Below are 57,671 nucleotides of genomic sequence, written 5' to 3'. Positions count from 1 at the left end.
TGGATCCACGCCAAGTTGACCCTGGTCGTGCTACTTATCGGCTACCACCATATGTGCGGCGCGCAAGTGAAACGCTTCGCCCGTGGCGAGAACACCCGCAGCCATGTCTTTTATCGCTGGTTCAATGAGGTGCCGGTTCTGATATTGCTGGCTATCGTAATTTTGGTCGTGGTCAAACCGTTCTAACTTCAATTACTCGGGGAACCTCCAATGTCGCTGCCCGCTTTGCTGGAACAACATCTGCGCCTGCCCGTGGTGGCTGCGCCGATGTTTCTGATCTCCAACCCGCAACTGGTTCTGGCCTGCTGCCGCAATGGGGTGGTCGGGAGCTTCCCGGCGCTCAACCAACGCGAAAGCAGCGGTTTCAAGGCCTGGCTGGAAGAAATCGAAGCGGGTCTGGCGCAGCTGGACAACCCAGCACCCTATGCCGTGAACCTGATCGTGCATAACAGCAACCCACGGCTGGAGGCCGATTTGGCGATCTGTGTGGAGCACAAGGTGCCCATCGTCATTACCAGCCTCGGTGCGGTGAAGGAATTGGTAGATGCCGTCCACAGCTACGGCGGCCTGGTGTTTCATGACGTCACGACCCGACGCCATGCCGAGAAAGCCGCTGAGGCGGGCGTCGATGGCCTGATCGCCGTAGCCGCTGGTGCCGGCGGCCATGCTGGCACCTGGAGTCCCTTCTCGCTGATTGCCGAAATTCGCCAATTCTTCGACAAAACCCTGCTGCTGGCCGGTTGCCTCAACCACGGCCACGAAATTCTCGCCGCCCAGTTGCTGGGAGCCGACTTGGCGTATTTCGGCACGCGCTTTATCGGTACTACCGAAAGCCACGCGCCAGATGCCTATAAAGAGATGCTGCTCACATCGCGCGCCGCCGACATCGTGCACACTCCGGCAGTCTCCGGCGTACCTGCGAGCTTTATGCGCCAGAGCCTGGAAAATGCCGGTTTCGACCTCGCCGCGCTGCAAGGCAAAGGTGAAGTCAATTTCGGTTCCAAACTCAAACCATTGAGTGATGAGGCCAAAGCGTGGAAAACTGTATGGTCCGCCGGTCAGGGCGTCGGTGAAATCGATGATTTACCCAGCGTCGATGAACTCGTCGCCCGCCTGGATGCCGAATACCGCAAAGCACGCGAGCATGCCGCGCAACTGCGCTGGCCACGCTGACCCACTGCACGGCCCGCCGATTGGACGGGCCTGCACACCCTCCCTGATTAAGTGACAAGGATGCCCGCATGAGCGACAACCGTTTCAAGATTGTGTTTGACGGAGCCTTGCTCCCGGGTGTCGAAAGCACCACCGCCAAGCTGAACCTCGCCGAGCTGTTCAAGAGTGATGTCGAGGCGATTGAAAAACTCTTTACCGGCCGCCCGGTCGCGCTCAAACGCGACCTTTCCCGCCCCGATGCCGAAACCTATCTGACGGCATTGAAAAACGCCGGGGTCGACGCACGTATCGAAGCCGAACAACCCGTAGCATTCAGCCTGGCCGAAACCCACGAGACGAGCTCTCCTGGCTCCGACTTTTCCCGCTCCGAAGCTTCACCATATGCCCCGCCACGCGCTGCGGTTGGCGATGACTTGCCGGAGTTCGCCACCCTCAAGGTATTCACCATAAACGGGCGCATCGGCCGCCTGCGCTACCTGGCCTGGACGCTGGCACTGACCGTCGCGATGCTGGTGGCTGCTGGCATCATCAGTACCGTCGGCTTCGCGGTGGCGACTGCCTCGCCAACAATCGCCATCATTCTCGGCTCGCTGCTGGGTTTCGCGCTATTTGTTGGACTCGTCGTGGTGAGCGTGCAAATCGGTGTGCAGCGCCTGCACGACCTGGGCTGGTCTGGCTGGCTGTACTTGCTGAACCTGGTTCCACTGGTCAATAGCGTTTTCCCTATCCTGTTGCTGGTATTGCCGGGGAACGCGGGTGCCAACCAATACGGCGCACCGCCACCACCGAACTCTACTGCGGTGAAAATCCTGGCCTCGCTGTGGCTGGCGTTTATTCCATTGATGCTCATCATCGGCCTGACCCTGGGCATGAACGGTTATCTGGACCAACTTGAAGCCAATATGGACAGCAGTTACGAAAGCAGCTCCATCACCTCCGATGAAGACGTCGATCAAAGCGTGATTGTGGATGAAGCCGCAGCGCAAAGTGCTGACGACGCGGCCGAACCTGTAGACTCTCCAGAACAGTGAAGAAACGCCCGCCACCTGTGATGCCACTGTCACAGGTCGGCGGCGTTGCGATGGAGAAAGGCATGACCCGTTACGCTCTGATCACCGGTGCCTCCAGCGGCATCGGCCTGGCTTTGGCCGAAGCCCTGGCTCGACGCGGCCGCAGCTTGATTCTGGTGGCCCGCCAGCGTGATCAGTTGGAAAGCATTGCATTGGAATTGACTCAACGCTTCGGCGTCGAGGTGTTGTTTCGTGCCTGCGACCTGGGCGAACCGCTGCGTTTGTCCGGCTTTTTGCTGGAGCTTGAAGAGGGCGAGCGACAGATTGATCTTTTGGTCAACTGCGCCGGCATTGGTACCAGCGGGCCGTTCCTGGCCCAGGACTGGATGACCGAGCAGGACCTGATCGAAGTCAACATCCTGGCCCTGACCCGCATGTGCCATGCCCTCGGCAATGCCATGGCGCTGCACGGTGGCGGGCAGATTCTAAACGTTGCTTCGGTCGCAGCCTTCCAACCGGGCCCATGGATGAGCAGCTACTACGCCAGCAAAGCCTATGTACTGCACTTTTCAGAAGGCTTGCGCGAAGAGTTGAAGACGTGTGGCATCAAGGTCTCGGTACTTTGCCCGGGCCCTACGCGCACCGCCTTCTTCGGCACCGCGCAAATGGATACGGCGAAACTTGACCACAGCCAGCAACTGATGAGCCCGGAAGAAGTCGCGCTCTACACCGTGCGCGCGCTGGAAAAGAACAAAGCCATCATCATTCCCGGGCGCCGCAACCGCTGGCTCGCATTCAGCCCACGCCTCAGCCCGCGCTGGCTGACCCGCAAGATTGCCGGCGCCATCAACAAGGCCTATTGCCCGCGCTGATCGCCTGGGTACACTCACCCTGCATTTTCATAATGGAGAAACAGCTGTGGATACTCTGTTCACCAAGATCATCAACAGAGAAATACCCGCGAAGATCATCTACGAAGATGATCAAGTCCTCGCCTTCCATGATATCGCCCCGCAGGCGCCGGTACATTTTCTGGTTATTCCGAAAAAGCCCGTCCGCACCCTGAATGATCTGACTGAAGATGATAAGGCCTTGGCCGGCCATATCCTCTTTACAGCCCAACGCCTGGCCCTGGAGCTAGGTTGTGAAGAGGGTTTTCGGGTCGTGATGAATTGCAATGAGTTGGGCGGGCAGACCGTTTATCACATCCATATGCATGTGCTTGGTCAGCGTCAGATGAACTGGCCGCCAGGCTGAGGGCCGGAGTCGAATTGACTCAGCGCAAACGCTTCGCTCTCTCTTGCGGTAAACTGGCCGTCGAGATTCTTCCCGGAGGTCAGCATGACTACCCAACGTCACTACTCGCCGATTGACCGTCTGTTGCTGCAAGCCGACATGGCCATGCGCACACTGCTGCCATTCAGCGGCCAACCCTACCGCCCATCGCCCGCCATCGTGCAGCCCGATGCGCAGCTGAGCGAAACGGATACCCGTCACGTGGCCGGCCTGATGCGTATCAACCATACGGGTGAAGTCTGTGCCCAGGCGCTGTATCAAGGCCAGGCGCTGACCGCCAAGTTGCCGCAGGTACGTGCAGCGATGGAGCATGCAGCCGAGGAAGAGATCGACCATCTGGCCTGGTGCGAACAGCGTATCCGCCAGTTGGGCAGCCACCCCAGCGTTCTGAACCCACTGTTTTATGGCTTGTCGTTTGGTATCGGCGCTGCCGCCGGGTTGATCAGCGACAAAGTCAGCCTCGGATTTGTCGCCGCGACCGAACATCAGGTCTGCAAGCACCTGGATGAACATCTGGAGCAGCTGCCGGCCGAAGACGAAAAGTCCCGGGCGATTCTTGAGCAAATGCGCATCGATGAAGAACACCATGCAGAAAGCGCTCTAGACGCCGGCGGCTTCCGTTTTCCAGCACCGGTGAAGTTCGGAATGAGCCTGATGGCCAAGGTCATGACCAAAAGCACCTATAGAATCTAAAAGTGCGTCAAATTCAAACCGAAAAAAGGGCGCTCGCAGCGCCCTTTCTCTTGCCTGCGATTCCAGCAGTCAGCCCAACTCGATGATTTCGTAATCATGAGTGATGACCACACCTGCGGCACCCAGCATGATCGACGCCGAGCAGTACTTCTCGGCGGACAACTCAATGGCACGCTTGACCTGGGCTTCCTTGAGCGCGCGGCCCTTGACCACGAAATGCATATGGATCTTGGTAAATACCTTGGGATCCTCAGTGGCGCGCTCGGCTTCCAGGAAGGCTTCGCAGCTTTCCACGGCCTGGCGCGACTTCTTCAGGATGCTGACCACATCGAAATTGCTGCAACCACCGACGCCCAGCAGCAACATTTCCATCGGCCGCACCCCAAGGTTACGGCCACCGGCTTCCGGCGGGCCGTCCATGACCACCACATGGCCGCTACCCGACTCACCGAGGAACATGGCTTCGCCCGCCCATTGGATGCGTGCCTTCATCGCCCAGACTCCACTGCTAAAAAAGGGTCGCCAGCTTAGCACAGGGCCTTAAAACCGCAGCGCTCTGGCTGAATTTGATAAATGACAGCGTTTGCCAAGCAATTTCGCTAATCGAGGCAGAATGTGTCTGGTAAGCTGGCGCCAAATCAATGGCGCATTGCCATGATTTTACAGTGCGTATCAATATTGAGACCACTGGATAAAAACAACGCCAACCACACCGCGCAGTCTTTCGGGAAACAACCATGGTTGCTCTTACTCCCACACCCAAGATCAAGAACCTCGACAAGCTGTTGATGCATTGCCAGCGTCGACGTCATCCGGCCAAGCACAACATCATTTGCGCCGGCGAGCGCTCAGAAACCCTGTTTTTCATTATCAAGGGCTCGGTCACCATCCTGATCGAGGATGAAGACGGTCGCGAAATGATCATTGCGTACCTGAACACTGGAGATTTCTTCGGGGAGCTGGGGCTGTTTGAGCAGGCGGGCAAGGAACAGGAGCGCAGTGCTTGGGTCCGCACCAAGGTTGAGTGCGAAGTCGCCGAGATCAGCTATGCGAAATTTCGCGAACTGGCTCAGCATGATCCGGATATCTTGTATGCCCTGAGCGGTCAGATCGCGCAACGCCTGCGTGATACCACGCGCAAGGTCGGCGACCTGGCGTTCTTCGATGTCACCGGTCGTGTAGCGCGCTGCCTGCTGGAGTTGTGCAAACAGCCCGACGCCATGACCCATCCCGACGGCATGCAAATCAAGGTCACGCGTCAGGAGATCGGGCGTATTGTCGGCTGTTCACGGGAAATGGTCGGCCGTGTGCTCAAGGACCTGGAAGAGCGCAATCTGGTACATGTCAAAGGCAAGACGATGGTGGTATTCGGCACCCGCTAACCCGGCAGGAAGCTGGCCAGCATCTGACGGTACAACCTGTCGAGCCGACTGATCGCATCCGGTGCGGGAAACGCTTCGTGCAGGGCGATATGGCTCTCGGCACGCACCCGCTGTTCCAGGCCACAGGCTTGATTGAAGCGGTTGACCGCATTGATCAGTTCTTCACGATCGTTATCCAGCAACAAGGCGCCGTGGATCAAGCCCACCGGACGACCGCCACTTTGGCGCCAACGCTGGGCGGTACCGACCATCTTGCGGCCATTGAGATTGACGTTATACCGACCATCGCAAAAAGCTCCGTCGATTTCGCCAACGGAGGCATCACCGCCCAACTCGAGCAGAAAATCGCAGATCGGCTGGCACAAGCGCTGGTAACCGGTTTCGATGCGGCCTTGGTCGCCCTCACTGCGCGGCGGCGCATACACCAAGGCGATATTGACCGTGGCAGCGGACTGCGGCACGGGTTCACCCCCAGTTTCCCGCAGCAACACCGGCCAACCAGCATCCGCCGAGATTTGGCTGGCCACCGCAAATGCCGGCAGCCGACTCAAACGGCGCGGCATGACCAGCGCCTGATCGCTGGGCTGCCAGAACAACAGCCCGAAGTCCTGCTCGCCCGCGCCAACGGCTGCCAACAGCTGCTGCTCGGCGGCAAGGCCCGCTTCTACAGTCATGATCACGGGCTGAGTCATCGAACACCTACCTCTCAGATTAAACACAAGGCCCAATGTGGGAGGGGGCTTGCCCCCGATAGCGAACCGTCAGCCGACTGATCATCAACTGAAGGAATGCTATCGGGGCAAGCCCCCTCCCATATTTTATAGCGCATTTGGATCAGTCTAATGTCGAAGCGCTGACTGTCACGCCACGCTCTGGGAAGAACAGGCGTTGCAATTCCGCCCCTGGGTTCTCGGCACGCATGAACGTCTCGCCCACCAGGAACGAGTAGACGCCGCTGATTTCCATCAGCTCCACGTCGGCACGATTGACGATGCCACTTTCAGTAATCACCAAGCGATCACGGGGAATACGCGGCAACAGATCCAGGGTATTTTCCAGGCTGACTTCAAACGTATGCAGGTTACGGTTGTTGACCCCCACCAGCGGCGTGTCGAGGGTTTTCAGTGCGCGCTCAAGCTCGTCGCCGTCATGCACTTCGACCAGTACGTCAAGACCGACGCTTTTGGCCACCGCCGCCAACTCGGCCATCTTCACGTCATCCAGTGCGGAGACGATCAATAACACGCAGTCAGCGCCCAAGGCTCGGGCTTCGACGATCTGGTAAGGGTCAACCATGAAGTCCTTGCGGATCACCGGCAACTTGCATGCAGCACGAGCCTGTTGCAGGAACAGGTCGGAACCCTGGAAGTAATCAATATCGGTCAGCACGGACAGGCAAGTCGCCCCGCCCTTCTCATAGCTGGCGGCGATTTCAGCCGGTACAAAGTTTTCGCGAATGACGCCTTTGCTCGGCGAGGCTTTTTTCACCTCGGCGATCACGGCCGGCTGCTTGAGCTTGGCCTGGGCGATCAAGGCATTGGCAAAACCCCGTGGCGCATCGGCGGCCTTCGCCTGCGCCTCCAGCTCGGCCAGGCTTACGCGGGCGCGGCGCTCGGCCACCTCTTCGGCCTTTCGGGCCAGGATCTTTTCCAGAACGGTCGGCACACTCATCCTTCATTCTCCATCTTGAATACGGCAGTGAAGGCTCCCAGCTCTTCGAGCTTCTCACGAGCCAGACCAGTGTGCAGCGCATCGTGGGCCAAGGCGACACCTTCCTTAAGACTATAGGCGTGGTCGGCCGCGTAAAGTGCCGCGCCAGCATTCAGAACAATCATCTCCGCGGCCTTCTGACCGTTTTCGGTCTTACGGCGCCCCAGAGCATCACGAATCAGTTCCAGAGAAGCCGCCGGGCTTTCCACCGCCAAGCCGTGCAAGCTCTGACTCTTCATACCCAAGTCCTCAGGCTCGACCCAATACTCAGTGACCTCATCGTTCTTCAGCTCTGCGACAAAGGTCGGCGCCGCCAGGCTGAATTCGTCCAGGCCATCCTTGGAATGCACCACGAGCACATGCTTGCTGCCCAGACGCTGCAAGACTTCGGCCAGTGGCCGGCACAACGCCTGACTGAACACACCCACCACCTGATGCTTCACACCGGCCGGATTCGTAAGCGGGCCAAGCATGTTGAACAGGGTACGCAGGCCGAGGTCCTTGCGTGGGCCGGCAGCGTGCTTCATCGCGCCGTGATGGGACTGGGCAAACATGAAGCCAATGCCAACGCTGTCAATGCAGCGTGCTACTTGTACCGGCGTGAGGTTCAGGTAGATACCCGCCGCTTCCAGCAAATCGGCACTGCCGCTCTTGCCGGATACCGCACGGTTACCATGCTTGGCGACGGTGCAGCCAGCGGCAGCCACCACAAAAGATGAGGCTGTCGACACGTTGAAAATATTCGCACCGTCACCGCCGGTGCCGACCACATCGACAACGCCGTCGAGGGTCTTGAGTTCGACCCTGTCCGCCAGCTCACGCATCACCGACACCGCACCGACGATTTCATCGATGCTTTCGCTCTTCATGCGCATTGCCATCATAAAGGCGCCGATCTGCGCGTCGGTACATTGACCGGTCATGATCTCGCGCATCACATCGCTCATTTCGGCAGTGCTCAGGTCCAGATGACCGACGATACGGTTCAGGGCAGTCTTGATATCCATGAAAAGTCCTTAGCGCGTGCCGCCGCTCTGCTTGAGAAAGTTGGCGAACAGCTCGTAGCCCTGCTCGGTCAGGATTGATTCAGGGTGAAACTGCACCCCTTCGATATTCAGTGTCTTGTGACGCAGGCCCATGATCTCATCGACCGAGCCGTCCTCCAGCTGGGTCCAGGCGGTCAACTCCAGGCATTCGGGCAAGGTTTCGCGCTTGACCACCAGCGAGTGATAACGGGTCACCGTCACGGGCAGGTTCAGGCCATGAAACACACCCAGATCCTTATGGAACACCGGGCTGGTCTTGCCATGCATGACTTGGCGCGCCCGTACCACGTCACCGCCAAACGCCTGGCCGATGGACTGATGGCCCAGGCATACGCCCAGGATCGGCAGCTTGCCGGCGAAATAGCTGATGGCTTCAAGAGAGATGCCCGCTTCGGTCGGCGTGCAAGGGCCTGGCGAAACCACGATACGCTCCGGATTCAGGGCGGCAATTTCGGCGACGGTCAGTTCATCGTTGCGCACGACCTTGACCTCGGCACCGAGCTCGCCAAGGTATTGCACAACGTTGTAGGTAAAGGAGTCGTAGTTATCAATCATCAGCAACATGTGGGGTTCAAGCCTCTTGAATTCACTGATTTCAAATGACGGCCTTCCTAGAGAGTGACCCGCTGCCAGACGCACGTTCCGATTGCCGGGGGTAGCCGGCAAGGGGCGTCAGACAACGGGTGAAGAAGGCAAATCGTTACAGGTCCGGCCGGGCCGGCGGAGAAAAATGTCAGGCGCGCCAACGCCAACGGGCGTGTGCCTTGACTACTCGCATCAAGAGTTTGCTGATGATCAACACGGGGAGGGTCTCATTCATACGTTCAGGCACAGTAACGTAGCCTAGCCAGCGGTGCAATATGGAGTAGTAAATACGGGGGGGAACGTAGGCGAATTCGGTATATCCCTACAGAAAATGCCAGAAGTTTTGCTAGTGTTTGAGTTCCGATACAAAAACAACCAAATGGAACCTTGCATGTTCAGACCAGCATTTTTCGCGCCCCTTGCCAGCTGTCTCTTGTCACTGGCATGCGCCCAGGCGTTCGCAGCGCCGTCACCGTATTCAACGATGGTGGTTTTTGGTGACAGCCTGGCCGATGCGGGCCAGTTTCCCGATGGCTCGAATGGCTCCACGCTGCGCTTTACCAACCGCACAGGCCCGACATTCCAGGGTGAATACGGCCTGGTTTCATCGACCCTGTTGGGCGCGAAACTGGGAGTAGCCCCCAACGACTTGAACGCCTCCACCTCACCGGTTCGCGCAGCCCAGGGGTTGCCAGATGGCAACAACTGGGCCGTCGGTGGCTACCGTACCGACGATATCCTCGACTCCATTACCTCGGTTTCAGATGCCGCCATCCCAGCCGGCAACCCTGGTGCGGGTACAGTTTTGCGCAGCCGCCAGGGATATCTGCCAGCCAACGGCGGACGTGCCGACCCCAATGCGCTGTATTTTCTCTCCGGCGGCGGCAATGACTTCCTCCAAGGCCGCGTACTGAGCCCCGAACAAGCCATCGCCGCCGGCGGGCGCCTGGCTGACAGCGCCCAGGCGCTGCAACAAGCCGGTGCGCGTTACATCATGGTGTGGATGTTGCCCGACCTTGGGTTGACACCGGCCATCAATGGCACCCCGCAGCAGGCCGCAACCTCGGCCCTGAGCACTATATTCAACCAGTCATTGGTCCAGCGCCTGTCGTACGTCGACGCCCAGGTTATCCCTTTGAATATCCCGTTGTTGCTGAAGGAAGCCTTCGCCGATCCAGCGCGCTTCGGCCTGGCCACGGGGCAGAATCTGACCGGTACCTGTTTCAGCGGAAACAGTTGTACCGCCAACCCAACCTATGGCATCGGCGGCACCAACCCGGACCCGACCAAGCTGATCTACAACGACTCGGTCCACCCCACGGTGGCGGGACAACGGTTGATTGCCGACTATGCCTATTCACTGCTGGCGGCGCCCTGGGAGCTGACCTTGCTGCCGGAAATGGCCCAAGGCACATTGCGCGCCCACCAGGACGAGCTACGCAATCAATGGCAAGCAGACAACGGCAACTGGCAAGCCGTCGGTCAATGGCGTGCAATCGTGGCCGGTGGTGGGCAGCGTCTGGATTTCGACGACCAGAGCAGTTCGGCCAGTGGCGACGGCAGCGGCTACAACCTGAATATCGGCAGCAGCTACCGGCTCGATGAAAACTGGCGTGTAGGTGTTGCCGCTGGCCTGTATCGACAGACGCTCGAAGCCGGCACTAACGACTCGGACTACAAACTCAACAGCTACATGGGCACGGCCTTCGCTCAATACCAGCAAAATCACTGGTGGGCCGATGCCGCCTTGACCGGCGGCAAACTGGACTTCGACAGCCTCAAGCGCAAGTTCGCCCTGGGCGTTAACGAAGCGTCCGAAAAAGGCGATACCGAAGGCTGGCTCTGGGCCTTGAGCGGCCGGCTGGGCTATGACCTTGCTGCACCGGGAAGCGACTGGCACCTGTCGCCGTTCATCAGCGCCGACTATGCACGCGTCGAAGTGAATGGTTATTCGGAAAAAAACAGTCGCTCCACCGCACTGACCTTCGATGATCAACAACGCGACTCCAAGCGTCTTGGCGTCGGCCTGCAGGGCAGCTACCGCATCACACCGCAAACCCAGGTGTTCGGCGAAGTGGCTCACGAACACGAGTTCGAAAATGACACGCAGAAGGTGAATATTTCGCTCAACAGCGTGCAGGGAATCGACTTCAAGCTGGACGGGTATACGCCTCGCAGCAATTCCGATCGCTTGAGCCTTGGGGTCAGCCATAAACTGACTCAAGAGCTGGCGTTACGGGCGGCGTATAACCTGAGGAAGGATGACAATTTGACCCAGCAAGGGGTCAATGTCGGGGTGAGCCTGGATTTCTGACGCAGACTCAAGGCAACGCAAAACTAATGTGGGAGGGAGTAAGCCCCCTCCCACACTTAGATCTGAATCGCCGTTAGTCCTGCGGGGTTTGCTCTGCCAGCGCCACGGCACGGAACATCGCCCGGCGCTTGTTCAGGGTTTCTTCCCATTCAAGAGCCGGCACCGAGTCAGCCACAATCCCGCCCCCGGCCTGCACATGCAGTTCGCCGTCCTTGATCACCGCGGTACGGATCGCAATCGCAGTGTCCATATTGCCGTTCCAGGCAAAATACCCCACGGCACCGCCATAGACACCACGCTTGACCGGCTCCAGTTCATCGATGATTTCCATGGCGCGGATCTTCGGCGCACCCGACAACGTGCCCGCCGGCAAGATCGCCCGCAACGCATCCATCGCCGTCAATCCGGCTTTCAGTTCGCCGGTGACGTTGGACACGATATGCATCACGTTGGAATAACGCTCGATGACCATTTTCTCGGTCAGTTTCACCGAGCCGATTTCCGAGACTCGCCCGGTATCGTTGCGGCCCAGGTCGATCAGCATCAGGTGTTCGGCGATTTCCTTGTTGTCGCTGAGCAGATCTTCTTCCAGCGCCACATCCGCTTCTTCGGTCGCGCCGCGCGGGCGAGTACCGGCGATCGGGCGCACGGTGATCAGGTTGTCTTCGACACGTACCAGCACTTCCGGCGAACTGCCCACGACGTGGAAGTCACCAAAATTGAAGAAGTACATGTAGGGCGTCGGGTTGAAGCAACGCAGCGCCCGGTACAGGTCAATCGGCGCAGCCTTGAAGTCGATGGACATACGTTGCGACGGCACCACCTGCATGCAGTCACCGGCAAGGATATATTCCTTGATGGTGTCGACCGCATGCTCGTAGTCGGCCTGGGTAAAGCTGGAACGGAACACCGGGTCGGCCGCCGGTGGACGGCTAAGGTCTAGGCCGCGACGCGGGGTGATCGGCCGGCGCAGTTTTTCCAGCAGCGCTTCAAGGCTGGCCTGGCCTTGCTCGAAGGCGGCCTCTTGGGCAGGGTCGGCGAGAACAATCGCATGCATCTTGCCGGCAAGGTTGTCGAACACCACCACCGCGTCGGAGACCATCAGCAAAATGTCCGGTACACCCAAAGGGTCCGGATTCGGACATTTCCCCAGGCGCTTTTCCACATAACGCACGCAGTCGTAGCCGAAATACCCCACCAAGCCACCGTTGAAACGCGGCAGGCCAGGAATAGTTGGCACGTTGTAGCGTGCCTTGAAGGTTTCGACAAAGGCCAGCGGGTCTTCTACGTCATGGCTTTCGATCTCGACGCCGTCATGGGTGATGCTCACATGATGGTCGTGTACCCGCAACACGGTGCGGCATGGCAGGCCGATGATCGAGTAACGGCCCCACTTCTCGCCGCCCTGCACCGACTCGAGCAGGTAGGAATTGGGCTCGTCGGCCAGTTTCAGGTAGATCGACAGTGGCGTATCGAAGTCGGCCAGGGTTTCGCAGGCCAGGGGAATACGGTTATAGCCGGCAGCGGCCAAACGCAGGAATTCTTCACGGATCATGGGGTGCCTCGTGGCATGAGGGACAAACGGTCAGGTAGGCAAACGTGCCGCAGCGCGGCGAGGATCAGTCAGGCGCGCCAACGCCAGCGGGCCAGGGCCTTGATGACTTTCATCCAGAGTTTGCGAGTGACCACCACGATGACGTTTCCAGAAGGGGACGGATCAATGTCGGGCAACGTTATCTCAGCGCCAGCTCCCAGGCAACCGGGGATTAACAGTCGCAGGTCGTCAATCACCAGGGCCGGCGATTCTTCTGCAATCGGCCGCCCATGGTTGTAGCCGTAGCTCAGGGCCACGCACTTGACTCCGGCGGCCTTTGCCGCCAGCACATCGCTGCGTGAATCGCCGACAAACAACGATTGGGACGCCGGGATATTGGCCATTTTCATCACGAAGAACAGCGCAGCCGGGTCAGGCTTCTTCTGCGGCAAGGTGTCGCCACCGATGATCCAGCGGAAATAACGACCGATCTTCATCTGGTCCAACAAGGGTGCGACAAAACGCTCCGGCTTGTTGGTGATCAAGGCCATTTCCACACCCTGCTTGCTCAACCATTTGAGCGTGTCACGCACACCGGGGTAGACAACGGTGAGCTCATGGCCACTTTCATAGGCCGCATTGAACAGCTCCAGGGCGTGTTCGGCCTCGACGTCATCTACGCCTTCGGCGTCGATATGGTTGGCCAGGGCCCGGCGCACCAGCATCTGCACACCGTTGCCCACCCATTCACGCACCGATTCGACCCCCGCCGGCTTGCGTCCCAGCTTGAGCAGCATCTCATCCACCGCCGCCGCCAGGTCGGGCACCGAATCGATCAAGGTACCGTCCAGATCGAACATCACCAGCCGTGGCAGTTTGCCGGGGAACAACTGCTCAAAGCCGCTCATGGACGCGCCAGCGCCAGTTCGGCGCGCATTTTGTCGATGACGGCCTGGTAGTCCGGGGCGTTGAAGATTGCTGAGCCAGCCACGAAGGTATCAGCGCCAGCAGCGGCGATCTCACGGATGTTGTTGACGTTAACCCCACCGTCGATTTCCAGGCGGATATCGCGGCCGGACGCATCGATCAGTGCGCGGGCTTCGCGCAGCTTGTTCAGGGTGCCCGGGATGAACTTCTGCCCGCCGAAGCCTGGGTTGACGCTCATCAGCAAGACCATGTCGACCTTGTCCATCACGTACTCAAGCACGCTCAGTGGGGTGGCCGGATTGAACACCAAGCCGGCCTTGCAGCCCCCTTCGTGGATCAGTTGCAGGGTACGGTCGACATGCAAAGACGCCTCCGGGTGGAAGGTGATGTAGGTCGCGCCGGCCTCAACGAAGTCGCCGATGATGCGGTCCACCGGACTGACCATCAGGTGCGCGTCGATCGGTGCGGTGATGCCGTACTTGCGCAGCGCGGCGCAGACCATCGGGCCGATGGTCAGGTTGGGCACGTAGTGATTGTCCATGACATCGAAGTGCACGAAGTCGGCGCCGGCGGCCAACACTTTGTCCACTTCTTCACCCAGGCGGGCGAAGTCGGCGGAGAGAATCGATGGAGCGATGACGAAGGGCTGCATGACGCACCTTTTTGAGCTAAATCACGATGGCGCGCATTGTATACCTCATGCTTTGCTGCGCGCACGGTGACCTATCTCAATGGTTAATAAGCCGCCCGGTAGATTTTCTCGATATCCGCCGCGCTGAGCTGACGCGGATTATTGCGCATCAGGCGCTCGATACCCGCCGCCTCCGTGGCCATGGACGCAATGGCATCTTCGGGCACCCCGAAACTTCGCAGCCCCGCCGGGATCTCCACTGCGGCACACAAGCGCGTCATGGCCTCCACGGCACGGTCGGCAGCATCGTTGACACTCAAGCCGGCCACGTTCACACCCATGGCCTGAGCAATATCTTGCATTCGTTCAACACATGCCAATTTGTTCCAATGCATGACATAGGGCAGCAGCAGCGCATTGCTCACACCATGGGCGATATTGAAGCGCCCACCCAGCGGATACGCCAGCGCATGCACGGCGCCGACCCCAGCGTTACCAAAGGCCATGCCGGCCATGAGGCTGGCGGTGGCCATGTCGTCACGAGCCTGCAGGTTGGCCGGGTTGGCGTAAGCCTTGGGCAGCGCGCGGGCAATCAACTTGATCGCACCGATGGCCAGGGCGTCAGTAATCGGCGAGGCATTCAGTGACAGGTAGGATTCGATGGCGTGCACCAGAGCGTCCACACCACTGGCGGCAGTGACGCTGCGCGGGCAGGTCAGGGTCATTTGCGGGCTGATCAGCGCCACATCCGGCAGCAGGTAGTCGCTGACGATACCTTTTTTCAGCTGTGCGGCCTTGTCGGAGAGGATCGCCACATTGGTCACTTCCGAGCCGGTGCCGGCCGTGGTGGGGATGGCGATCAGCGGCGGGCCCTTACGCGGCACCTGGTCGACGCCGAACAAGTCCGCCAGCGCGCCGTGGTAGCCGGCATAGGCTGCCACGCTCTTAGCAATATCAATGGCACTGCCGCCGCCCACGCCAATAAGACCGTCATGCCCACCCTCGCGATACGCACGCATGCAGTCCTCGACGATGGCGATTTCCGGGTCAGGCAGCACGCGATCAAAAATTTCGTAGGCGCGATCACCCAAGTGCTCCAGGGCCAACGCTACGGTGCCGGACTTGACCAGCGCGGCATCGGTGACAATCAGCGGGTTATCGACATCCAAGCGCGTGAGCTCAGCGGCCAGTTGTTCAATGGCGCCCGCGCCGGTCAGCAGTTTGTGGGCGATCTTGAATGAGGAAGTACTCATGTGCGCGGCCTCTTATTAATGTTGGGCTGGCACAAGAATAGCTGCCCACAGGATGTTGTCTGCCATTCATTGGCTGAATGGTCAGAGGGCTCAGACGACGCTCTACTCTTCAAGGCGAACTATAAACAGCCGATAACGAGTTGAACGCGAAAACCACTCCTCACGCCACTGACAAATACCGACCAACCCATTAGGCTGCTGGAATCACTTCTGGCCGGGAATTAACGATGCTTTTTCTTCACCGCTCGGCACTGTCAGCATTGTGCCTATCGCTACTATTGACCAGCGCCCCGTCCGTGCAGGCCGCCGAAGCGCCAGCGCCTGCAGACGAAAAACCGGTTGAACGCCACCCCCTGCCCGAGCGTAGCCAGGCAGAAGCCAGCGCGCTCGAGCGGCAGGTTCCGCCACAGGAACAACAACAGTTACAGGCTGGCAGCGATTCGTTTTTGGCACTCTGGAAACCCGCCAACAGTGCCGAAGCTGAAGGTGTGGTGATTATTGTGCCTGGGGCCGGGGAGAACGCTGACTGGCCGCAAGCCATCGCCCCCTTGCGGAGCAAGTTACCGGACGCTCACTGGGGTACCCTGAGCCTGTCGTTGCCGGACGTGAATGTGGACACTCTGCCGCCACGCGTTATCGAGCCGCCCAAGGCTGCGGTCGATACCAGCAGCAAGGAGGGCAGCACCGCCGCCAAACCCGTCGAACAGGCCGCCAGCGCCGAGGCCGAAGGTACTGACCCGGCGGTGGTACCGGGCGCGGATGAACAGGACAAGACCGACGCCAAGCGCATCTTCGACCGTATCGATGCCGCCGTCGCCTTTGCCCAGACCCAGAGCGCCCGCAGTGTGGTATTGCTCGGCCATGGCACCGGCGCCTGGTGGGCGGCACGTTACCTGAGCGAGAAACAGCCCTCGCAGGTGCAGAAATTGGTCATGGTGGCCGGGAAGACGCCCGCTGCGCGTCAACCAGACCTGCAGCAACTGGCGCCGAGCTTGAAGGTGCCTACGGCGGATGTGTTCTATCAAGATGGCGCCTCGGAACGTAAAAACGCCCAGGAGCGTATCCAGGCGGCCAAGCGGGCGAAGAATGACGGCTACAAACAGGTGTCGCTTACGGCTTTGCCAGGCAACAGCGCAGCAGAGCAGGAACAGTTGTATCGGCGGGTTCGTGGGTGGCTGAGCCCGCAGGCCGGCGCCAACTGATCACAAATTCGAAATCAATATAGACCAATGTGGGAGGGGGCTTGCTCCCGATAGCGGTGTATCAGTCAACATATTCATTGGCTGACAGCTCGCAATCGGGGGCAAGCCCCCTCCCACATTAGCTTGCGTTTTCAGGCCAATCGCCTCAGCGAAAATCCCGCCGCTCGCGAATCAACGCATAGGCGTTATGCAGCTCCCGGGTGCGGTCCGTCGCCTCCCGTACCTGCGCGGGGCTGGCACCGCTGCCAGCGATCTTGTCCGGATGGTGACGGCTGAGCAGGCGGCGGTAGGCGCGCTTGATCACTGAAGGTTCGGTAGTTGCCGTCACGCCTAGAATCCGCAACGCCTCCTGATAAGCCCCGCCACGACTCGCCAATGGCTTACGCTCCGGCGCGTAATCGACTGCCAGCGCCTGGAGTTGTTGCGGTGTCCAGCCCAGCCACTTGCCCCACTGGTCGATCAGGTCGCGCTCGGCATCATCCGCCCGGCCGTCCGCCCAGGCCATGCGCCAACAAGCACGCAAGACACCTTCCGCCGCATGGGGCTGGGCCTTGAGTACACGCAGGTAGCTGCGTACACGGACACTGCCGGATTTACCACGGTTGAATGCCATGATGGCGCGGCGCTGGGCCGGCTCGCTCATGTCCAACGAACGCATTTCCTGACGCGCCTGCTGGATATGCCCATCGACAACCCGTCCATTACTCTTGGCCAGCCGCCCCAACAGCACAAACAACAATTCGTCGTGGCGCAATGCCGGCCGCCCGCCCAGGCGTTCGCGCAACTGCGCCCAACTGTGCAGCTGCAGGCGACGATCCAATGCCTGCCCCAGCAATGCACCCAACAATGCCCCCGGGATACTGGCAATGGCAAAGCCAGCCCCCGCGCCAATCAGCGTCCCTGGCCACAACATCCTACTGCCCCGCTGTCAGCAGAGTTTCGACCTGTGCCAGGCGCTCCAACGTGCCGACATCAATCCAACGTCCTGTCATGTGTTCCCCCGTTACCAGCCCTTTAGCCATGGCCGCCCGCAACAGCGGGGCCAGCTTGAAGGCACCCGCGCTGCAACCCGCGAACAATTGAGGGTCTAGCACTGATATGCCACTGAAGGTCAGGTTATCGGCACCGGGCGCCGCATCATGAAGCACACCATGATCCAGATGGAAATCACCACCCGAGGGGTGATGCGCCGGGTTGTCGACCATCACCAGGTGCGCCAGGCCCTTGAGCGGTTGCTTGAGCCGGGCGAAGTCGTAGTCGGTCCAGATATCGCCATTGACCACCAGGAACGGCTCATCCCCCAGTAACGGCAGGGCCTGGAAAATCCCGCCGCCGGTTTCCAGCGGTTCGCCCTCCGGTGAATAGCGGATGCGCAGGCCGAACTGCGCACCATCGCCCAGGTAACTCTCGATCTGTTGACCGAGCCAGGCGTGGTTGATCACGATATCGGTGAAGCCGGCCTTGGCCAGCGCTTCCAGGTGATATTCGATCAGGCGCTTGCCACCGGCCTGCACCAGCGGCTTGGGCGTATGCAGCGTGAGCGGACGCATCCGCTCGCCTTTGCCCGCCGCCAGGATCATGGCCTTCATACACTCGCCTCGGCGGGTTGGCGAAGGCTGGCAAGCAGCTCGCCCAGTTCGCTCAACTCAGGCCGGTCGGCGAGCACGGCGTCTATATAAGCGAAGAAGCGCGGCACGTCCGCCAGGTAGCGTGGCTTACCGTCGCGGTGGCAAATGCGCGAAAAGATGCCGATAACCTTGAGGTGGCGCTGCACGCCCATCAGGTCGCTGGCACGCAGGAAATCTTCAAAGTCATCCTGTACGGGAATCCCCAGCTGCCCGGCGCGCTGCCAATAGCCACGCTGCCATTCTCTCACTCGGGCCTGGGGCCAGCTGAGGAAGGCGTCCTTGAACAGGCAGGTAATGTCGTAGGTTACCGGGCCGTATACCGCGTCCTGGAAATCCAGCACGCCAGGGCTGGGCTCGCTGATCATCAGGTTGCGCGGCATATAGTCGCGATGCACCAGCACCCTGGGCTGCGCCAGGGCACTGTCGATCAACTGCTCGCTGACACGCTGCCAGAGGGCCTGTTGCTCGGTGTCAAAGTCGATTCCCAAGTGTCGGCGTACGTACCACTCCGGGAACAATTCCAGCTCGCGGCGTAACAAGGCCACGTCATAGCTGGGCAGTGGTTGGTCCATCGGCAGTTGTTGAAACGCGAGCAGCGCATCGATGGCATCGGCAAATAACTGATCGGCGTTTTCACCGTCAATCACGTCCAGATAGGTTTTTCTGCCCAGGTCATTGAGCAAAAGAAAGCCACGGGGCAAATCTTCTGCATAAATTTTCGGCACATTTATTCCGGATTTCGCCAGCAGATGCGCGATATCGACGAAAGGTTTGCAGTTTTCCTGGGGAGGTGGCGCGTCCATGACAACGAACGTATGGTCACCGCCCTCCCAGCGGAAGTAACGCCTGAAACTCGCGTCACTGCTGGCCGCGGTCAATGTGGCCGGGGGCACGACGCCCCAATCCTGAGCGTTGAATAGGATTGGCAACTGCTCATCCAGCCAGACTTCCAGCTGTTGTAAACGTAGATCTTGCTCGGGCATTACAGAGGTCTCCGACGGCGCTAGCCGTCAAGCGGGGCATGCTTTATTATCACGCATCTTTTTCAGACCATCGAGAGGCGTGCGGCCCAAACCGCGGGCAGATGGCACGCAGGAAGCCCGGACTAATAAGATGGCATTGAAATCCCCCGCGTTTCGTAGAAAATTTCCGTTGCTGGTAACCGGCAGTCTGCTGGCCATGCAACCTTTCGCCACTTCACACGTGGTCGCCGCTGAGCAGTATGACTGCTCGGTCTCCGCTTCGGGTGCCTGGGATTGTGCGCCGAAGACCGCCGCCGCCCCGCTGCCGCCGCGTCCGGTGCATGACGGTTCCGCCGTCAGCTCGGCCAACGGTACGCCGCAAGGCGAAGCCGGCGGCAAGGTCGACGCAGAGCCGAAGACCATGCTGGTCACCGAAGCCAAGGGCCGTGGCCTGCGTTCGCGCAGCGCCGACTACAGCCACTTGGACTGGGTGCCTCGCGAGAAGCTGACCGCAGCACAGCTGGCCGAAACCGGTCCTTACTGCAGTGGTGCCTACATCGAGCCTGTTCGTCCTGGCATGAACGACAAGACGAACAAGAGCGACGCGCCGACCTTCATCGGTGCCAAGGCCTCTCGTTACGAGCAGGAGCAGCAGGTTGCGACCCTGGCCGGTGACGTGGTCATGCGCCAGGGCAGCATGCAGCTGGAGTCGGACGAAGCCAGCCTGTACCAGGCCGAGAACCGTGGCGAGCTGAACGGCAAGGTGCGTTTGCGCGACAACGGTGCGCTGATTGTCGGCGACCATGCCGAAGTGCAGCTGGACACCGGTGCCGCCCAGATCGACAACGCCGAATACGTGATGCACAAGTCACGCATCCGCGGTAACGCGCTGTACGCCAAGCGTGCCGAGAACGCGATCATCCGTCTCAAGGACGGTACGTACACCACCTGCGAGCCAGACAGCAACGCCTGGCAGCTCAAGGGCAACAACATCACGTTGAACCCGGCAACCGGTTTCGGTACAGCCACCAACGCGACGTTGCGGGTCAAGAACATCCCGATCCTGTACACCCCTTACATCTACTTCCCGATCGACGACCGTCGTCAATCCGGCTTCCTGCCGCCGAGCTTCAGCACCGGTGGCGAGACGGGCTTCACCCTGGTGACGCCGTACTACTTCAACCTGGCGCCGAACTATGACGCTACGTTGTACCCGCAATACATGACCAAGCGCGGCTTGTTGATGGAAGGCGAATTCCGCTACCTGACCAAGTCGAGTGAAGGGCAGTTTGGTGGGGCGTATCTGAACGACGACAACGACGAGCGCAAGAACCAGACCGATTACGAAAAAACCCGCTATATGCTCAACTGGCAGCATAAGGGTGGGTTGGATTCACGTCTGACTTCCCAGGTGGATTACACCAGGATCAGCGACCCTTACTACTTCCAGGATTTGAAGTCCTATGAGGAAGGGGTTGAGAGCCAGGACTTCCTTAACCAGCAAGGCTCCTTGACGTACCGAGGCGACTCCTATCAGGCTCGGTTGAATGTTCAGTCCTACCAGCTGGCGACAATCTCTCAAATCACGCCGTATGACCGACTGCCGCAGCTCACTCTCAATGGTCAACTGCCATTTCATCCTGGCGGCTTGAACTTCAGCTATGAGACTGAAGCTGTTCGATTTGATCGTGATCTGAAAAACGGTACTTTTACCGATGAGAACGGCGCTGTGACAGATCGCCTCGACAGCAATGTCGCAGGCCTTACCCGTGCAAACGGTACTCGTTTGAACGTTGCACCAGCTGTCTCTTACCCGATGAACTGGAGCTACGGCTTTATCACGCCGAAGTTGAAGTACGTCTATACCAAGTACGATTTGGATCTTGATGGTAAAGGCAAGTCGCAACTGCCAGTCGGCCAGACATTTGACAGTTCTCAAGATCGCTCCGTGCCTATTGCCAGCATCGACAGCGGTCTGTATTTCGACCGCAAAACCAACTGGTTCGGCAAAGACTACAATCAAACCCTCGAACCTCGTGCGTTCTACCTGTACGTCCCGAATAGAGACCAAACCGAGATTCCGGTCTTCGATACCAGCGAGAACTCCTTCAGCTACTCCTCCCTGTTCCGGGATAACCGCTTCAGCGGCTCCGACCGCATCGGCGACGAGAACAAGCTGTCCTTTGGCCTTACCAGCCGCTGGATCGAAGAGAACGGCTTCGAACGCCAGCGTGCATCCATCGGCCAAGCGGTGTACTTCAAGGACCGTGAAGTTCAATTGCCCGGCATCGATGCCAAGACCCGTGATGATGCGCACTCGAACGTTTCGCCAATTGCTCTGGAATACGAATTCCGCTTCAACCGCGACTGGCGTGCAACGGCCGACTACAACTGGGATACCGAAAGCCACAGCCCTCGCTCCGGCAGTGCGATGTTCCACTATCAGCCAGAAGACAACCCGAACAAGGTCGTCAACCTCGGCTACCGCTATCGTAACGACCAGGTGATCTACAACCAGTTAACCGGCAAATGGCAGTTTGGGGGTGACTTCGGCCAGGAAGGTGACCCGAACTTCGTGAAGGATTACTACAAAATCCAGCAACACGACTTCTCGATGATGTGGCCGATCGTTCCGCAGTGGAACCTGATCACCCGTTGGCAGTATGACTATGCCCGCAACCGCACGCTGGAAGCCTTTGGTGGTTTCGAGTACGACAACTGCTGCTGGAAGCTTCGCGTCATCAACCGTTACTGGGTTTCCAACGACGAATACACGCAGCTCGCCCCGCAGAACGAAAAGGGTGACCACGGGCTCTTCCTCCAGATCGTCCTTAAAGGACTCGGCGGCCTGACCGGCGCCAAGGTAGAGAGCTTCCTCGACAAAGGCATTGAAGGTTATCGTGAACGTGAAGACAAAGCTTTCTGAGTGTTTGCGCCCGCTAGTGCTGGGCGCGCTGTTCCTGGGTACTGTTACGGCACACGCCGCGGTCCAACAGCTGGATAAAGTAGCGGCCATCGTCGATAACGACGTGATCATGCAGAGCCAGTTGGACCAACGGGTCAAGGAAGTACAGCAAACCATCGCCAAGCGTGGCGGTGGCGTGCCGCCGACCAGTGTCCTGGAACCCCAGGTACTGGAGCGTCTGATCGTCGAAAACCTGCAACTGCAGATCGGCGAACGCTCCGGTATCCGAATCTCGGATGAAGAACTGAACCAGGCCGTCGGCACCATCGCTCAACGCAACAACATGAGCATCGATCAGTTCCGCGCCGCCCTGGCTCACGACGGGTTGTCCTATGAGGACGCCCGTGAGCAGATCAAGCGCGAAATGATCATCAGCCGTGTGCGCCAGCGCCGCGTGGCCGAACGAGTCCAGGTGTCCGAACAGGAAGTGAAGAACTTCCTGGCCTCGGACCTTGGCAAGATGCAGCTCTCCGAAGAACTGCACCTGGCCAATATCCTGATCCCGACGCCAGACAGCGCCAGCGCCGAGCAACTCAACGCCGCAGCCGCCAAGACTCAAGCGGTATACGACCGCCTGAAGGCCGGCGCTGACTTTGCCCAGACCGCGATTGCCGTCTCCGGCAGCGATAACGCCCTGGACGGCGGTGACATGGGCTGGCGTAAAGCCGCGCAACTGCCACCTCCGTTCGACCGTGAACTGAGCGCCATGAACGTGGGTGACATCACCCAGCCAGCACGTACGCCAGGCGGTTTCATTATCCTCAAGCTGCTGGGCAAGCGCGGCGGCGAGACCTCGCTGAAAGACGAAGTACACGTTCGTCATATCCTGGTCAAACCGAGCGAGATCCGCACCGAGGCACAAACCAAGGAGCTGGCGCAGAAGATCTACGACCGCATCGAAAGCGGCGAAGACTTCGCCACCCTGGCCAAAAGCTTCTCGGAAGACCCAGGTTCTGCCCTCAACGGCGGCGACTTGAACTGGATCGACCCAAAAGCCCTCGTGCCGGAGTTCCAACAGGTCATGGCCGATACCCCGCAAGGCGTGTTGTCCAAACCTTTCAAGACCCAATACGGCTGGCATGTACTGGAAGTCCTTGGCCGTCGCGCCACGGACAACACTAACCAGGCCCGCGAGCAGCAAGCCCTGACCGTACTGCGTAACCGCAAATACGACGAAGAGCTGCAAACCTGGCTGCGTCAGATCCGTGACGAGGCTTATGTAGAAAACAAGCTGCCAGGCGCCGAGCAAACAGGCACCGACCAGGCCACCCAGTGAAACCCCAGCGTTTCGCGGTGACACCCGGCGAGCCGGCCGGCATTGGTCCAGATCTTTGCCTGCTGCTTGCCTCGCAACTCCAGCCACACCCCCTGATTGCCATCACCAGTCGCGACCTGCTCCTCGAGCGGGCCGCGCAACTGGGTGTGGCTGTCAACCTGTTGGACGTGGCGCCGGGCAACTGGCCTGACCTGCCGGCGCCCGCAGGCAGCCTGTATGTGTGGGATACCCCGCTGCACGCCAAGGTTGTTGCCGGGCAACTGGACAAGGCCAATGCGGCGTTTGTGCTGGAAACCCTGACCCGTGCGGGCCAAGGCTGTATCGACGGTGACTTCGCCGGCATGATCACCGCTCCGGTACACAAAGGCGTGATTAACGAATCCGGCATCGCCTTCTCCGGCCATACCGAATTCCTCGCCGAGCTGACCCACACCGCTCAAGTAGTCATGATGCTCGCCACCCACGGCCTGCGCGTCGCCTTGGTGACGACTCATCTGCCGCTGCGTGAAATCGCCGACGCCATAACCGCCGAGCGCCTCGAGCGTGTCACGCGCATCCTGCACGCCGACCTGCAACAGAAATTCGGCATTGCCCAACCGCGTATCCTGGTCTGCGGGCTCAACCCCCACGCCGGTGAAGGCGGTCACTTGGGCCATGAAGAAATCAACATCATTGAACCGACATTAGAGCGCCTGCGCCAAGAAGGCATGGACCTGCGCGGTCCATTGCCCGCAGACACTCTGTTTACCCCCAAATATCTGGAGCACTGCGACGCAGTGCTGGCGATGTACCATGACCAGGGGCTGCCCGTGCTGAAATACAAAGGCTTCGGCGCCGCAGTCAACGTGACGCTGGGCCTGCCGATCATCCGCACCTCCGTCGACCATGGCACCGCCCTGGACCTGGCGGGCAGCGGCAAAATCGATACCGGCAGCCTGCACGTGGCCCTGGAAACCGCCTATCAGATGGCCGAGACCCGTATATGACTGAGCATTACCAACACCGGGCGCGCAAGCGCTTCGGGCAGAATTTCCTGCACGACGCTGGCGTGATCGACCGCATCCTGCGCTCCATCCATGCCAAACCCGAGGACCGCCTGCTGGAAATCGGCCCGGGCCAGGGCGCGCTGACCCAGGGCCTGCTGGCCAGTGGTGGGCAATTGGACGTGGTAGAGCTGGACAAGGACCTGATCCCGATCCTCAACCAGCAATTTGCCGGCAAGCCCAACTTCAACCTGCACCAGGGCGACGCACTGAAGTTCGACTTCAACAGCCTCAACGCCGCGCCCAATAGCCTGCGGGTAGTGGGTAACCTGCCATACAACATCTCCACGCCGTTGATTTTCCACCTGCTGAACAACGCCGGGATCATCCGCGACATGCACTTCATGCTGCAAAAAGAAGTGGTGGAACGCCTGGCTGCCGGGCCTGGCGGCGGCGATTGGGGCCGGTTGTCGATCATGGTCCAGTACCATTGCCGTGTGGAGCACCTGTTCAATGTGGGCCCTGGCGCGTTCAACCCGCCGCCGAAGGTCGATTCGGCCATCGTGCGCCTGGTGCCTCACGCCGTGCTGCCGCACCCGGCCAAGGACCATAAATTGCTGGAACGCGTGGTACGCGAAGCGTTCAACCAACGTCGCAAGACCCTGCGCAATACCCTCAAGGCTCTGCTGAGCACCGCTGAAATCGAGGCCGCCGGCGTCGATGGCAGCCTGCGCCCCGAGCAGTTGGACCTGGCCGCATTTGTACGCCTGGCCGACCAGCTGGCTATCCAGCCTGCTCCGACGGCGGAATAAGACAAAAGGACAACATGATCCAAATGTGGGAGGGGGCTTGCTCCCGATAGAGGAGTATCAGTGGATACATTTTCAACTGACACACCGCTATCGGGAGCAAGCCCCCTCCCACATTCTGGATCACGTCATCCCAGACGGCATGTCTGGCCTAGTGCCCACCTGATGGCCTAGACTGAGCCGCATCTGCTGTCCTCCGCTTTTAAGGCCTCTTGCATGTCCGATCCTCGCTACCAGATCGACGTCAGCGTCGTCACCCGCTTCCTGGCGGACCAATCGCAACCTGAACATAACCGTTTCGCCTTTGCCTACACCGTCACAGTGAAAAACAACGGGCTGGTACCGGCCAAGCTGCTGTCACGGCACTGGGTGATCACTGACGGTGATGGCCAGGTCGAGGAAGTGCGCGGCGCCGGCGTGGTGGGCCAGCAACCCTTGATCGACAGCGGTGCCAGCCATACCTATAGCAGTGGCACGGTGATGACCTCCAAAGTCGGCACCATGCAAGGCTCGTATCAAATGAAGGCCACCGACGGCCACTTGTTCGACGCCACCATCAAGCCCTTCCGCCTCGCGGTGCCCGGAGCCCTGCACTGATGGCGACGTACGCGGTCGGTGATCTGCAAGGGTGCCTGGAGCCCCTCAAGTGCCTGCTGGAGCGCGTAGCCTTCGACCCGGCTGAGGATCGCCTGTGGCTGGTGGGGGATTTGGTCAACCGTGGCCCTCAGTCCCTGGAAACCCTGCGCTATCTCTATAACCTGCGTGATTCCCTGGTGTGCGTACTGGGCAACCACGACCTGCACCTGCTGGCCGCTGGCAATAATATCGAGCGTCTGAAAAAGGGCGATACCTTGCGGGAAATCCTTGATGCGCCCGATCGCGTCGAGCTGCTCGACTGGCTGCGTCGCCAAAAAATCATGCATTACGACGAAGGCCGCAACATCGCCATGGTCCATGCGGGTATCCCGCCCCAATGGACGTTGAAGAAAGCCCTCAAGTGCGCCGCCGAAGTCGAAAGCGCACTTGCTGACGACAACCTGTATACGGCGTACCTCGACGGCATGTACGGCAATGACCCGGTGAAGTGGGACAACGACCTCACCGGCGTGACCCGCCTGCGTGTGATCACCAACTACTTCACGCGCATGCGTTTCTGCACCGCCGAGGGTAAGCTGGATCTCAAGAGCAAGGAAGGCGCCGACACTGCGCTGCCGGGTTATAAGCCCTGGTTTGCCCACCCGGAACGCAAGACCCGTGACACTCGGATCATCTTCGGTCACTGGGCCGCCCTGGAAGGCAAGTGCGACGAGCCCGGCGTGTTCGCCCTTGACACCGGTTGTGTGTGGGGCGGCGCCATGACCCTGATGAACATCGACACCGGCGAGCGTCATGACTGCCAGTGCCAAGCCCCCCTTCCCATTACCCAGCCGGCCACCGCCAAGCCTTAGGAGCCCGCCATGAGCGAATTCAAACGTATCCCTCCCGAACAAGCCCAGGCCTTGCGCGAGCAAGGTGCAGTGGTGGTTGATATCCGTGACCAGCCGACTTACGCAGCCGCCCACATCAGCGGCGCCCGGCACCTGGATAACGTCAATATCGCCGACTTCATCCGCGCCGCCGACCTTGATGCGCCCCTGATCGTAGCCTGCTACCACGGCAATTCCAGCCAAAGCGCGGCCGCCTACCTGGTCAGCCAGGGCTTCTCCGACGTCTACAGCCTGGACGGCGGCTTTGAGCTGTGGCGTGCGACTTACCCTTCGGAAATTTCCTCAGGCGATTCGCAATAATTTTTTTCACACCCCGCTACCCCGCGTGACGCTTGGGCTTGCGCCGTTTCTGACGAACGGCGCAGCCAAACTAATTGCGCATCCCCCCTTTACCTCCCGGATTCCGAACTATCCTTAAGCGCAGGCCATCCGAATCAGGGGAGAGCCGGTACACCGGCGTACGGGTCATCGGTAGCGTTTCAGGGTGTTCTGGGGGGAAAACAGCCATTGGCGTCCGTCAATGACTGCCAGCATCGACTGATTGATCCGACGTCGGCTCCACGTATCGAGCGAGGTGACGACGTCATGAGTATTTTCAGCCACTTCCAACAACGCTTCGCGTCCACGCAGCAGGAGGAACTCACCCTTCAAGAGTATCTCGAGCTGTGCAAGCAGGACCGCAGCACCTACGCATCTGCGGCCGAGCGCCTGCTACTGGCGATCGGTGAGCCGGAGTTGGTGGAAACCGCCAACAATTCGCGGCTGTCGCGGATATTCTCCAACAAGGTGATCCGCCGCTATCCGGCCTTTGAAGACTTCCATGGCATGGAGGAATGCATCGATCAGATCGTTTCCTACTTCCGCCATGCTGCCCAAGGGCTTGAGGAGAAGAAGCAGATCCTCTATCTGCTCGGCCCCGTCGGTGGCGGTAAGTCGTCCTTGGCCGAAAAACTCAAGCAATTGATCGAGAAGGTGCCTTTCTACGCGATCAAGGGCTCGCCGGTCTTCGAGTCGCCCCTGGGCCTGTTCAACGCCACGGAAGATGGCGCGATCCTTGAAGAAGACTTCGGTATCCCTCGACGCTATCTCAATACCATCATGTCGCCGTGGGCTACCAAGCGCCTGGCCGAGTTTGGTGGAGATATCAGCCAGTTCCGCGTAGTAAAACTCTACCCGTCGATCCTCAACCAGATCGGGGTCGCCAAGACCGAACCGGGCGACGAGAACAACCAGGATATTTCGGCGCTGGTGGGCAAGGTCGATATCCGCAAGCTTGAAGAATTCCCGCAGAACGACGCCGACGCCTACAGCTACTCCGGCGCGCTGTGCCGGGCCAACCAAGGCCTGATGGAGTTTGTGGAGATGTTCAAGGCACCGATCAAGGTGCTCCACCCACTGCTCACCGCGACCCAGGAAGGCAATTACAACAGTACCGAAGGCCTGGGGGCCATTCCCTTCACCGGGATTCTGCTGGCCCACTCCAACGAATCGGAATGGCACACTTTCCGCAACAACAAGAACAACGAAGCCTTCATCGACCGGATCTACATCGTCAAGGTGCCGTACTGCCTGCGGGTCAGCGATGAAATCAAGATCTACGACAAACTGCTGTTCAACAGCTCCCTGGCCAAGGCCCATTGCGCGCCCGATACCCTGAAGATGCTCGCCCAGTTCACCGTGCTGTCGCGCCTCAAGGAGCCGGAGAACTCGAATATCTATTCTAAGATGCGCGTATACGACGGCGAAAACCTCAAGGATACCGATCCCAAGGCCAAGTCGATCCAGGAGTACCGCGATACCGCCGGCGTGGACGAGGGTATGAACGGCCTGTCGACCCGCTTTGCGTTCAAGATCCTGTCCAAGGTCTTCAACTTCGACCCGCATGAGATTGCCGCCAACCCGGTGCACCTGCTCTATGTACTGGAACAGCAGATTGAACAGGAACAGTTCCAGGCCGAAACCCGTGAACGCTATCTTCGATTCCTCAAGGAATACCTGGCACCGCGCTACATCGAGTTTATCGGCAAGGAAATCCAGACCGCGTACCTGGAGTCCTACAGCGAGTACGGCCAGAACATCTTCGACCGCTACGTGCTTTACGCCGATTTCTGGATTCAGGACCAGGAGTACCGCGATCCGGAAACCGGCGAAATCCTCAACCGCGTGGCCCTCAACGAGGAGCTGGAAAAAATCGAGAAACCAGCCGGCATCAGCAATCCGAAGGATTTCCGCAACGAAATCGTCAACTTCGTACTGCGCGCCCGGGCCAATAACAACGGCAAGAACCCTACCTGGCTCAGCTACGAGAAGCTGCGGGTGGTAATCGAGAAGAAAATGTTCTCCAACACCGAAGACCTACTGCCGGTCATCAGCTTCAACGCCAAGGCCAGCAAGGAGGACCAACAAAAACACAACGACTTCGTTACTCGAATGGTCGAGCGAGGCTACACCGACAAACAGGTACGGCTGCTCTCCGAGTGGTATCTGCGGGTGCGCAAATCGCAGTAAGGCAGCGACAAGTGTGCACTGCCAGGCCGTTGGCCTGGCAGCCGACCGCTTGTCCCGAAGCTTCCAGCTAGCAGCTTGAAGCTTGTAACGTGAAGCTGCCCGGAGGGCTCCCTATGAGCTATGTGATCGACCGACGCCTCAATGGCAAGAACAAGAGCACGGTAAACCGCCAGCGTTTCCTGCGGCGTTACCGTGACCACATCAAAAAGGCCGTCGAAGAAGCCGTCAGCCGCCGCTCCATCACTGACATGGAGCACGGCGAACAAATCAGTATCCCGGGGCGGGACATTGACGAGCCGGTGCTTCACCACGGCCGCGGCGGCAAACAGACCGTCGTGCACCCCGGCAACAAGGAATTCACCACCGGCGAACACATCCAGCGCCCACAAGGTGGCGGTGGCGGTAAAGGTCCGGGCAAGGCCGGCAACTCCGGGGAAGGCATGGATGAATTCGTATTCCAGATCACCCAGGAAGAATTCCTCGAATTCATGTTCGAGGATCTGGAACTGCCAAACCTGGTCAAGCGCAACCTGACCGGGACCGACACCTTCAAGACCGTGCGCGCCGGGATCAGCAACGAGGGTAATCCATCGCGCATCAATATCATCCGCACCTTGCGTTCAGCCCATGCACGGCGCATCGCCTTGTCCGGCAGCAGCCGCGCCAAACTGAAACAGGCCAAGGAGGAGTTGGCGCGCTTGAAGCGTGAAGAACCGGATAACTTCGGCGATATCCAGGAAATCGAGGCAGAAATAGAGAAACTCAGCGCACGCATCCACCGCGTACCGTTCCTCGATACCTTTGATTTGAAATACAACCTGTTGGTCAAACAACCCAACCCAAGCTCCAAAGCGGTGATGTTCTGCCTGATGGACGTGTCCGGCTCCATGACCCAGGCGACCAAGGATATTGCCAAGCGCTTCTTTATCCTGCTGTACCTGTTCCTGAAACGAAATTACGACAAAATCGACGTCGTGTTCATTCGCCATCACACCAGCGCCCGGGAAGTGGATGAAGAAGAGTTCTTTTACTCGCGGGAAACCGGCGGCACCATCGTTTCCAGTGCACTGAAGCTGATGCAGGAGATCATGGCCGAGCGCTACCCTGCCAACGACTGGAACATTTACGCCGCCCAAGCTTCCGACGGCGACAACTGGAACGACGACTCGCCGATCTGCCGTGACATCCTGATCAACCAGATCATGCCGTTTGTGCAGTACTACACCTATGTCGAAATCACCCCCCGTGAGCACCAGGCCCTGTGGTTCGAGTACGAGCGCATCGGCGAAGCCTTTGCCGATACGTTCGCCCAGCAGCAACTGGTCTCGGCCGGCGATATCTACCCGGTCTTCCGTGAACTCTTCCAGCGCAGGTTAGTGACATGACCGCCAAAAAAGAGAACAAGCGTCAACCCATTTCCACCGGTTCCGAGTGGACCTTTGAATTGATCCAGGCCTATGACCGGGAAATCAGCCGTATTGCGGCGGGTTATGCCCTGGATACTTACCCCAACCAGATTGAGGTCATCACCGCCGAGCAAATGATGGATGCCTATGCCTCCGTGGGCATGCCGTTGGGTTACCACCATTGGTCCTATGGCAAACACTTCCTCAGTACCGAGAAGTCGTACACGCGAGGACAGATGGGCCTGGCCTACGAGATCGTGATCAATTCCGACCCGTGCATCGCCTATCTGATGGAAGAAAACACCATCTGCATGCAGGCGCTGGTGGTGGCTCATGCCTGCTATGGGCACAACAGTTTTTTCAAGGGCAACTACCTGTTTCGCACCTGGACCGACGCCAGCTCGATCATCGATTACCTGGTGTTTGCCAAGCAGTACATCATGCAGTGTGAGGAACGCCACGGTATCGATGCAGTGGAAGACCTGCTGGACTCCTGCCATGCCCTGATGAATTACGGGGTCGACCGCTACAAACGCCCCTACCCCATTTCCGCCGAAGAGGAACGCCTGCGCCAAAAGGAGCGTGAGGAGCACCTGCAGAAACAGATCAACGACCTATGGCGCACAATCCCTAAACGTGCCGGCAAAAACAACGACAAGGACAATGCGCGCTTCCCCGTCGAACCCCAGGAAAACATCCTCTATTTCCTGGAAAAACATGCTCCGCTGCTAGAGCCTTGGCAACGGGAAATTGTGCGCATCGTACGCAAGATTGCCCAGTACTTTTATCCACAGCGCCAGACCCAGGTGATGAACGAAGGCTGGGCGACTTTCTGGCATTACACGCTGATGAACGATCTGTACGACGAAGGCTTGGTCACTGACGGCTTCATGATGGAGTTCCTTACCTCCCACACCAGCGTGGTGTTCCAACCCGGCTTCGACAGCCCGTATTACAACGGTATCAACCCCTATGCCCTGGGCTTTGCCATGTACCGCGACATCCGCCGCATGTGCGAACACCCCACGGAAGAAGATCGCCGCTGGTTCCCGGAAATCGCAGGCAGCGACTGGTTGTCGACCATCAAGTTCGCCATGAGCAGCTTCAAGGATGAGAGTTTTATCCTGCAATACCTGTCACCTCAGGTGATCCGCGACCTCAAGCTGTTCAGCATCCTCGATGACGACCTCAAGGACGATCTGGTGGTCCCGGCCATCCACGACGAACCGGGGTACCGCATCATCCGCGAAACCCTGGCCGCCCAGTACAACCTGGGCAATCGCGAGCCTAACGTGCAGATCTATAGCATCGATGTGCGCGGCGACCGTTCGCTGACCCTGCGTCACCAGCAGCATGATCGCAAGCCTTTGGGCGAATCCACCGAGGAAGTGCTCAAGCACCTGCATCGGCTGTGGGGCTTCGACATCCACCTGGAAACGCTACAGGGCGATCAGGTCATGAAAACCCATCATGTGCCGCCACGCAGCGATCACAACGATAATGACTACGGTCGCCTGGACATGGCCGTCGTTCATCTCTGAAGCAGCAAAGCCTCCATTGGCCAGGCACAGGCGTTATCCTGTGGCGCTAATGGAGGCTTTTTCATGAAAATCTACAAAGTCGGCGGCGCCGTGCGTGATCGCCTTCTGGGCATCAAGGTCACCGATATCGACCGCGTCGTCGTCGGCACAACCACCGAAGAAATGCTCGCCAAAGGCTATAAGCCGGTGGGCGCCGATTTCCCGGTATTTCTCGATCCGAAAAATGGTGATGAATACGCCCTTGCCCGCACCGAACGCAAGAGCGGCAGGGGTTACGGTGGCTTTGTGTTTCACGCAAGCCCCGAGGTCACCCTGGAAGAAGACTTGATCCGTCGTGACCTGACCATCAACGCCATGGCGGAAGATGACGATGGCAACCTGACCGACCCTTATCACGGCCAACGCGATCTTGAAGCGCGTATATTGCGTCATGTTTCCCCCGCGTTCGCCGAAGATCCGCTCCGCGTGCTGCGCGTTGCCCGCTTTGCCGCGCGTTATGCACACCTTGGCTTCAAGGTCGCACCCGAGACACTCGAGCTGATGCGTCAACTCAGTGATTGCGGCGAACTCCAGGCCCTTACCCCCGAACGCAGCTGGAAAGAAATCTCACGGGCGCTGATGGAGGATCACCCTCAGGTATTTATCCAGGTACTGCGCGACTGCGACGCACTGAAAACCCTGATGCCGGAGGTAAACGCGCTGTTCGGTGTGCCCCAACCCGAGGCTCATCATCCGGAAATCGATACCGGCATTCACACATTGAGCGTGCTGGAACAAGCCGCTTTGCACAGACAACCGCTGACAGTGCGCTGGGCCTGCCTGCTGCACGATTTGGGCAAAGGCCTGACGCCTGTGGATAAGTTGCCGCAGCATATTGCCCACGAACACCGCGGCTTAAGGCTGATCAAGGCGGTGAATGAGCGCTTCAAGGTGCCCAGGGATTGCCAGGAACTGGCATTGCTGGTGGGCGAATTTCATACCCACGGCCATCGCGCACTGGAACTCAAAGCCTCGACATTACTGGAATTACTGCAGAGTTTTGACCTGTACCGGCGGCCGCAACGCTTCGAAGAGTTTCTAGTAGCCTGCGAAATGGATGCCCGGGGCCGCAAAGGCTTTGAACAACGCAGTTATCCACAGGCAGATTATTTGCGCGGCGCGGCAAAGGCCGCACGCGAAGTACCGGTTGCACCATTGCTGGAAAAAGGTTTCAAAGGCCCAGAGCTGGGAGCGGCACTCAAGCGCGAACGGCTGAACGCGCTGAAAGCCTACAAGGAACAATACAAGCCTTTGTAGGAACGAGCTTGCCCGCGAAAAACGTCAATGATAAGGCAGCGCCCTCAGGTTTTTTGCGAGCAAGCTCAGCTCCTACAAGAGAGCTTGCGGCGTCAGTTGTCGGCCTTGCCACTCAAAGCCGACAGGCGCCAGCACCTGGTCGATCTGCGCATCGCGCCACAGCTCGGCCATTGTCTTGCCTGCCTCAGGGTGCATACGATCCGGCGCCATCATCGACAGCGGCCACAATACAAAAGCGTTTTTCAGGATTTCTGCCCGTGGCAGGATCAATCCATCGAAATTACCCACCAAATCTCCATACAGCAACACGTCGATATCCAGCGGCAGGCCCTTGCGGTTGGGCGCATAACGGCCATTATCGGCCTCGATGAGTTTCAGTCGGCGATCTAACTCCAACAACGGCAGGTCGGTATAGGCCGACACCACCAAGTTGAAAAATGGCCCGCTCTTGATCCCCACCGGCTGGCTTTCGAACACCGCTGAACAGCGCATATCCGTCAAGAACCCCGCCAGCGCATCCAGGCCGGCGCATAGACGGCTTTCGCGCTCAACATTGCTGCCAAGCCCAAGGTAAATCTGAGTCAACGACATCCGCGCTCGATCTCCACGCCCACGCCCTTGGCAGCCGGCACGGCGCCTGGCTTGGTCAATTTGAGGTGCAGCCAGGGAATCTGGAATTCGCTCATCAGCACCTCGGCCAAGCGCTCGGCGAAGGTTTCCACCAACTGATACTGGGACTGCTCGGCAAAAGCCTGGATACGCGCGGACACGCTGGCGTAATCCAGCGCCAGCGCCAGGTCATCACCTGCAGCGGCCGGGCGATTATCCCAGGCGAAGCTCAGGTCCAGGCGCAAGCACTGCCGGATCCCGCGCTCCCAGTCGTAGGCCCCAATCACGGTGTCGACTTCCAGGCCTTCGATAAACACTCTGTCCAAGTACTCTTCTCCGCAGCACGACAAGGGCGCGATGCCCCGTTAGAATCAGGGCATCCTCGCCCGGAATAGTTAGCATGTTTTGGTCACTGGCGATTCTCGCCTACCTGCTCGGCTCGCTGTCCTTCGCCATTTTGCTCAGCCGCCTGACGGGAAATCCCGACCCGCGAATGAGTGGCTCAGGCAATGCCGGCGCCACCAATATGTTGCGCCTGGCCGGCAAGAAACTTGCCGTCCTGACGTTGCTGGGCGACGTGTGCAAGGGCTTGCTGCCCGTGCTGATCGCCAGCCTCCTCGGCCTTTCCTTGCAACAGCAAGCCTGGGTGGGCGTGTGCGCCGTCCTGGGCCACCTGTTCCCGCTGTACTTCCGTTTTCGCGGCGGTAAAGGCGTTGCCACAGCGGCCGGTATGCTGCTGGGCATCTACCCACCGGCCGCGTTACTGGCCATGCTCGCCTGGCTGCTGACGTTCTACCTGACCCGAACCAGCTCGCTGGCCGCGCTGATCGCCACCCCGCTGACCCTGCCGCTGTTGGCCTGGCAGGAACCGCAGGCCTTGCTGCCGATGAGCATGCTGACCCTGCTGATCGTCTGGCGTCACCGCGGCAATCTACGCGACCTGTTTGCCGGGCGCGAACGGCATTTTTAAATCCGCCCTTGCGTCGGCTCTTACAACGGCGGCAACTGTTCCATTGGCCAACGTGCCTGCACGCTGATCGCCAGGCTTTCGTGCTGTCCGGCCTGCAAGCGCTGGCAACCGGCATAGGCGATCATCGCGCCGTTATCAGTGCAGAACTCAGGGCGTGCGTAGAACACATGACCATTCATGTCGCCGAGCATTTTCTCCAAGGACACGCGCAGTGCCTTGTTGGCACTGACGCCGCCAGCAATCACCAGCCGCTTCATACCCGCCTGCTTCAGGGCGCGCTTGCACTTGATGGTCAAAGTCTCCACCACGGCCTGCTGGAACGCCAGAGCGATGTCGCAACGGGCTTGTTGACCGTCGTCCCCGGCACTGACGCTCTGCTGCCAGGTGTTCAAGGCGGAGGTTTTCAAACCGCTGAAACTGAACATCAGGCCAGGGCGATCACACATCGGACGCGGGAAGGTGTAGCGCCCGGCCACGCCTTTCTCGGCAAGACGGGCGATTTCCGGGCCACCTGGATAATTGAGCCCCATCATCTTCGCAGTTTTATCGAAAGCTTCGCCGGCGGCGTCGTCCAGGGACTCACCCAGCAAGGTGTATTGGCCGATACCATCGACCTGAACCAGCTGCGTATGGCCGCCCGAAACCAACAAAGCGACGAACGGGAACTGCGGTGGTGTTTCTTCCAGCATGGGCGCCAGTAAATGGCCTTCCATATGGTGCACGCCAAGAGCCGGAATGCCCCAGGCAAAAGCCAGCGCCTGGGCGCAAGAGGCCCCAACCAGCAGGGCTCCAACCAATCCAGGGCCCGCAGTGTAGGCGATGGCATCGATCTCGGTCGCCACACAATCGGCCTCGTCCAGCACCTGGCGAATCAACGGCAGCATGCGCTTGACGTGATCACGGCTGGCAAGCTCCGGCACCACGCCACCATAGGCGCGGTGCAGGTCGATCTGACTGAACAGCGCGTCGGCCAAAAGCCCGCGTTCACTGTCGTATAGGGCGACGCCGGTTTCGTCGCAGGAGGTTTCAAGTCCCAGTACTAGCATGGGTTTGCGCCTTGTAGAGGCTGAATTCGAAGGCGCGCATGATAGTCCCCGCTCCCCCTCCCGACTAGCGGTTTTCGATCAGAGGCTTTGCATTCCGGGCAATGAGGGGTTAACATCCGCAACCCTTAAAAACCGACGACCTCAGCCGCGAATTTTTTGCGACGAGAACGTTGATTCCCGGTAATGAAAGAAGGTAGCTCTGGATGCCAGCCGTCAAAGTAAAAGAGAACGAACCCTTCGACGTAGCTCTGCGTCGTTTCAAGCGCTCCTGCGAAAAAGCCGGTGTTCTGGCTGAAGTTCGTAGCCGCGAATTTTATGAGAAGCCAACTTCTGAGCGTAAGCGTAAAGCAGCAGCCGCTGTTAAGCGTCACGCCAAGAAAGTTCAGCGCGAACAGCGCCGCGCCGTTCGTCTGTACTAATACACAGACGTTCGTAGCAAGCTTCTGCCAAGCCCGGCCCTCAGCCGGGCTGTTGGCATTTGCGGATATCGCTTGATGCTTCACCGTCGACGCCGCACATGCGACCGAGACACTGCTTCAAACGTCAGGGCTGGCTCTTTTGCCAGCGGTGCACGTCTCTTCTGACGAGCCTAACAAGGCTACTGACGAGCACACCTATTCTTCAAGCAGGCGATCAACTGTGTCGGCTGTGCCCATCGATGCGTTTCCGAGGCCTTCATCGGCCAAGACCGGACGCCCGGGCAACATTTCCATGCCGAAGACTGATCAGAAACTACCGTCAGTGAATGCTCGGCAGATACACTTTCCTGACAACCCAAGCAGACGATGATGATCGAGCACTCGATACGTGCGCTTGAACACTTCACGGGCCCTCATTTACACGCAGTGATGACGAGAACGCCATGGCCGGGCTGATTCCCCAGAGCTTTATTGACGACCTTCTGAACCGCACCGACATCGTCGATGTTGTCAGCTCACGCGTACAACTGAAAAAAGCCGGCAAGAACTACACCGCCTGCTGCCCGTTCCATAAAGAAAAAACTCCATCGTTCAGCGTCAGCCCCGACAAGCAGTTCTATTACTGCTTCGGTTGCGGCGCCGGCGGCAATGCCCTCGGCTTCCTGATGGACCACGACAACCTGGACTTCCCCCAGGCCGTCGAGGACCTGGCCAAAGCCGCCGGCATGGAAATCCCCCGCGAAGAAAGCGGCCGCCCGCACAAACCCAGGCAGCCCACCGACTCGCCGCTCTATCCGCTGTTGACGGCCGCTGCTGATTTTTATCGTCAAGCGCTCAAGAGCCATCCGCAGCGCAAGGCCGCCGTCGATTACCTCAAGAGCCGTGGCCTTACCGGTGAAATCGCCCGCGACTTCGGCCTCGGGTTCGCCCCGCCGGGCTGGGACAATCTATACAAGCACCTGAGCAGCGATACCCTCCAGCAAAAAGCCATGATCGATGCCGGCTTGTTGGTGGAGAACGCCGAGACCGGCAAGCGCTACGATCGTTTTCGCGACCGTGTGATGTTTCCGATTCGCGACAGCCGTGGCCGTATCATCGCCTTTGGTGGCCGTGTACTCGGGGACGACAAGCCCAAGTACCTGAACTCCCCGGAGACCCCGGTGTTCCACAAGGGCCAGGAACTCTACGGCCTGTTCGAAGCGCGCAAGAACAACCGCAACCTCGACGAGATCATCGTGGTTGAAGGCTACATGGACGTAATCGCCCTGGCCCAGCAAGGCCTGCGCAATGCAGTGGCAACCCTCGGCACCGCCACCAGCGAAGAACACTTGAAGCGCCTGTTTCGCGTGGTGCCCAGCGTGCTGTTCTGCTTCGACGGCGACCAGGCCGGCCGCAACGCCGCCTGGCGAGCACTAGAGGCCACGCTGTCGAGCCTGCAGGACGGGCGCCGTGCACGCTTCCTGTTCCTGCCCGAAGGCGAGGACCCGGACACACTGGTGCGCTCGGAAGGCACTGACGCGTTTCGTGCGCGCATCAATCAACATGCGCAGCCCCTGGCAGATTATTTTTTCCAGCAACTGACCGAAGAGGCTGACCCGCGCTCCCTCGAGGGCAAGGCCCATATGGCCACCCTCGCCGCACCGCTGATCGACAAGGTCCCGGGCGCCAACTTGCGCACCCTGATGCGCCAACGCCTGCTGGAGATCACCGGTTTGAGCGGCGAAGCCGTAAGTCAGCTGGTGCACAGCGCACCACAGGATGCACCGCCGGCCTACGACCCCGGCATGGATTACGACGCCATGCCGGACTATGCCGACTTCCACCAACCCCAGGAGGCATTTGCGCCCCAGCAGGAGTGGACACCAAAGAAACCCGGCGCCGGCGGCAAGAAATGGGACAAGAAGCCCTGGAGCAAGAACGGCAAGCGCGGCGATCGCGATGAAGCCTACGCTCCACGCACGCCGGTGGCGGTAGAAGCCCCGACACTTATTGCGCTGCGTACATTGATTCACCACCCGCAATTGGCCGGCAAGGTTGAAAGTGCCGACCATTTTGCCAACGAGAGCAACACCTATGCCCAGGTGCTGATTGCCCTGATCGAGGCGGTGCAAAAAAATCCTAAGCTAAACTCAATTCAGCTTATGGCTCGCTGGCATGGCACGGAACAGGGCCGTTTATTGAAAGCCCTGGCGGAAAAGGAGTGGCTAATTGACGGCGATAACCTTGAACAACAGTTTTTAGACACCATTAATAGGTTATCCGCGGGTCAGCATACGCAGACCCTCGATGAGCTCATCAAGAGAGCCAGGCAGCCGGGATTGTCGGCTGAAGAGCAAATTCAGATAGCAAAACAGATGCGCGACCTCTTAAAACAGAATGTTTCCGCATCAAACCCGACCTCAGCTGGCGTGTGAGGTCATAGCTCGGGTATAATCCTCGGCTTGTTTTTTGCCCGCCAAGACCTTCAGTGGATAGGGTGTTATGTCCGGAAAAGCGCAACAGCAGTCTCGTATCAAAGAGTTGATCACACTAGGTCGTGAGCAGGGTTACCTGACTTACGCGGAGGTCAACGACCACCTGCCTGAGGATATTTCAGATCCAGAGCAGGTGGAAGACATCATCCGCATGATTAACGACATGGGGATCAACGTATTCGAAGTCGCGCCAGATAAGGACTCCCTTATGCTGGCCGACGCTGATACCGACGAGGCCGCCGCTGAGGAAGCTGCTGCCGCGCTGGCTGCAGTAGAGACCGATATCGGCCGCACGACGGACCCTGTACGCATGTATATGCGTGAAATGGGTACGGTCGAGCTGCTGACTCGCGAAGGCGAAATCGAAATCGCCAAGCGTATCGAAGAGGGCATCCGTGAAGTGATGGGCGCAATCGCGCACTTCCCTGGCACGGTTGACCACATTCTCTCCGAGTACACCCGCGTCACCACCGAAGGTGGCCGCCTGTCCGACGTCCTGAGCGGTTATATCGACCCGGACGACGGCATTGCGCCGCCTGCCGCCGAAGTGCCGCCGCCGGTCGACCCGAAAGCGCCGAAAGCGGACGACGACACCGACGACGACGAGGCTGAAGCCAGCAGCGACGACGAAGATGAAGTCGAAAGCGGCCCGGACCCTGTTGTCGCGGCCCAGCGTTTTGGTGCGGTTTCCGATCAAATGGAAATCACCCGCAAGGCTTTGAAGAAGCACGGTCGCGGCAACAAGCAGGCAATTGCCGAGCTGGTCGCCCTGGCTGAGCTGTTCATGCCGATCAAGCTGGTGCCCAAGCAGTTCGAAGGCCTGGTTGAGCGCGTTCGCAGTGCTCTTGAGCGTTTGCGTGCCCAAGAACGTGCAATCATGCAGCTCTGTGTGCGTGATGCGCGTATGCCGCGTACCGACTTCCTGCGCCAGTTCCCGGGCAACGAAGTTGACGAAAGCTGGACCGACGCACTGGCCAAGGGCAAGGCGAAATACGCCGAAGCCATCGGTCGCCTGCAGCCGGACATCATTCGTTGCCAGCAGAAGCTGATCGCGTTGCAGACCGAAACCGGTCTGACGATTGCCGAGATCAAGGACATCAACCGTCGCATGTCGATCGGTGAGGCCAAGGCCCGCCGCGCGAAGAAAGAGATGGTTGAAGCGAACTTGCGCCTGGTGATCTCCATCGCCAAGAAGTACACCAACCGTGGCCTGCAGTTCCTCGACCTGATCCAGGAAGGCAACATCGGCCTGATGAAGGCGGTGGACAAGTTCGAATACCGTCGCGGCTACAAGTTCTCGACCTATGCCACCTGGTGGATCCGTCAGGCGATCACTCGCTCGATCGCCGACCAGGCCCGCACCATCCGTATCCCGGTGCACATGATCGAGACCATCAACAAGCTCAACCGTATTTCCCGGCAGATGTTGCAGGAAATGGGTCGCGAACCGACCCCGGAAGAGCTGGGTGAACGCATGGAAATGCCTGAGGATAAAATCCGCAAGGTATTGAAGATCGCTAAAGAACCGATCTCCATGGAAACGCCGATTGGTGATGACGAAGACTCCCACCTGGGTGACTTCATCGAAGACTCGACCATGCAGTCGCCAATCGATGTCGCCACCGTTGAGAGCCTCAAAGAAGCAACCCGCGACGTGCTGTCCGGCCTCACTGCCCGTGAAGCCAAGGTACTGCGCATGCGTTTCGGCATCGACATGAATACCGACCACACCCTTGAGGAAGTCGGTAAGCAGTTTGACGTGACCCGCGAGCGGATCCGTCAGATCGAAGCCAAGGCGCTGCGCAAGTTGCGCCACCCGACGCGAAGCGAGCATCTGCGCTCCTTCCTCGACGAGTGATACCAGAACCCCCGGCCCAGGCCGGGGGTTTTGTTTTGAATAGATAAAATTCGTCGCAACCTCCCTCCCCTGAAATGCCCGTCTACACTCGATTCATTCCCCGTGCCATAACGAGACCGTTATGCCCAGATTGCCGACCGTGTTACTACTGTCGCTGCTGACCTGGACCGCAACGGCTGGCGCGTTGACTCTTACGGATGATGAGCGTAGCTGGTTGGCGGACCATCAGGAGCTGCGCCTCGGTGTGGATGCGTCGTGGCCACCTTTCGAATACCGTGATGAAAACAGCCGTTACCAGGGCCTGGCCGCTGACTATGTACGCCTGATCCAGGACCGCCTGGGTGTGCGGATCAAGCTGATCGAGCCAGCCAACTGGACCGCTGCGCTTGAACAAGCCCGGAGCAACCAGCTCGACCTGCTACCCGGCATCATGTCCACCCCGGAGCGCCAAGGTTTCCTGGCCTTCACACGTCCCTACCTGGACTTTCCCATTATCATCCTTGCCCATGAAGGCGGCGCAAAACCACGCAACCTCAGGGATTTGTACGGACTGAAAATTGCCGTGGTGGAAAACTACGCGCCCCATGAGTTGCTGCGTACCCACCATCCGGACCTGAACCTCGTCGCAATGCCCAACGTCAGCTCGACGCTGCAAGCGCTGGCCACCGACGAAGTGGATGCGGTAGTCGGCGACCTGGCCTCCAGTGTCTGGAGCCTGCGCCAACTCAAACTCGATGGCTTGTACGTCAGCGGTGAAACGCCCTACCGCTACCAATTGGCGATGGGCGTCCCGCGAGATGAAAAAATACTGGTGGGTATCCTGGACAAAGTCCTCGCCGACCTCAGCCCAGCCGAAACCGAAGCGATCCAGCAACACTGGGTGGGCAGCTTCACGGATCACCGCACGCTCTGGGCGGACCTGCTGATGTACGGCCTGCCAGCGGTGTTGCTACTGAGCACCGTGTTGGCGGTGGTCATTCGGATCAATCGCCGGCTCAGCTCGGAAATCTCCCGTCGGGTCGCCCTTGAGCAAGAACTGCGTAGCAGTGAGTACCACTATCGTGGCCTGGTGGAGAGCTTGTCTGCCATTGCCTGGGAAGCGAGCATCAGCGACTTCACCTACAGCTATGTGTCACCCCATGCCGAAGATCTGCTCGGCTATCCCCGCGCCCATTGGCTGATTCCAGGCTTCTGGCGCAATATTATCCACCCCGCTGACCTGACCCACACCGAGGCGTATTGCTACCGGGAAACCCGTGCCAATCGTGATCATAGCGTCGACTATCGCGTCATCACCGCTGATGGCCGCTGCCTGTGGGTCCGCGATATCGTCAGCCTGATCGAACATGGCCATGAACCAGTGCTACGCGGCTTGATGATCGACATCAGCGAAGCCAAGCGCACCGAAGAAGCCCTACAACTGTCCGAGCAGAAGTTTGCCTCAGTGTTTCAGCAATGCCCGGACATCCTAGTGATTGCGCGGCTGTCCGATGGCTGCCTGCTGGAGGTCAATAAGGCATTCGAGGACCAGATTGGCCTGAGCGCCAACGAGGTCATAGGCAAAACCGCCACTGAGCTGAATATATGGGACGTTCAAGGCATTGGCCCGGATTTGCTGCACCGGGTGCAGACCACCAGTATCCGCAACCTGGAAATGCAATTTCTGCGCAGCAACGGCCAGGCATTTACCGGGCTGATCTCAGCTGAGCCCTTCCAACTCGACACCACCGAAGCGCTGGTGGTGGTGGTGCGCGACATCACTCAACTCAAGGAAACCCAACAGCGGCTGCAAACCTCCGAAGAGAAATTCGCCAAGGCGTTCCACGCCTCCCCTGATGGCTTGCTGCTGAGCCGCCAGAGCGATGGACTGCTGATTGAGGTAAACGAAGGTTTCAGCCATCTGACCGGCTTCACCAGCGCCACCTCACTGGATCAATCAGCTTCGGACCTGGGCATCTGGGTCGACCTCAACGAACGTAAGCACATGCTGGAGTTGATGCATCGCGACGGCTTTGTCCGCGATTTCGTCTGCCATATCCGCCGCGCTGACGGCCAGATTCGTCTCTGCGAAGTGTCCAGCCGCCCGCTGCCCATTGGCGACGACGATTGCATGCTGACCATCGCCCGGGACATCACCGAACGCCAGTTAATGCAGGAAAAACTGCAACAGGCCGCCACGGTGTTCGAAAGCACCGCCGAAGGCGTCTTGATCACCGACACCCGACAGAACATCAGCGCCGTCAATCGCGCCTTTAGTGAGATTACCGGCTACAGCGAGACCGAAGCCCTCGGCCATACCCCACGCCTGCTTGCCTCCGGCCTGCATGACAGCGCGTTCTACGCGGCGATGTGGCACCAACTGACGGCCCACGGTCACTGGCAAGGCGAAATTTCCAACCGCCGCAAAAACGGCGAAGTGTATCCAAGTTGGCTGACCATCAGCGCCGTGCGTAACCACGACCAGTTGATCACACACTTCGTGGCCGTGTTTGCTGACATCTCCAGCCTCAAGCTGGCCCAGGCACGCCTGGACTACCAGGCCCACCATGACCCGTTGACCGGCCTGCCCAACCGCACTCTGTTTGAAAATCGACTGCAGGCCGCCCTCAACGGCCAGCAGGACAGCGGCAAACAGGGCGCCGTGCTGTTTCTCGACCTGGACCGCTTCAAACACATCAACGACAGCCTCGGCCACCCGGTAGGCGACCTGCTGCTCAAAGACATCGCCGTACGCCTCAAGGAGCAACTGCGGGACGTGGACACCGTGGCCCGCCTGGGCGGCGATGAATTCATCATCCTGCTTCCCGGCTTGCAACAGGCCAGCGATGCCCAGCACCTGGCGAATAAACTGCTCGATTGCTTTACACCGCCGTTCCAGGCCGGAGAGCATGAGTTCTTTATCAGCGCCAGTATCGGCACCAGCCTGTATCCACAGGACGGCACCGACGTTGCCACCCTGGTCAAAAACGCCGATGCCGCGATGTACCGCTCCAAAGCCAAGGGCCGCAACCGGGTCGAACACTACACCCGCGACCTGACAGCCCAGGCCAATGAACGCGTGGCGCTGGAACACGAACTGCGTCGCGCCATCGAACGTGACGAATTGAGCCTGTGTTACCAACCCAAGCGCAGCCTGGTGACCCAGGAACTGATCGGCGCCGAAGCCTTGATCCGCTGGCACCACCCGACCTTGGGCGAAGTCCCGCCCGAACACTTCATTGCCCTGGCCGAAGAGAACGGCATGATCCTGCAGATTGGCGACTGGGTACTGGAACAGGCCTGCCGCCAGCTGCATGTATGGCAACAGGCTTTCGACGATTTCGGTCCACTGTCGGTCAATCTTGCTGGCGCTCAACTGCGGCACCCCAAGCTGCTGTCACGCATCGAACAGCTGCTGCGCGATTACTGCCTGGAACCCGGCTGCCTGCAGTTGGAGATCACCGAAAACTTCATCATGAGCCAGGCCGAAGAAGCCCTGGGGGTGCTGCATCAACTCAAGCGCCTGGGCGTCCAATTGGCTATCGACGATTTCGGCACCGGTTATTCGTCCCTCAGCTACCTCAAGCGCCTGCCCCTGGACTTCCTCAAGATCGATCAATCCTTCGTCCGCGGCCTGCCCGATGACCCCCACGACGTCGCCATCGTGCGCGCCATCATCGCCCTCGGCCACAGCATGCAATTCACCATCATCGCCGAAGGCGTGGAGAACACCGCACAGCAGGCCTTCCTCGCCGCCGAAGGGTGTGAACAGATGCAAGGCTACATCGTCAGCCTGCCCCTGCCACCGGCGCTTTTTGCCGCAAACTTCCTTCGTACAAGGCAGGAGGATTTTTCGGATGGCACAGTGAAGAAACCATCGTTATAATCCGCGACCTACTGAGGGCCTATAGCTCAGTTGGTTAGAGCAGAGGACTCATAATCCTTTGGTCGTAGGTTCGAGTCCTACTGGGCCCACCAAACAAGAAAGCCGCGCATTGCGCGGCTTTTGCGTGTCTGGCGTAGCGGTTCTTTCAGCCGGACCAAGCCTGTACCATGCTTGCTCATTGCCGTCCGCACTGGAGCCTCCCCCCTTGCCCCCCCTAGACGAAATCGACCGCCAGCTTATCGCCGCCCTGCAGCTCAACGCTCGCGAAAGCGTGGCCATGCTCGCCCGGCAGTTGGGCATTGCGCGTACCACGGTGACGTCGCGTCTGGCGCGCCTGGAGAAAACCCAGGTGATCACCGGGTATGGCGTGCGCCTGGGCCAACGCGTTGCAGATGGGGGATTGCAGGCTTATGTGGGCATTACCGTACAACCGCGCTCCGGTAAAGAAGTGCTGCGCAGGCTGAGTGCCATGGCGCAAGTACAGCAGTTGTGCGCGGTGAGTGGCGAGTTCGATTATGTGGCCTGGCTGCGCACCGATTCGCCGGAGCAGTTGGACCAGTTGCTCGACCAGATCGGCACTGTCGACGGTGTAGAAAAAACCACCACCTCGATCATCCTCAGCAACAAACTGGATCGCGGCCAACCAATCTGACCACTGGATTCGTCATATTGACAAAAATCAGTGCAATCCGACGACACATTGCGTCTTATTAACGAGCGCAACGCTCCCTAAACTGGCTGCCATCTTTTCCTATACTCAACGGGCCATATCCCGCCGAGCCGTCAGTAAGGTCAGCCATGAGCATTCCGTCCAGCACCATCAGCAAGACCAATCGCCACCCCGCAGACGGCAAGAAACCCATCACCATTTTTGGTCCGGATTTCCCCTTTGCCTTTGATGACTGGATCGAACACCCCGCCGGGCTGGGCAGTATTCCCGCCGCCCACCATGGCGCCGAGGTGGCGATCGTGGGGGCCGGTATAGCGGGCCTGGTTGCGGCCTACGAGCTGATGAAGCTGGGCCTCAAGCCGGTGGTGTATGAAGCTTCGAAAATGGGTGGGCGTTTGCGCTCCCAGGCCTTTGAAGGCGCCGAGGGCATCATCGCCGAGCTGGGTGGCATGCGTTTTCCCGTGTCGTCCACCGCGTTCTACCATTACGTGGACAAGCTGGGCCTGGAGACCAAACCCTTCCCCAACCCGCTGACCCCGGCGTCCGGCAGTACCGTGATCGATCTGGAAGGCCAGACCCACTACGCACAAAAACTTTCGGATTTGCCGGCACTGTTCCAGGAAGTGGCCGATGCCTGGGCCGATGCCCTGGAAGCCGGCTCGCAGTTCGGTGATATCCAGCAGGCGATCCGCGATCGCGACGTGCCGCGCCTCAAGGCACTGTGGAACAAGCTGGTGCCGCTGTGGGATGACCGTACCTTCTACGATTTCGTCGCCACCTCCAAGGCCTTTGCCAAGTTGTCATTCCATCATCGCGAAGTGTTTGGCCAGGTCGGCTTCGGCACGGGTGGCTGGGACTCGGACTTCCCCAACTCCATGCTGGAAATCTTCCGTGTGGTGATGACCAATTGCGATGACCATCAACACCTGGTCGTCGGCGGCGTGGCGCAAGTACCCATGGGCATCTGGCGACACGTGCCGGAGCGTTGCGCCCACTGGCCGGCCGGCACCAGCCTCAGCTCGCTGCATAGAGGCGCACCGCGGGCAGGCGTGAAACGCATTGCCCACGCCGCCGACGGCCGTTTCGCCGTCACCGACAACTACGGCGACACCCGTGAATATGCCGCAGTGCTGACCACTTGCCAAAGCTGGCTGCTGACCACCCAGATCGAATGCGACGAAACCCTGTTCTCGCAAAAAATGTGGATGGCCCTGGACCGCACGCGATACATGCAGTCATCGAAAACCTTTGTGATGGTCGACCGCCCATTCTGGAAAGACAAAGATCCGCAGACCGGTCGCGACCTGATGAGCATGACCCTCACCGACCGCCTGACCCGCGGTACCTATCTGTTCGATAACGGTGACGACAAGCCGGGCGTGATCTGCCTGTCCTACTCGTGGATGAGCGATGCGCTGAAAATGCTGCCCCAGCCTATCGATAAGCGCGTCAAGCTGGCCCTCGACGCGCTGAATAAGATCTACCCGAAAGTCGATATCAAGGCGCGCATCATCGGCGACCCGATTACCGTATCCTGGGAAGCCGACCCGCATTTCCTCGGCGCGTTCAAAGGCGCCCTGCCCGGTCACTATCGCTACAACCAGCGCATGTATGCGCACTTCATGCAGAAGGACATGCCCGCCGAACAACGTGGGATCTTCATCGCCGGCGATGATGTTTCCTGGACCCCGGCCTGGGTGGAAGGCGCGGTGCAGACCTCGCTCAATGCGGTCTGGGGCATCATGACCCACTTCGGTGGCAGCACCCACCCAGAGAACCCGGGGCCAGGTGATGTGTTCGATGAAATCGGGCCAATCGCCCTCGCCGAGTAAGGAGTTGACCATGCGTGTCGCCCTGTACCAATGCCCGCCGCTGCCGCTGGATGTGGCCGCCAACCTCCAGCGTCTGCACCAGTTGGCCCATGAAGCGTGCGACGCCGATGTGCTGGTGCTGCCGGAGATGTTTCTCAGCGGCTATAACATCGGCACCGAAGCCGTTGGCGCGCTGGCTGAGGCTCAGGATGGACCGTCGGCACAGGCAATTGCCGAACTGGCGCAGAGTGCCGGGCTGGCGATTCTGTACGGCTACCCGGAGCGGGCCGAAGATGGCCAGGTCTACAACGCCGTGCAGTTGATCGACGCCCAGGGCAAGCGCTTGTGCAACTACCGCAAGACGCACTTGTTTGGCGACCTGGATCACTCGATGTTCAGTGCCGGTCCGGATGATTTCCCAGTGGTGGAATTGAACGGGTGGAAGGTAGGCATGCTGATCTGCTATGACCTTGAGTTTCCGGAAAACACCCGGCGCCTGGCCATGGCCGGTGCCGAACTGATCCTGGTGCCCACCGCCAACATGGTGCCGTTCGACTTTGTCGCCGACGTCACTGTGCGCGCACGAGCCTTCGAGAACCAATGTTTCGTTGCCTACGCCAATTACTGCGGGCATGAAGGCGATATTCAGTACTGCGGGCAAAGCAGCATTGCCGCGCCGGATGGCCAGCGACTCGCCCAGGCCGGCCTGGATGAAGCATTGATTGTCGGCACGCTGGATCGTCAATCGATCCTCGACGCCCGCGCCGCCAATCACTACCTGCACGACCGTCGCCCCGAACTCTACGGCGCACTGCACAAGCCCTGACCCGGTGGGTTTGCTAGCATAGGCACTTCCCATGCCTCGGAAGTGCCCATGCCTGCGCCGGTTCACCCTCACCCTATTCACCTGACCCTGGCCAATGGCCTGCGGGTTGCCCTGCGCCATGCACCGCGCCTGAAACGTTGCGCCGCGGTTTTACGGGTGGCTGCCGGCAGTCATGACGTGCCATTGGCCTGGCCGGGGCTGGCGCATTTTCTTGAGCACCTGCTGTTTCTGGGTACTGAGCGTTTTCCTGCGGGCGAGGGGCTGATGGCCTACGTGCAGCGCCACGGTGGGCACGTCAACGCCAGCACCCGTGAGCGCACCACCGATTTCTTCTTTGAACTGCCGGTGTCGACCTTTGCAGATGGGCTGGCACGCTTGGCGGACATGTTGACCCATCCACGCTTGGCACTTGATGATCAACGGCGCGAACGCGAAGTGCTGGACGCGGAGTTTATGGCCTGGTCCCAGGATGCCAAGGCTCAACTGCAAGTGGCGTTGATGAAGGGACTGGCGGCGGATCATCCGCTGCGAGGTTTTCATGCCGGCAACCGCGACAGCCTGCCGGTAGAAAGCGACGCCTTCCAGCAAGCCCTGCGCGACTTCCACGGGCATTTCTATCAAAGTGGGCAGATGACCTTGAGCCTTGCCGGCCCACAATCGCTGGCAGACCTGCAAGCCTTGGCCCAGCAGTTCAGTGACGAACTGACCCCAGGCCCCCTGCATCCGCAAGCCGCTCCCCCCGCCTTGATGCAGGGCCCAGCACACAGCTATCAACACGTTGCCAATCAGCACCTGCACCAGATCATCACCTGTAACGCCCCACGCGAAGCGCTGGAGTTCCTCTGCATCTGGCTCAACGCTTCGGCACCAGGCGGGTTGCTCGCACTGCTGAAAGCACGACAATTGGCCACCGCGCTGCACGCGTCCGTGCTGTATCACTACGCGGGCCAAGCGGTGCTGGATATCCACTTCACCCTTCATACCAAGAGTGAATCGGCCACGCAGGTTGAAGCGTTGCTGTACGACTGGCTGAGTTTTTTCGCACGCAGCGATTGGACAGCCTTACGCGAAGAGTTCGCCTTGCTCAACGCTCGTCAACAACAGGTCCAAGGCGCCCTGGCATTGGCTCGCAACGATAGCGAAGACCTTTCGGAGCAAGGCGTCACAGCCCTCAAGGCCATGCTCGACGGGCTGCACCTGCCCGCCGCTGAGCACAACTGGCAGCTGCCACCGAACAACCCCCTGCTGCGTCCTCCGGCCAAGGAAGAACGCGCCGGCCTGATCCGTGGCCAAACCAGCGCCCACCGTGGCTTGCGTAGCTTTGCCCAGGATCGCTCAAGGGGTCGAAAGGAATTATCGGCGTTGATATTCAGCCAGGCGTTGGCGGATGACACCGACGAAGGCGCGTTGTACCTGCACTGGCGGTTTGACGCTGGCGTCCCCACCGGGCTCGAACCCGCGCTGCAGCCGTTGCGCGAACATGCTCGCCAGGCAGGCATTGAGTTGTCTTGTGAAACCATTGCCAATGATTGGCTGGTGAAAATGCACGGTCTTCACGAACCGATGCCAGCGGTGCTCGAAGAGCTGGCACGTTGCCTGAACAGGTGCGATGAACCTCTATCCCCGTCCGAAGAGGCACCGCTGATCGCCATTCGGGAGCTGCTCAAGGCGTTGCCTGCTTGCTGCGCCGGGGTGCAACCCGAGTCCTTGGAAGCACAAGCGTCGTGGTCTGGCGCACGCTGGCAGGGGCTGGGCTCTGGCCTGTCCACCGCAAGTCAAGCAGCGATCAAACTCGCAGCCGCCCACTTACCAGGGCAGCCGGCGAACATCCCGTTCACACCTCAGCCAATCGAAGGCCAACACCTCTGGCACGAGATCAACACCGACTCCAGCGAAGCCGCCTTATTGCTATTTTGCCCAACGCCGAGTCTATCCCTGGCCGATGAAGCCACATGGCGGTTACTCGGGCATGTGCTCCAGGCGCCGTTCTATCAGCGTTTGCGAGTCGAGCTGCAAATCGGCTACGCCGTGTTCAGTGGCATCCGACAAATCAATGGGCAAACCGGCCTGTTGTTTGGCGTGCAATCGCCCAGCATGTCCCTGGACGGGATTGTCGAGCAGCTGCAAACCTTCCTGGGGCAACTGCCGTCCTTGCTCGAACGCAGTCCAGACTTGGGCAACCAGGCCCTGGCGCAGCAGTTCACAGCCCAGGCGCTGCCCATCAGCCAAGCCGCCGACTTGCTTTGGCACGCGCACCGGGCGGGTCATTCGTCGGGATACCTGGATCAACTTCATCAGCTGATTCAAAGCCGCACACGCGAGGACTTGCAACACGCAGCCCAACAACTCAATAACGCTGCAGGCGGCTGGCGCTGCGTGGCGAACGGGCCGTGCAGCAACGATGGCTGGCAAGCGGCGCGGTGATCATTGCCAACCCTGCAACAGGCTTTTTCCACCCAGACAGCGCTAACTTGAAAAGAATTGCGTAATATTCCCTGGCAATATCTGAACATCTCCAATGGGAGGTGGACTATATGTATTACTTGGTAGTGAACGTCCCATCCCTTGATAGGAGTAAGAATATGACTTGGTCCAAACCTGCTTACACTGATCTGCGTATCGGTTTTGAAGTCACCATGTACTTCGCCAGCCGTTGATTGGCTGAGTAAGACAACGCCTCGGTTTGCCCGGGGCGTTTTTGTTTTGAGCTTTGCCTGATGGAGCGAACATGTTTGTCCAGATTCTAGGTTCCGCCGCCGGCGGTGGCTTCCCGCAGTGGAACTGCAACTGCGTGAACTGCGCAGGTTTTCGCGATGGCAGCCTGCGGGCCCATGCGCGCACCCAGTCGTCCATCGCGATCTCCGACGATGGCGTGAATTGGGTGCTGTGCAATGCGTCGCCGGACATCCGTGCGCAACTCCAGGGTTTTGCGCCCATGCAACCCGGCCGCGCCCTGCGCGACACCGGCATCAGCGCGATCATCCTGATGGATAGCCAGATCGACCACACCACCGGCCTGTTGAGCCTGCGCGAAGGCTGCCCACACCAAGTGTGGTGCACCGACATGGTTCACGAAGACCTGAGCACCGGTTTCCCGTTGTTCACCATGCTGACCCACTGGAACGGCGGCCTGGCCTGGAACCGCATCGAGCTGGACGCCAGCTTCACCATCCCGGCCTGCCCCAACCTGCGCTTTACCCCGCTGCCGTTGCGCAGCGCTGCACCGCCCTACTCGCCGCACCGCTTCGACCCACACCCAGGCGACAATATCGGCCTGATCGTCGAAGACCTGCGCACCGGTGGCAAGCTCTTCTACGCCCCGGGTTTGGGCAAGGTCGACGCGCCGCTGTTGGAAATCATGGCCGGCAGCGATTGCCTGCTGGTGGACGGCACAATGTGGGATGACGACGAAATGCAGCGCCGCGGCGTCGGCACCCGCACCGGCCGCGAGATGGGCCACCTGGCCCAGAACGGCCCCGGCGGCATGCTGGAAGTGCTGGAGCAGTTGCCCAAGCAGCGCAAGGTGCTTATTCACATCAACAATACCAACCCGATCCTCGATGAAGACTCCCCCGAACGAGCCGAGCTGGTGCGGCGCAATGTCGAAGTGGCTTACGACGGCATGAGCATTGAATTGTAGGAGCGACCGAAATGACTGATACAGCGTTGACCACGGCTGAATTCGAAGCAGCCCTGCGGGCCAAGGGCGCCTTCTACCATATCCATCACCCCTACCATGTGGCGATGTACGAAGGCCGTGCCACCCGCGAACAGATCCAGGGCTGGGTTGCCAACCGCTTCTACTATCAGGTGAATATCCCGCTGAAGGACGCCGCGATCCTGGCCAACTGCCCGGACCGGGAGATCCGCCGCGAGTGGATCCAGCGCCTGCTCGACCACGACGGCGCCCCGGGTGAAGACGGCGGTATCGAAGCCTGGCTGCGCCTGGGCCAGGCCGTGGGCCTCGACCCGGACCAACTGCGCTCCCAGGAACTGGTGCTGCCCGGCGTACGCTTCGCAGTGGACGCCTACGTCAACTTCGCCCGCCGCGCCAGCTGGCAGGAAGCCGCCAGCAGTTCACTGACTGAGCTGTTTGCACCGCAGATCCACCAGTCACGCCTCGACAGCTGGCCGCAGCATTACCCGTGGATCGACCCGGCCGGCTACGAATACTTCCGCACCCGCCTGGGCCAGGCCCGTCGCGACGTGGAACACGGCCTGGCGATTACCCTGCAGCACTACACTACCCGTGAAGGCCAGGAGCGCATGCTGGAAATCCTGCAGTTCAAACTGGACATCCTGTGGAGCATGCTCGATGCCATGAGCATGGCCTACGAACTCAAACGCCCGCCCTATCACAGCGTGACCGAGCAGCGGGTCTGGCATAAAGGGATCACCCTATGAGCTTTGATCGCAGCAAGAAACCGACCTGGCGCCAGGGCTATCGCTACCAGTACGAACCCGCGCAGAAAGGCCATGTATTGCTCTACCCTGAAGGCATGATCAAGCTCAACGACAGCGCCGCATTGATCGGTGGCCTGATCGATGGCGAGCGCGACGTGGCAGCGATCATCGCCGAACTGGACAAGCAATTCCCCGGTGTGCCTGAGCTCGGTGAAGATATCGAGCAATTCATGGAGGTCGCCCGTGCAGAGCACTGGATTACCCTTGCCTGAAAAACCAGAGATCGGCTTACCGCTGTGGTTGCTGGCCGAGCTGACTTACCGCTGCCCATTGCAGTGCCCGTATTGCTCCAACCCGCTGGATTTTGCCGAGCAGGGCAAGGAGCTGAGCACCGAGCAATGGATCAAGGTGTTTCGCGAAGCCCGCGAGATGGGCGCCGCGCAGTTGGGTTTCTCCGGCGGTGAGCCGCTGGTGCGACAGGACTTGGCCGAGCTGATCGCTGAAGCTCGCAAGCTGGGCTTCTACACCAACTTGATCACCTCCGGCATCGGCTTGACCGAGCAAAAGATCAGCGACTTCAAGAAAGCTGGCCTGGACCACATCCAGATCAGCTTCCAGGCCAGCGACGAACAGGTGAACAACCTGCTGGCCGGTTCGAAAAAAGCCTTCGCGCAAAAGCTGGAAATGGCCCGCGCAGTGAAAGCACATGGCTACCCCATGGTGCTGAACTTCGTTACCCACCGGCACAATATCGACAAGATCGACCGCATCATCGAGCTGTGTATTGCGCTGGAGGCAGATTTTGTCGAGCTCGCCACTTGCCAGTTCTATGGCTGGGCGCAGCTCAATCGCGTGGGCTTGTTGCCGACCCGGGAACAACTGGTGCGCGCCGAACGCATCACCAACGAATATCGCGCCAAACTGGAAGCCGAAGGGCACCCGTGCAAGCTGATCTTCGTGACGCCGGACTATTACGAGGAACGCCCGAAAGCCTGCATGAACGGCTGGGGCAGCATCTTTCTGACCGTGACACCGGACGGCACTGCCCTACCCTGTCACGGTGCTCGACAGATGCCGGTGCAATTTCCCAATGTGCGCGACCACAGCATGCAGCACATCTGGTACGAATCGTTTGGCTTCAATCGCTTTCGTGGCTACGACTGGATGCCCGAGCCGTGCCGTTCATGCGATGAAAAGGAAAAGGACTTCGGCGGCTGCCGTTGCCAGGCGTTCATGCTTACCGGTGATGCCAGCAATGCCGACCCGGTGTGCAGCAAGTCCGAGCAGCACAGCATCATCCTTCAGGCGCGGGAAGAAGCCGAACACGCCACCCTGACCATCGAGCAACTGGCCTTTCGCAATGAGCGCAACTCACGGCTCATTGCAAAAGGCTGAGGGCCTCAACGCTTGGCGATGATGTACACCGCGTGAATGATGCCAGGGAAATAACCGCACAGGGTCAGCAGGATATTCAGCCAGAAGGCGCCGCCGAAACCTACTTGCAGGAACACACCCAGTGGTGGCAGCAGAATGGCGATGATGATACGAATGATGTCCATGGGTCAGCTCCATAAAAATCGGCTCCTGTGAGCCGTGTAGCTAATCGACCTTGGGGGTTCGTGAGGGTTCAGTGGGATCTGGCATCGGGCCAGCTTCAGGCCAGGATTTCCAGCCCGTGCTTTTGCACGATGCTCAGCAACTTGAGCGCCATGCCGCTGGGTTGTTTCTCGCCTGACTCCCACTGCTTCACCGTGGAGGCGCTGGTGTTCAGGTAACGGGCAAATACTGGCTGGCTGACATGGTTACGCTCTCGTAGCTGCTTAATTTGCTCGGCCGGGATTTGCGCCGGGATATCCGCAAGGCATGCCTCGTCGAACTCACGAAGGGTGGTTTTGCTAATGGCGCCTACTGCATATAGCGCTTCAGCAGAGTGATGAATGGACTCAAAAGCCTCACTTTTGTATTTCTTGGTCATGATGTATCTCCACAAACTCCCTGATATCCAGCATCTGCTGAATCTGTGCTTCATTGAAGCCTTCATAAGACTTAGCCAGCGTCCGAAACCAAGCAAGTTCGCTTTGGCTGATGTTGCTTTGATCCTGCTTGGCGAACAGCAATTGATAAACCCAATAGTGCCTACCCTTGGCCAATACAATTGAGCGATGCCGGTTTCGATTCAGTCGCTTCTTCCAAACACCGCCGCCCAAATTATCAACCTGGCCTTTAAGCATTTCATTGAACGCCTCCCTCAGCTCTGAATCGCAGATCCAGGCCTTGCTGGCAGCATCAGCAAAGTGCCGCGTTTTGAATAACCTCAGCCTCATGGATATCCCTTTCCTGAAACATACCACTCAGTGGTATAGATTAGAAGTGGCGCATCTCGCGCCCCATCGGCAGTCCATGCCGACGTCCGCTAAAAAGCCAGGGTTTTACAGGAAGCTCAAGGGCCCTTTTCAATCCAAAAATTACGCAGACAAAAAAACGCCCCCAGCCAAAAGAATCAGGCTGAGGGCGCCGCGTATGCCGCGAGACGGTTCTGAAATACAGGGTTAAACGGCAATGCCCTTGCGACATTGCACTTGGGCAGTACGCACCCGTGAAAAGGCGCGGGCCAGGCGCTGGAGCATTTCGTCGATGTTGCCTTTGCTTATCGTCAGTGCCGGGGTGAAGCGCAAACAGTCGGGTTGCGGCGCGTTGAGGATCAGTCCCTCCTGCAAGGCGGCCTTTACCACCGCATCCGCAGAATCATCCGATAACGTCAGCCCCCACATCAGGCCATTTCCGCGCAATGGGCCGTGGCCGTAGCGATAGGCAAGGCGGGCGAGACCTTCGCCCAGGTAACAGCCCGACTCACGTACGTGCTCTAAAAAGCCGTGTCCCAGCACCGTATCGGTCACAGCCAACCCAGCCGCGGCCATCAGCGCATTACCATGGTGGGAGCCGCCCAATTCCCCCACATCAAAGCAACAGGCTTGGCCCCGCGCCAGCAACGCCGCCAATGGCATACCGCCGCCCAGGCCTTTGCCCAGGGCGATGATGTCGGCGCGTACACCGTACTGTTGTTCGGCGAGCAATGTGCCGCAACGACCGATACCGGTTTGCACTTCGTCGAGGATCAGCAGGATCCCCAGTTCGCGACACAGCCGCTCGACGCCCTTGAGGTAGTGCTCGGTCGCAGGGATCACGCCGGCTTCGCTCTGGATCGGTTCCAGCAGGATAGCCACCGTCTGGGCATCCACCGCGGCATGCAGGGCGGGAAGATCGTTGAAAGGGACGTGGCTGAAGCCTGGCAGTTGTGGTTCGAAACGGTTATCCGATAGACCTGCCGAAGCCGCCAGGGCAGCGAAGCTATGGCCATGGCAACCGTTGCTCGCGCTGATAATGCGATAGGCCCCCCCGCGATGCAGCTGCCCCCATTTGCGCGCCAGCTTGATCGCCGCCTCGCAGGCTTCCGCGCCACTGTTGAGCAGGTAAGCCTGGTCGCTGCCGGTGTGCCGGCAAAGACGCTCGACGAGATTGAGTTGGACGCTATTGTGCAGGCCATTGCCGGGGTTGATCAGCGCCTGGGTTTGCTCGCCCAGCGCCTTGATCAGCACCTGTGGGCTATGGCCGAGACTATTGGCAGCATTGCCTTGGCTGAAATCCAGGTAGGCACTCTCTTCGCTGTCCCACAGCCACGAGCCCTGGCCACGCACAAACACCTGAGGTGGGCGCGCCACGGTGGGCATCAGAGATTCAGTGGAACGGTTGTCGTGCGGCGGATCCAGGATCAGATCGTCAAGACTCGGCACCGGCCGGCGTATGTTGAACAGGCTCACAAGTCAGCTCCGATGGCAACCAGACCTTGGTCGGAATAGCCTGGCCAATCCACATGGAGGTTTTTTGCCTTGCCTATGCAAACGCTATCAATACAAACGCTGTTCATTGTCCGATCCGGCCCTGTAAGCCCTGCGAATAGGCGCTAGACTAGGCGTCTGCGGGGCCAACGGCCATTTCGATTTTCCAGCTTTTTTGATAAGTAAATCTTATGGATTTCAAGCAACTGCGTTATTTCGTCGCGGTGTATGAGGAGGGCCACGTAGGCCGCGCCGCGGAGCGCCTGTCGATCTCCCAGCCAGCCTTGTCGCAACAGATTCGCCAACTGGAGCAGAACCTCGACGTGAGTCTGTTCGAACGCAGCAGTAAGCGCCTGTTACCGACGCTGGCGGCGCATACCCTTTACAACCATGCACTGCCGCTCATTGATGGCATGCAGCAAGCCGTCGAGGCGCTGCGCAACTTCAAGGGCCAGGCCATGCGCACCCTGGCCATCGGCGTGCTGCAAACCGTGCACACCAGCCTGGTGCCGCAGATGCTCGAGCGCGTGCGTAAGGCCCAGCCCCATCTGGTGGTGCAGATCTACGAATTGACTGGGCTTGAGATCGAGCGCCGGTTGCTCAACGGTGCCCTCGACATTGGCATCAGCTACCTGCCGCCACGTCAGCCGGGCCTGCACGGCGTGTTGCTGTACGAAGATGAGTTGAAGGTGGTGATTCCCGAGGACCATCCGCTGCGCGAATTCAAGAAAGTCTCGTTGAAACAGGCAGCCGAGTTGCCGATGTTGCTGCTGGGGGAAGAGTTTCAAGTCAGGCAGATCTGGCAGGGCCAGTTGGCTAACCTGGGGCGGCGTCCGCAGGTGCAGGCCGAACTCAATACCATGGTGGGCATTCTCGACAGCCTGCCCCACACCCGGCTGGCGACGGTACTGCCGGGCCGCTCCCAGGACGAACACAACAGCAAGGCGCTGCTATGGAAACCCTTGAGTGAACCCAGGGTGGCGCTGAAAGTAGGCTTGGTGTGCCGCGATGTGCAGCGCCAGCAGGCGACGGTGGCGTTGCTGCGCACCTTGCTCGAAGACGTGATGAATGCCCCTCGGGCAAGCGCCTGACTTTTTCGCGGGCAAAAGAAAACCCCGCCGAAGCGGGGCTTTGCAGACTGTTTCCCTGACATCCATTTCACTCCGCCGTCCTGGCAGAATCCTACGTGTCCGTGTTGTTGCTTTGCGCTTCCTGCGCGACGTCCATGTGAAGTAGATTAGCCATGGATCCAATTTGGCGATAGAG

Annotated in this window: 54 protein-coding genes and 1 tRNA gene (1 of these 55 running past the window's edge); 36 read left to right on the top strand and 19 right to left on the bottom strand. The window is 59.4% G+C overall.

The window, feature by feature from the left end; genetic code table 11:
* The 6 genes from hemJ to coq7 all read left to right on the top strand — a co-directional run.
* A protein-coding gene (hemJ, locus tag QZR30_RS07065) for a protoporphyrinogen oxidase HemJ (RefSeq protein WP_046069775.1) crosses the window boundary here: on the top strand, positions 1 to 186 show its 3' portion. It extends 243 nt beyond the left edge of the window; 186 of the gene's 429 nt are visible here — the last part of the coding sequence; its start codon lies off the left edge, out of view; the stop codon is at positions 184 to 186.
* Between the two features lie 24 nt (positions 187 to 210).
* Entirely contained in the window at positions 211 to 1,173 is a 963-nt protein-coding gene (locus QZR30_RS07060; RefSeq protein WP_046069776.1) for an NAD(P)H-dependent flavin oxidoreductase, read from the top strand.
* Positions 1,174 to 1,241: 68 nt separating this feature from the next.
* Positions 1,242 to 2,204: a DUF805 domain-containing protein gene (locus QZR30_RS07055; RefSeq protein WP_056846878.1), complete on the top strand. Its 963-nt coding sequence runs from the start codon at positions 1,242 to 1,244 to the stop codon at positions 2,202 to 2,204.
* Positions 2,205 to 2,266: 62 nt separating this feature from the next.
* Positions 2,267 to 3,055, top strand: a complete 789-nt coding sequence (locus QZR30_RS07050) for an SDR family NAD(P)-dependent oxidoreductase (protein WP_046069777.1) — start codon at positions 2,267 to 2,269, stop codon at positions 3,053 to 3,055.
* 46 nt (positions 3,056 to 3,101) lie between these two features.
* Positions 3,102 to 3,440, top strand: a complete 339-nt coding sequence (locus QZR30_RS07045) for a histidine triad nucleotide-binding protein (RefSeq protein WP_017128660.1) — start codon at positions 3,102 to 3,104, stop codon at positions 3,438 to 3,440.
* A gap of 84 nt (positions 3,441 to 3,524) precedes the next feature.
* Positions 3,525 to 4,172, top strand: a complete 648-nt coding sequence (gene coq7 / locus QZR30_RS07040) for a 2-polyprenyl-3-methyl-6-methoxy-1,4-benzoquinone monooxygenase (protein WP_046069778.1) — start codon at positions 3,525 to 3,527, stop codon at positions 4,170 to 4,172.
* Between the two features lie 69 nt (positions 4,173 to 4,241).
* On the opposite strand, the gene QZR30_RS07035 is transcribed toward coq7, so the two are convergent.
* The gene (locus QZR30_RS07035) at positions 4,242 to 4,664 is read right to left on the bottom strand and encodes an OsmC family protein (RefSeq protein WP_003194686.1); all 423 of its coding nucleotides are present in this window, start codon (positions 4,662 to 4,664) and stop codon (positions 4,242 to 4,244) included.
* Positions 4,665 to 4,909: 245 nt separating this feature from the next.
* Between QZR30_RS07035 and crp the strand changes: the two genes are divergently transcribed.
* Positions 4,910 to 5,554 (top strand): cAMP-activated global transcriptional regulator CRP, encoded by a 645-nt coding sequence (gene crp / locus QZR30_RS07030; RefSeq protein WP_005792020.1) that lies wholly within the window; start codon positions 4,910 to 4,912, stop codon positions 5,552 to 5,554.
* Here crp and QZR30_RS07025 read toward each other — a convergent pair.
* From QZR30_RS07025 to QZR30_RS07010, 4 genes are all read right to left on the bottom strand, one after another.
* Positions 5,551 to 6,246 carry a lipoate--protein ligase family protein gene (locus QZR30_RS07025; protein WP_046069779.1) on the bottom strand — a complete coding sequence of 232 codons (696 nt, stop codon included), beginning with the start codon at positions 6,244 to 6,246 and terminating at the stop codon, positions 5,551 to 5,553. The two genes, crp and QZR30_RS07025, sit on opposite strands and share 4 nt — an antisense overlap.
* A gap of 142 nt (positions 6,247 to 6,388) precedes the next feature.
* Positions 6,389 to 7,225, bottom strand: a complete 837-nt coding sequence (gene trpC / locus QZR30_RS07020) for an indole-3-glycerol phosphate synthase TrpC (protein ID WP_311903088.1) — start codon at positions 7,223 to 7,225, stop codon at positions 6,389 to 6,391.
* The gene (gene trpD / locus QZR30_RS07015; protein WP_043051166.1) at positions 7,222 to 8,271 is read right to left on the bottom strand and encodes an anthranilate phosphoribosyltransferase; all 1,050 of its coding nucleotides are present in this window, start codon (positions 8,269 to 8,271) and stop codon (positions 7,222 to 7,224) included. Before trpD ends, trpC begins: the two co-directional genes overlap by 4 nt.
* A 9-nt stretch (positions 8,272 to 8,280) precedes the next feature.
* Positions 8,281 to 8,874, bottom strand: a complete 594-nt coding sequence (locus QZR30_RS07010) for an aminodeoxychorismate/anthranilate synthase component II (protein WP_046069781.1) — start codon at positions 8,872 to 8,874, stop codon at positions 8,281 to 8,283.
* A gap of 412 nt (positions 8,875 to 9,286) precedes the next feature.
* On the opposite strand from QZR30_RS07010, the gene estP reads away from it, so the two are divergent.
* Positions 9,287 to 11,209 (top strand): esterase EstP, encoded by a 1,923-nt coding sequence (gene estP / locus QZR30_RS07005; RefSeq protein ID WP_059396579.1) that lies wholly within the window; start codon positions 9,287 to 9,289, stop codon positions 11,207 to 11,209.
* Positions 11,210 to 11,282: 73 nt separating this feature from the next.
* On the opposite strand, the gene trpE is transcribed toward estP, so the two are convergent.
* The 4 genes from trpE to QZR30_RS06985 form a co-directional block, all read right to left on the bottom strand.
* On the bottom strand, positions 11,283 to 12,764 hold the full coding sequence (trpE, locus tag QZR30_RS07000) for an anthranilate synthase component I (protein WP_059396580.1): 1,482 nt from the start codon (positions 12,762 to 12,764) through the stop codon (positions 11,283 to 11,285).
* A 68-nt stretch (positions 12,765 to 12,832) separates the two neighbouring features.
* Positions 12,833 to 13,651 carry a phosphoglycolate phosphatase gene (locus QZR30_RS06995; protein WP_046069784.1) on the bottom strand — a complete coding sequence of 273 codons (819 nt, stop codon included), beginning with the start codon at positions 13,649 to 13,651 and terminating at the stop codon, positions 12,833 to 12,835.
* Positions 13,648 to 14,322, bottom strand: coding sequence for a ribulose-phosphate 3-epimerase (rpe, locus tag QZR30_RS06990; RefSeq protein ID WP_046069785.1), 675 nt, complete (start codon positions 14,320 to 14,322; stop codon positions 13,648 to 13,650). The genes QZR30_RS06995 and rpe overlap by 4 nt, the downstream gene beginning before the upstream one ends.
* An 83-nt stretch (positions 14,323 to 14,405) precedes the next feature.
* Complete coding sequence (locus tag QZR30_RS06985; RefSeq protein WP_043051160.1) at positions 14,406 to 15,554, bottom strand: iron-containing alcohol dehydrogenase; 1,149 nt, start codon at positions 15,552 to 15,554, stop codon at positions 14,406 to 14,408.
* A 227-nt stretch (positions 15,555 to 15,781) separates the two neighbouring features.
* On the opposite strand from QZR30_RS06985, the gene QZR30_RS06980 reads away from it, so the two are divergent.
* The gene (locus QZR30_RS06980) at positions 15,782 to 16,756 is read left to right on the top strand and encodes an alpha/beta hydrolase family protein (protein WP_056846884.1); all 975 of its coding nucleotides are present in this window, start codon (positions 15,782 to 15,784) and stop codon (positions 16,754 to 16,756) included.
* Between the two features lie 145 nt (positions 16,757 to 16,901).
* Here the strand turns inward: QZR30_RS06980 and QZR30_RS06975 are convergent, their stop codons facing one another.
* The 3 genes from QZR30_RS06975 to QZR30_RS06965 are packed head-to-tail and all read right to left on the bottom strand — an operon-like array spanning position 16,902 to position 19,367.
* A complete protein-coding gene (locus tag QZR30_RS06975) occupies positions 16,902 to 17,669 on the bottom strand; it encodes a TerB family tellurite resistance protein (protein WP_311903087.1) in 768 nt (255 codons plus the stop codon).
* A gap of 1 nt (position 17,670) precedes the next feature.
* On the bottom strand, positions 17,671 to 18,345 hold the full coding sequence (murU, locus tag QZR30_RS06970) for an N-acetylmuramate alpha-1-phosphate uridylyltransferase MurU (RefSeq protein WP_124413168.1): 675 nt from the start codon (positions 18,343 to 18,345) through the stop codon (positions 17,671 to 17,673).
* On the bottom strand, positions 18,342 to 19,367 hold the full coding sequence (locus QZR30_RS06965; RefSeq protein ID WP_046069789.1) for an aminoglycoside phosphotransferase family protein: 1,026 nt from the start codon (positions 19,365 to 19,367) through the stop codon (positions 18,342 to 18,344). Before QZR30_RS06965 ends, murU begins: the two co-directional genes overlap by 4 nt.
* A 130-nt stretch (positions 19,368 to 19,497) precedes the next feature.
* Here QZR30_RS06965 and QZR30_RS06960 point away from each other — a divergent pair, with 130 nt between their 5' ends.
* From QZR30_RS06960 to QZR30_RS06910, 11 genes are all read left to right on the top strand, one after another.
* Complete coding sequence (locus QZR30_RS06960; RefSeq protein ID WP_311903086.1) at positions 19,498 to 22,272, top strand: LPS-assembly protein LptD; 2,775 nt, start codon at positions 19,498 to 19,500, stop codon at positions 22,270 to 22,272.
* Positions 22,253 to 23,587: a peptidylprolyl isomerase gene (locus tag QZR30_RS06955; protein ID WP_145916492.1), complete on the top strand. Its 1,335-nt coding sequence runs from the start codon at positions 22,253 to 22,255 to the stop codon at positions 23,585 to 23,587. Before QZR30_RS06960 ends, QZR30_RS06955 begins: the two co-directional genes overlap by 20 nt.
* Positions 23,584 to 24,573 carry a 4-hydroxythreonine-4-phosphate dehydrogenase PdxA gene (pdxA, locus tag QZR30_RS06950; protein WP_046069792.1) on the top strand — a complete coding sequence of 330 codons (990 nt, stop codon included), beginning with the start codon at positions 23,584 to 23,586 and terminating at the stop codon, positions 24,571 to 24,573. The genes QZR30_RS06955 and pdxA overlap by 4 nt, the downstream gene beginning before the upstream one ends.
* Positions 24,570 to 25,382 carry a 16S rRNA (adenine(1518)-N(6)/adenine(1519)-N(6))-dimethyltransferase RsmA gene (gene rsmA / locus QZR30_RS06945; RefSeq protein ID WP_043049711.1) on the top strand — a complete coding sequence of 271 codons (813 nt, stop codon included), beginning with the start codon at positions 24,570 to 24,572 and terminating at the stop codon, positions 25,380 to 25,382. Before pdxA ends, rsmA begins: the two co-directional genes overlap by 4 nt.
* Positions 25,383 to 25,595: 213 nt before the next feature.
* Positions 25,596 to 25,976: a Co2+/Mg2+ efflux protein ApaG gene (apaG, locus tag QZR30_RS06940; RefSeq protein WP_043049712.1), complete on the top strand. Its 381-nt coding sequence runs from the start codon at positions 25,596 to 25,598 to the stop codon at positions 25,974 to 25,976.
* Positions 25,976 to 26,827, top strand: a complete 852-nt coding sequence (locus QZR30_RS06935; RefSeq protein WP_046069793.1) for a symmetrical bis(5'-nucleosyl)-tetraphosphatase — start codon at positions 25,976 to 25,978, stop codon at positions 26,825 to 26,827. Before apaG ends, QZR30_RS06935 begins: the two co-directional genes overlap by 1 nt.
* 9 nt (positions 26,828 to 26,836) lie before the next feature.
* Entirely contained in the window at positions 26,837 to 27,166 is a 330-nt protein-coding gene (gene glpE, locus QZR30_RS06930) for a thiosulfate sulfurtransferase GlpE (protein ID WP_046069794.1), read from the top strand.
* A 285-nt stretch (positions 27,167 to 27,451) separates the two neighbouring features.
* Entirely contained in the window at positions 27,452 to 29,374 is a 1,923-nt protein-coding gene (locus QZR30_RS06925; protein WP_003194732.1) for a PrkA family serine protein kinase, read from the top strand.
* Between the two features lie 113 nt (positions 29,375 to 29,487).
* Positions 29,488 to 30,759, top strand: a complete 1,272-nt coding sequence (locus QZR30_RS06920) for a YeaH/YhbH family protein (protein ID WP_034116083.1) — start codon at positions 29,488 to 29,490, stop codon at positions 30,757 to 30,759.
* Positions 30,756 to 32,321 carry a SpoVR family protein gene (locus QZR30_RS06915; protein WP_046069795.1) on the top strand — a complete coding sequence of 522 codons (1,566 nt, stop codon included), beginning with the start codon at positions 30,756 to 30,758 and terminating at the stop codon, positions 32,319 to 32,321. Before QZR30_RS06920 ends, QZR30_RS06915 begins: the two co-directional genes overlap by 4 nt.
* Before the next feature lie 63 nt (positions 32,322 to 32,384).
* Positions 32,385 to 33,617: a multifunctional CCA addition/repair protein gene (locus QZR30_RS06910; RefSeq protein ID WP_046069796.1), complete on the top strand. Its 1,233-nt coding sequence runs from the start codon at positions 32,385 to 32,387 to the stop codon at positions 33,615 to 33,617.
* Between the two features lie 72 nt (positions 33,618 to 33,689).
* Here the strand turns inward: QZR30_RS06910 and folK are convergent, their stop codons facing one another.
* Complete coding sequence (gene folK, locus QZR30_RS06905; RefSeq protein WP_046069797.1) at positions 33,690 to 34,208, bottom strand: 2-amino-4-hydroxy-6-hydroxymethyldihydropteridine diphosphokinase; 519 nt, start codon at positions 34,206 to 34,208, stop codon at positions 33,690 to 33,692.
* On the bottom strand, positions 34,199 to 34,552 hold the full coding sequence (folB, locus tag QZR30_RS06900; protein WP_046069798.1) for a dihydroneopterin aldolase: 354 nt from the start codon (positions 34,550 to 34,552) through the stop codon (positions 34,199 to 34,201). Before folB ends, folK begins: the two co-directional genes overlap by 10 nt.
* A 74-nt stretch (positions 34,553 to 34,626) precedes the next feature.
* Here folB and plsY point away from each other — a divergent pair, with 74 nt between their 5' ends.
* Positions 34,627 to 35,196, top strand: coding sequence for a glycerol-3-phosphate 1-O-acyltransferase PlsY (gene plsY, locus QZR30_RS06895; RefSeq protein ID WP_046069799.1), 570 nt, complete (start codon positions 34,627 to 34,629; stop codon positions 35,194 to 35,196).
* Between the two features lie 20 nt (positions 35,197 to 35,216).
* Here plsY and tsaD read toward each other — a convergent pair whose 3' ends face one another.
* Positions 35,217 to 36,242 carry a tRNA (adenosine(37)-N6)-threonylcarbamoyltransferase complex transferase subunit TsaD gene (tsaD, locus tag QZR30_RS06890; RefSeq protein ID WP_046069800.1) on the bottom strand — a complete coding sequence of 342 codons (1,026 nt, stop codon included), beginning with the start codon at positions 36,240 to 36,242 and terminating at the stop codon, positions 35,217 to 35,219.
* Between the two features lie 203 nt (positions 36,243 to 36,445).
* Between tsaD and rpsU the strand changes: the two genes are divergently transcribed.
* From rpsU to pqqE, 14 genes are all read left to right on the top strand, one after another.
* The gene (gene rpsU / locus QZR30_RS06885; RefSeq protein WP_002551877.1) at positions 36,446 to 36,661 is read left to right on the top strand and encodes a 30S ribosomal protein S21; all 216 of its coding nucleotides are present in this window, start codon (positions 36,446 to 36,448) and stop codon (positions 36,659 to 36,661) included.
* 443 nt (positions 36,662 to 37,104) lie between these two features.
* On the top strand, positions 37,105 to 39,075 hold the full coding sequence (gene dnaG / locus QZR30_RS06880) for a DNA primase (RefSeq protein WP_046069801.1): 1,971 nt from the start codon (positions 37,105 to 37,107) through the stop codon (positions 39,073 to 39,075).
* A gap of 67 nt (positions 39,076 to 39,142) precedes the next feature.
* Complete coding sequence (gene rpoD, locus QZR30_RS06875; RefSeq protein WP_046069802.1) at positions 39,143 to 40,993, top strand: RNA polymerase sigma factor RpoD; 1,851 nt, start codon at positions 39,143 to 39,145, stop codon at positions 40,991 to 40,993.
* A 121-nt stretch (positions 40,994 to 41,114) separates the two neighbouring features.
* Positions 41,115 to 44,858, top strand: coding sequence for a bifunctional diguanylate cyclase/phosphodiesterase (locus tag QZR30_RS06870; protein WP_059396588.1), 3,744 nt, complete (start codon positions 41,115 to 41,117; stop codon positions 44,856 to 44,858).
* A 15-nt stretch (positions 44,859 to 44,873) separates the two neighbouring features.
* A tRNA-Ile gene (locus QZR30_RS06865) sits at positions 44,874 to 44,950 on the top strand.
* Positions 44,951 to 45,063: 113 nt separating this feature from the next.
* Entirely contained in the window at positions 45,064 to 45,510 is a 447-nt protein-coding gene (locus QZR30_RS06860; protein WP_046069804.1) for an Lrp/AsnC family transcriptional regulator, read from the top strand.
* 167 nt (positions 45,511 to 45,677) lie between these two features.
* Positions 45,678 to 47,360: a flavin monoamine oxidase family protein gene (locus QZR30_RS06855; RefSeq protein WP_043049753.1), complete on the top strand. Its 1,683-nt coding sequence runs from the start codon at positions 45,678 to 45,680 to the stop codon at positions 47,358 to 47,360.
* A gap of 10 nt (positions 47,361 to 47,370) precedes the next feature.
* Entirely contained in the window at positions 47,371 to 48,165 is a 795-nt protein-coding gene (locus QZR30_RS06850) for a carbon-nitrogen hydrolase family protein (protein WP_046069805.1), read from the top strand.
* A 48-nt stretch (positions 48,166 to 48,213) separates the two neighbouring features.
* Positions 48,214 to 50,589 carry a pyrroloquinoline quinone biosynthesis protein PqqF gene (pqqF, locus tag QZR30_RS06845; protein ID WP_311903085.1) on the top strand — a complete coding sequence of 792 codons (2,376 nt, stop codon included), beginning with the start codon at positions 48,214 to 48,216 and terminating at the stop codon, positions 50,587 to 50,589.
* Between the two features lie 158 nt (positions 50,590 to 50,747).
* Positions 50,748 to 50,822: a pyrroloquinoline quinone precursor peptide PqqA gene (gene pqqA, locus QZR30_RS06840; protein WP_003194766.1), complete on the top strand. Its 75-nt coding sequence runs from the start codon at positions 50,748 to 50,750 to the stop codon at positions 50,820 to 50,822.
* Positions 50,823 to 50,893: 71 nt separating this feature from the next.
* On the top strand, positions 50,894 to 51,805 hold the full coding sequence (gene pqqB, locus QZR30_RS06835) for a pyrroloquinoline quinone biosynthesis protein PqqB (protein WP_059396598.1): 912 nt from the start codon (positions 50,894 to 50,896) through the stop codon (positions 51,803 to 51,805).
* Positions 51,806 to 51,816: 11 nt separating this feature from the next.
* A complete protein-coding gene (gene pqqC / locus QZR30_RS06830; protein WP_046069807.1) occupies positions 51,817 to 52,569 on the top strand; it encodes a pyrroloquinoline-quinone synthase PqqC in 753 nt (250 codons plus the stop codon).
* Positions 52,566 to 52,841, top strand: coding sequence for a pyrroloquinoline quinone biosynthesis peptide chaperone PqqD (gene pqqD / locus QZR30_RS06825; RefSeq protein ID WP_046069808.1), 276 nt, complete (start codon positions 52,566 to 52,568; stop codon positions 52,839 to 52,841). Before pqqC ends, pqqD begins: the two co-directional genes overlap by 4 nt.
* Entirely contained in the window at positions 52,834 to 53,964 is a 1,131-nt protein-coding gene (gene pqqE, locus QZR30_RS06820) for a pyrroloquinoline quinone biosynthesis protein PqqE (RefSeq protein ID WP_046069809.1), read from the top strand. Before pqqD ends, pqqE begins: the two co-directional genes overlap by 8 nt.
* 5 nt (positions 53,965 to 53,969) lie before the next feature.
* On the opposite strand, the gene QZR30_RS06815 is transcribed toward pqqE, so the two are convergent.
* From QZR30_RS06815 to QZR30_RS06800, 4 genes are all read right to left on the bottom strand, one after another.
* Positions 53,970 to 54,128 carry a YqaE/Pmp3 family membrane protein gene (locus QZR30_RS06815; protein WP_003194776.1) on the bottom strand — a complete coding sequence of 53 codons (159 nt, stop codon included), beginning with the start codon at positions 54,126 to 54,128 and terminating at the stop codon, positions 53,970 to 53,972.
* A 95-nt stretch (positions 54,129 to 54,223) separates the two neighbouring features.
* Positions 54,224 to 54,544, bottom strand: coding sequence for a helix-turn-helix domain-containing protein (locus QZR30_RS06810; RefSeq protein ID WP_057013933.1), 321 nt, complete (start codon positions 54,542 to 54,544; stop codon positions 54,224 to 54,226).
* Positions 54,522 to 54,893 (bottom strand): type II toxin-antitoxin system RelE/ParE family toxin, encoded by a 372-nt coding sequence (locus tag QZR30_RS06805; protein WP_311903084.1) that lies wholly within the window; start codon positions 54,891 to 54,893, stop codon positions 54,522 to 54,524. The genes QZR30_RS06810 and QZR30_RS06805 overlap by 23 nt, the downstream gene beginning before the upstream one ends.
* 225 nt (positions 54,894 to 55,118) lie before the next feature.
* Positions 55,119 to 56,387 carry an aspartate aminotransferase family protein gene (locus QZR30_RS06800; RefSeq protein WP_046069810.1) on the bottom strand — a complete coding sequence of 423 codons (1,269 nt, stop codon included), beginning with the start codon at positions 56,385 to 56,387 and terminating at the stop codon, positions 55,119 to 55,121.
* Positions 56,388 to 56,596: 209 nt separating this feature from the next.
* Between QZR30_RS06800 and QZR30_RS06795 the strand changes: the two genes are divergently transcribed.
* Positions 56,597 to 57,496, top strand: a complete 900-nt coding sequence (locus QZR30_RS06795) for a LysR family transcriptional regulator (protein WP_046069811.1) — start codon at positions 56,597 to 56,599, stop codon at positions 57,494 to 57,496.
* The last annotated feature ends 175 nt before the right edge of the window (positions 57,497 to 57,671 follow it).

Source organism: Pseudomonas sp. rhizo25 (assembly GCF_031931935.1).
Classification (GTDB): Bacteria; Pseudomonadota; Gammaproteobacteria; order Pseudomonadales; family Pseudomonadaceae; genus Aquipseudomonas; species Aquipseudomonas synxantha.
This window is presented reverse-complemented; position numbering and strand designations above follow the sequence as displayed.

Coding starts and splice junctions, on each gene's coding strand:
- QZR30_RS07060 (WP_046069776.1), top strand. CDS start 211: ATGTCGCTGCCCGCTTTGCTGGAACAACATCTGCGCCTGCCCGTGGTG.
- QZR30_RS07055 (WP_056846878.1), top strand. CDS start 1,242: ATGAGCGACAACCGTTTCAAGATTGTGTTTGACGGAGCCTTGCTCCCG.
- QZR30_RS07050 (WP_046069777.1), top strand. CDS start 2,267: ATGACCCGTTACGCTCTGATCACCGGTGCCTCCAGCGGCATCGGCCTG.
- coq7 (WP_046069778.1), top strand. CDS start 3,525: ATGACTACCCAACGTCACTACTCGCCGATTGACCGTCTGTTGCTGCAA.
- QZR30_RS07035 (WP_003194686.1), bottom strand. CDS start 4,664: ATGAAGGCACGCATCCAATGGGCGGGCGAAGCCATGTTCCTCGGTGAG.
- crp (WP_005792020.1), top strand. CDS start 4,910: ATGGTTGCTCTTACTCCCACACCCAAGATCAAGAACCTCGACAAGCTG.
- QZR30_RS07025 (WP_046069779.1), bottom strand. CDS start 6,246: ATGACTCAGCCCGTGATCATGACTGTAGAAGCGGGCCTTGCCGCCGAG.
- trpC (WP_311903088.1), bottom strand. CDS start 7,225: ATGAGTGTGCCGACCGTTCTGGAAAAGATCCTGGCCCGAAAGGCCGAA.
- trpD (WP_043051166.1), bottom strand. CDS start 8,271: ATGGATATCAAGACTGCCCTGAACCGTATCGTCGGTCATCTGGACCTG.
- QZR30_RS07010 (WP_046069781.1), bottom strand. CDS start 8,874: ATGTTGCTGATGATTGATAACTACGACTCCTTTACCTACAACGTTGTG.
- estP (WP_059396579.1), top strand. CDS start 9,287: ATGTTCAGACCAGCATTTTTCGCGCCCCTTGCCAGCTGTCTCTTGTCA.
- trpE (WP_059396580.1), bottom strand. CDS start 12,764: ATGATCCGTGAAGAATTCCTGCGTTTGGCCGCTGCCGGCTATAACCGT.
- QZR30_RS06995 (WP_046069784.1), bottom strand. CDS start 13,651: ATGAGCGGCTTTGAGCAGTTGTTCCCCGGCAAACTGCCACGGCTGGTG.
- rpe (WP_046069785.1), bottom strand. CDS start 14,322: ATGCAGCCCTTCGTCATCGCTCCATCGATTCTCTCCGCCGACTTCGCC.
- QZR30_RS06985 (WP_043051160.1), bottom strand. CDS start 15,554: ATGAGTACTTCCTCATTCAAGATCGCCCACAAACTGCTGACCGGCGCG.
- QZR30_RS06980 (WP_056846884.1), top strand. CDS start 15,782: ATGCTTTTTCTTCACCGCTCGGCACTGTCAGCATTGTGCCTATCGCTA.
- QZR30_RS06975 (WP_311903087.1), bottom strand. CDS start 17,669: ATGTTGTGGCCAGGGACGCTGATTGGCGCGGGGGCTGGCTTTGCCATT.
- murU (WP_124413168.1), bottom strand. CDS start 18,345: ATGAAGGCCATGATCCTGGCGGCGGGCAAAGGCGAGCGGATGCGTCCG.
- QZR30_RS06965 (WP_046069789.1), bottom strand. CDS start 19,367: ATGCCCGAGCAAGATCTACGTTTACAACAGCTGGAAGTCTGGCTGGAT.
- QZR30_RS06960 (WP_311903086.1), top strand. CDS start 19,498: ATGGCATTGAAATCCCCCGCGTTTCGTAGAAAATTTCCGTTGCTGGTA.
- rsmA (WP_043049711.1), top strand. CDS start 24,570: ATGACTGAGCATTACCAACACCGGGCGCGCAAGCGCTTCGGGCAGAAT.
- apaG (WP_043049712.1), top strand. CDS start 25,596: ATGTCCGATCCTCGCTACCAGATCGACGTCAGCGTCGTCACCCGCTTC.
- QZR30_RS06935 (WP_046069793.1), top strand. CDS start 25,976: ATGGCGACGTACGCGGTCGGTGATCTGCAAGGGTGCCTGGAGCCCCTC.
- glpE (WP_046069794.1), top strand. CDS start 26,837: ATGAGCGAATTCAAACGTATCCCTCCCGAACAAGCCCAGGCCTTGCGC.
- QZR30_RS06925 (WP_003194732.1), top strand. CDS start 27,452: ATGAGTATTTTCAGCCACTTCCAACAACGCTTCGCGTCCACGCAGCAG.
- QZR30_RS06920 (WP_034116083.1), top strand. CDS start 29,488: ATGAGCTATGTGATCGACCGACGCCTCAATGGCAAGAACAAGAGCACG.
- QZR30_RS06915 (WP_046069795.1), top strand. CDS start 30,756: ATGACCGCCAAAAAAGAGAACAAGCGTCAACCCATTTCCACCGGTTCC.
- QZR30_RS06910 (WP_046069796.1), top strand. CDS start 32,385: ATGAAAATCTACAAAGTCGGCGGCGCCGTGCGTGATCGCCTTCTGGGC.
- folK (WP_046069797.1), bottom strand. CDS start 34,208: ATGTCGTTGACTCAGATTTACCTTGGGCTTGGCAGCAATGTTGAGCGC.
- plsY (WP_046069799.1), top strand. CDS start 34,627: ATGTTTTGGTCACTGGCGATTCTCGCCTACCTGCTCGGCTCGCTGTCC.
- tsaD (WP_046069800.1), bottom strand. CDS start 36,242: ATGCTAGTACTGGGACTTGAAACCTCCTGCGACGAAACCGGCGTCGCC.
- rpsU (WP_002551877.1), top strand. CDS start 36,446: ATGCCAGCCGTCAAAGTAAAAGAGAACGAACCCTTCGACGTAGCTCTG.
- dnaG (WP_046069801.1), top strand. CDS start 37,105: ATGGCCGGGCTGATTCCCCAGAGCTTTATTGACGACCTTCTGAACCGC.
- rpoD (WP_046069802.1), top strand. CDS start 39,143: ATGTCCGGAAAAGCGCAACAGCAGTCTCGTATCAAAGAGTTGATCACA.
- QZR30_RS06870 (WP_059396588.1), top strand. CDS start 41,115: ATGCCCAGATTGCCGACCGTGTTACTACTGTCGCTGCTGACCTGGACC.
- QZR30_RS06850 (WP_046069805.1), top strand. CDS start 47,371: ATGCGTGTCGCCCTGTACCAATGCCCGCCGCTGCCGCTGGATGTGGCC.
- pqqF (WP_311903085.1), top strand. CDS start 48,214: ATGCCTGCGCCGGTTCACCCTCACCCTATTCACCTGACCCTGGCCAAT.
- pqqB (WP_059396598.1), top strand. CDS start 50,894: ATGTTTGTCCAGATTCTAGGTTCCGCCGCCGGCGGTGGCTTCCCGCAG.
- pqqC (WP_046069807.1), top strand. CDS start 51,817: ATGACTGATACAGCGTTGACCACGGCTGAATTCGAAGCAGCCCTGCGG.
- pqqD (WP_046069808.1), top strand. CDS start 52,566: ATGAGCTTTGATCGCAGCAAGAAACCGACCTGGCGCCAGGGCTATCGC.
- QZR30_RS06815 (WP_003194776.1), bottom strand. CDS start 54,128: ATGGACATCATTCGTATCATCATCGCCATTCTGCTGCCACCACTGGGT.
- QZR30_RS06810 (WP_057013933.1), bottom strand. CDS start 54,544: ATGACCAAGAAATACAAAAGTGAGGCTTTTGAGTCCATTCATCACTCT.
- QZR30_RS06805 (WP_311903084.1), bottom strand. CDS start 54,893: ATGAGGCTGAGGTTATTCAAAACGCGGCACTTTGCTGATGCTGCCAGC.
- QZR30_RS06795 (WP_046069811.1), top strand. CDS start 56,597: ATGGATTTCAAGCAACTGCGTTATTTCGTCGCGGTGTATGAGGAGGGC.